The sequence below is a fragment of the Enterococcus sp. M-BR2 genome, from assembly GCF_056612775.1.
The window spans coordinates 1-57,671 of sequence record NZ_JBWQXK010000001.1 but is presented as its reverse complement, the minus strand read 5'-3'; the positions used below and the strand labels follow the sequence as shown (position 1 = coordinate 57,671).

55 protein-coding genes and 5 pseudogenes are annotated in these 57,671 nt (G+C 35.6%); 10 read left to right on the top strand and 50 right to left on the bottom strand.

Annotated elements, in window-relative coordinates; genetic code table 11:
* Positions 1–244: 244 nt before the first annotated feature.
* The 3 genes from AC1F25_RS12640 to AC1F25_RS12630 form a co-directional block, all read right to left on the bottom strand.
* Positions 245–517, bottom strand: coding sequence for a type II toxin-antitoxin system RelE family toxin (locus tag AC1F25_RS12640; protein WP_002301363.1), 273 nt, complete (start codon positions 515–517; stop codon positions 245–247).
* Positions 518–739 (bottom strand): type II toxin-antitoxin system RelB family antitoxin, encoded by a 222-nt coding sequence (relB, locus tag AC1F25_RS12635; protein ID WP_002307624.1) that lies wholly within the window; start codon positions 737–739, stop codon positions 518–520.
* 93 nt (positions 740–832) lie between these two features.
* Positions 833–2,740 (bottom strand): heavy metal translocating P-type ATPase, encoded by a 1,908-nt coding sequence (locus tag AC1F25_RS12630; protein WP_002301365.1) that lies wholly within the window; start codon positions 2,738–2,740, stop codon positions 833–835.
* Between the two features lie 255 nt (positions 2,741–2,995).
* On the opposite strand from AC1F25_RS12630, the gene AC1F25_RS12625 reads away from it, so the two are divergent.
* Positions 2,996–3,316, top strand: coding sequence for an ArsR/SmtB family transcription factor (locus AC1F25_RS12625; protein ID WP_002301366.1), 321 nt, complete (start codon positions 2,996–2,998; stop codon positions 3,314–3,316).
* A gap of 111 nt (positions 3,317–3,427) precedes the next feature.
* Here the strand turns inward: AC1F25_RS12625 and AC1F25_RS12620 are convergent, their stop codons facing one another.
* From AC1F25_RS12620 to AC1F25_RS12560, 13 genes and pseudogenes are all read right to left on the bottom strand, one after another.
* Complete coding sequence (locus AC1F25_RS12620; protein ID WP_002300952.1) at positions 3,428–4,042, bottom strand: CadD family cadmium resistance transporter; 615 nt, start codon at positions 4,040–4,042, stop codon at positions 3,428–3,430.
* 16 nt (positions 4,043–4,058) lie between these two features.
* On the bottom strand, positions 4,059–4,421 hold the full coding sequence (locus AC1F25_RS12615; RefSeq protein WP_002300950.1) for an ArsR/SmtB family transcription factor: 363 nt from the start codon (positions 4,419–4,421) through the stop codon (positions 4,059–4,061).
* A 309-nt stretch (positions 4,422–4,730) separates the two neighbouring features.
* Positions 4,731–6,635 (bottom strand): heavy metal translocating P-type ATPase, encoded by a 1,905-nt coding sequence (locus tag AC1F25_RS12610; RefSeq protein WP_002307621.1) that lies wholly within the window; start codon positions 6,633–6,635, stop codon positions 4,731–4,733.
* A gap of 197 nt (positions 6,636–6,832) precedes the next feature.
* Positions 6,833–7,066 carry a heavy-metal-associated domain-containing protein gene (locus AC1F25_RS12605; RefSeq protein ID WP_002292161.1) on the bottom strand — a complete coding sequence of 78 codons (234 nt, stop codon included), beginning with the start codon at positions 7,064–7,066 and terminating at the stop codon, positions 6,833–6,835.
* Between the two features lie 146 nt (positions 7,067–7,212).
* Positions 7,213–8,067: pseudogene (gene lgt / locus AC1F25_RS12600) on the bottom strand (prolipoprotein diacylglyceryl transferase).
* Positions 8,058–8,390, bottom strand: a complete 333-nt coding sequence (locus tag AC1F25_RS12595) for a hypothetical protein (RefSeq protein ID WP_010829800.1) — start codon at positions 8,388–8,390, stop codon at positions 8,058–8,060. The pseudogene lgt and the gene AC1F25_RS12595 overlap by 10 nt, the downstream one beginning before the upstream one ends.
* 228 nt (positions 8,391–8,618) lie before the next feature.
* Complete coding sequence (locus tag AC1F25_RS12590; RefSeq protein WP_002292156.1) at positions 8,619–9,323, bottom strand: Crp/Fnr family transcriptional regulator; 705 nt, start codon at positions 9,321–9,323, stop codon at positions 8,619–8,621.
* A gap of 143 nt (positions 9,324–9,466) precedes the next feature.
* Complete coding sequence (locus AC1F25_RS12585; protein ID WP_010829801.1) at positions 9,467–10,039, bottom strand: Dps family protein; 573 nt, start codon at positions 10,037–10,039, stop codon at positions 9,467–9,469.
* A 236-nt stretch (positions 10,040–10,275) separates the two neighbouring features.
* Positions 10,276–10,842, bottom strand: a complete 567-nt coding sequence (locus tag AC1F25_RS12580; protein ID WP_010829802.1) for a recombinase family protein — start codon at positions 10,840–10,842, stop codon at positions 10,276–10,278.
* Positions 10,843–11,471: 629 nt separating this feature from the next.
* Positions 11,472–12,977 carry an ApeA N-terminal domain 1-containing protein gene (locus AC1F25_RS12575; protein WP_010829803.1) on the bottom strand — a complete coding sequence of 502 codons (1,506 nt, stop codon included), beginning with the start codon at positions 12,975–12,977 and terminating at the stop codon, positions 11,472–11,474.
* Between the two features lie 265 nt (positions 12,978–13,242).
* Positions 13,243–13,695 carry an ASCH domain-containing protein gene (locus tag AC1F25_RS12570; protein ID WP_010829804.1) on the bottom strand — a complete coding sequence of 151 codons (453 nt, stop codon included), beginning with the start codon at positions 13,693–13,695 and terminating at the stop codon, positions 13,243–13,245.
* A gap of 14 nt (positions 13,696–13,709) precedes the next feature.
* Positions 13,710–14,669 carry a S66 family peptidase gene (locus AC1F25_RS12565; protein WP_010829805.1) on the bottom strand — a complete coding sequence of 320 codons (960 nt, stop codon included), beginning with the start codon at positions 14,667–14,669 and terminating at the stop codon, positions 13,710–13,712.
* Between the two features lie 297 nt (positions 14,670–14,966).
* Positions 14,967–15,647, bottom strand: a pseudogene (locus tag AC1F25_RS12560) (IS6-like element ISS1N family transposase).
* Between the two features lie 60 nt (positions 15,648–15,707).
* Between AC1F25_RS12560 and dhaL the strand changes: the two are divergent.
* Positions 15,708–16,259 carry a dihydroxyacetone kinase subunit DhaL gene (dhaL, locus tag AC1F25_RS12555; RefSeq protein ID WP_010829806.1) on the top strand — a complete coding sequence of 184 codons (552 nt, stop codon included), beginning with the start codon at positions 15,708–15,710 and terminating at the stop codon, positions 16,257–16,259.
* Between the two features lie 580 nt (positions 16,260–16,839).
* Here dhaL and AC1F25_RS12550 read toward each other — a convergent pair.
* On the bottom strand, positions 16,840–18,138 hold the full coding sequence (locus AC1F25_RS12550; RefSeq protein ID WP_002290399.1) for a polysaccharide deacetylase family protein: 1,299 nt from the start codon (positions 18,136–18,138) through the stop codon (positions 16,840–16,842).
* A gap of 366 nt (positions 18,139–18,504) precedes the next feature.
* Between AC1F25_RS12550 and AC1F25_RS12545 the strand changes: the two genes are divergently transcribed.
* A protein-coding gene (locus AC1F25_RS12545; protein ID WP_154081002.1) for an IS982-like element ISEfm1 family transposase occupies positions 18,505–19,412 on the top strand; the annotation gives its coding sequence in 2 pieces (ribosomal slippage) (positions 18,505–19,234 and positions 19,234–19,412; 909 coding nt in all).
* A 239-nt stretch (positions 19,413–19,651) separates the two neighbouring features.
* On the opposite strand, the gene AC1F25_RS12540 is transcribed toward AC1F25_RS12545, so the two are convergent.
* From AC1F25_RS12540 to AC1F25_RS12500, 9 genes are all read right to left on the bottom strand, one after another.
* Positions 19,652–20,143 (bottom strand): hypothetical protein, encoded by a 492-nt coding sequence (locus AC1F25_RS12540; protein ID WP_002331206.1) that lies wholly within the window; start codon positions 20,141–20,143, stop codon positions 19,652–19,654.
* Positions 20,144–20,169: 26 nt separating this feature from the next.
* Positions 20,170–21,315, bottom strand: coding sequence for a galactonate dehydratase (gene dgoD / locus AC1F25_RS12535; protein WP_002331205.1), 1,146 nt, complete (start codon positions 21,313–21,315; stop codon positions 20,170–20,172).
* Positions 21,316–21,329: 14 nt separating this feature from the next.
* Positions 21,330–22,697 carry a PTS galactitol transporter subunit IIC gene (locus tag AC1F25_RS12530; protein ID WP_010829808.1) on the bottom strand — a complete coding sequence of 456 codons (1,368 nt, stop codon included), beginning with the start codon at positions 22,695–22,697 and terminating at the stop codon, positions 21,330–21,332.
* A gap of 24 nt (positions 22,698–22,721) precedes the next feature.
* The gene (locus tag AC1F25_RS12525) at positions 22,722–23,000 is read right to left on the bottom strand and encodes a PTS sugar transporter subunit IIB (RefSeq protein ID WP_002331203.1); all 279 of its coding nucleotides are present in this window, start codon (positions 22,998–23,000) and stop codon (positions 22,722–22,724) included.
* 18 nt (positions 23,001–23,018) lie between these two features.
* Positions 23,019–23,477, bottom strand: a complete 459-nt coding sequence (locus tag AC1F25_RS12520; RefSeq protein WP_010829809.1) for a PTS sugar transporter subunit IIA — start codon at positions 23,475–23,477, stop codon at positions 23,019–23,021.
* Between the two features lie 11 nt (positions 23,478–23,488).
* Complete coding sequence (locus AC1F25_RS12515) at positions 23,489–24,109, bottom strand: bifunctional 4-hydroxy-2-oxoglutarate aldolase/2-dehydro-3-deoxy-phosphogluconate aldolase (RefSeq protein ID WP_002331202.1); 621 nt, start codon at positions 24,107–24,109, stop codon at positions 23,489–23,491.
* A gap of 10 nt (positions 24,110–24,119) precedes the next feature.
* Positions 24,120–26,162, bottom strand: coding sequence for a BglG family transcription antiterminator (locus tag AC1F25_RS12510; RefSeq protein WP_010829810.1), 2,043 nt, complete (start codon positions 26,160–26,162; stop codon positions 24,120–24,122).
* A gap of 377 nt (positions 26,163–26,539) precedes the next feature.
* Positions 26,540–27,730, bottom strand: coding sequence for an IS256 family transposase (locus AC1F25_RS12505; RefSeq protein ID WP_010829811.1), 1,191 nt, complete (start codon positions 27,728–27,730; stop codon positions 26,540–26,542).
* A gap of 70 nt (positions 27,731–27,800) precedes the next feature.
* Entirely contained in the window at positions 27,801–28,253 is a 453-nt protein-coding gene (locus AC1F25_RS12500) for a PDDEXK-like family protein (RefSeq protein ID WP_080113992.1), read from the bottom strand.
* Between the two features lie 118 nt (positions 28,254–28,371).
* On the opposite strand from AC1F25_RS12500, the gene AC1F25_RS12495 reads away from it, so the two are divergent.
* Entirely contained in the window at positions 28,372–29,280 is a 909-nt protein-coding gene (locus AC1F25_RS12495; protein ID WP_002295743.1) for an IS982-like element ISEfm1 family transposase, read from the top strand.
* A gap of 562 nt (positions 29,281–29,842) precedes the next feature.
* Here AC1F25_RS12495 and AC1F25_RS12490 read toward each other — a convergent pair.
* The 4 genes from AC1F25_RS12490 to AC1F25_RS12475 form a co-directional block, all read right to left on the bottom strand.
* Positions 29,843–32,380 (bottom strand): BpuSI family type II restriction endonuclease, encoded by a 2,538-nt coding sequence (locus AC1F25_RS12490; protein WP_010829812.1) that lies wholly within the window; start codon positions 32,378–32,380, stop codon positions 29,843–29,845.
* Positions 32,381–32,466: 86 nt separating this feature from the next.
* Entirely contained in the window at positions 32,467–33,552 is a 1,086-nt protein-coding gene (locus AC1F25_RS12485; protein WP_010829813.1) for a DNA cytosine methyltransferase, read from the bottom strand.
* Positions 33,552–35,048, bottom strand: a complete 1,497-nt coding sequence (locus tag AC1F25_RS12480; protein WP_010829814.1) for an Eco57I restriction-modification methylase domain-containing protein — start codon at positions 35,046–35,048, stop codon at positions 33,552–33,554. The genes AC1F25_RS12485 and AC1F25_RS12480 overlap by 1 nt, the downstream gene beginning before the upstream one ends.
* Positions 35,029–35,220, bottom strand: a complete 192-nt coding sequence (locus AC1F25_RS12475; protein WP_010829815.1) for a helix-turn-helix domain-containing protein — start codon at positions 35,218–35,220, stop codon at positions 35,029–35,031. The genes AC1F25_RS12480 and AC1F25_RS12475 overlap by 20 nt, the downstream gene beginning before the upstream one ends.
* Before the next feature lie 961 nt (positions 35,221–36,181).
* On the opposite strand from AC1F25_RS12475, the pseudogene AC1F25_RS12470 reads away from it, so the two are divergent.
* Both AC1F25_RS12470 and AC1F25_RS12465 read left to right on the top strand, forming a co-directional pair.
* Positions 36,182–37,453, top strand: a pseudogene (locus tag AC1F25_RS12470) (IS1380 family transposase).
* 271 nt (positions 37,454–37,724) lie between these two features.
* Positions 37,725–38,684: an IS30-like element IS6770 family transposase gene (locus AC1F25_RS12465; RefSeq protein ID WP_479994377.1), complete on the top strand. Its 960-nt coding sequence runs from the start codon at positions 37,725–37,727 to the stop codon at positions 38,682–38,684.
* Between the two features lie 259 nt (positions 38,685–38,943).
* On the opposite strand, the gene AC1F25_RS12460 is transcribed toward AC1F25_RS12465, so the two are convergent.
* On the bottom strand, positions 38,944–39,561 hold the full coding sequence (locus tag AC1F25_RS12460) for an NAD(P)-dependent oxidoreductase (RefSeq protein ID WP_130040757.1): 618 nt from the start codon (positions 39,559–39,561) through the stop codon (positions 38,944–38,946).
* Between the two features lie 100 nt (positions 39,562–39,661).
* On the opposite strand from AC1F25_RS12460, the gene AC1F25_RS12455 reads away from it, so the two are divergent.
* Positions 39,662–39,991, top strand: a complete 330-nt coding sequence (locus tag AC1F25_RS12455; protein ID WP_130040756.1) for a winged helix-turn-helix transcriptional regulator — start codon at positions 39,662–39,664, stop codon at positions 39,989–39,991.
* Here the strand turns inward: AC1F25_RS12455 and AC1F25_RS12450 are convergent.
* From AC1F25_RS12450 to AC1F25_RS12435, 4 genes are all read right to left on the bottom strand, one after another.
* Positions 39,988–40,323: a thioredoxin family protein gene (locus AC1F25_RS12450; RefSeq protein WP_411246237.1), complete on the bottom strand. Its 336-nt coding sequence runs from the start codon at positions 40,321–40,323 to the stop codon at positions 39,988–39,990. The two genes, AC1F25_RS12455 and AC1F25_RS12450, sit on opposite strands and share 4 nt — an antisense overlap.
* Positions 40,324–40,421: 98 nt before the next feature.
* Entirely contained in the window at positions 40,422–40,733 is a 312-nt protein-coding gene (trxA, locus tag AC1F25_RS12445) for a thioredoxin (protein WP_130040754.1), read from the bottom strand.
* 14 nt (positions 40,734–40,747) lie between these two features.
* Positions 40,748–42,403 carry an FAD-dependent oxidoreductase gene (locus AC1F25_RS12440; RefSeq protein ID WP_130040753.1) on the bottom strand — a complete coding sequence of 552 codons (1,656 nt, stop codon included), beginning with the start codon at positions 42,401–42,403 and terminating at the stop codon, positions 40,748–40,750.
* Positions 42,404–42,505: 102 nt separating this feature from the next.
* The gene (locus tag AC1F25_RS12435) at positions 42,506–42,934 is read right to left on the bottom strand and encodes an OsmC family protein (protein ID WP_130040752.1); all 429 of its coding nucleotides are present in this window, start codon (positions 42,932–42,934) and stop codon (positions 42,506–42,508) included.
* A gap of 166 nt (positions 42,935–43,100) precedes the next feature.
* Between AC1F25_RS12435 and AC1F25_RS12430 the strand changes: the two genes are divergently transcribed.
* On the top strand, positions 43,101–43,781 hold the full coding sequence (locus AC1F25_RS12430; protein ID WP_130040751.1) for a GntR family transcriptional regulator: 681 nt from the start codon (positions 43,101–43,103) through the stop codon (positions 43,779–43,781).
* 61 nt (positions 43,782–43,842) lie between these two features.
* On the opposite strand, the gene AC1F25_RS12425 is transcribed toward AC1F25_RS12430, so the two are convergent.
* On the bottom strand, positions 43,843–44,001 hold the full coding sequence (locus AC1F25_RS12425; RefSeq protein ID WP_165356730.1) for a hypothetical protein: 159 nt from the start codon (positions 43,999–44,001) through the stop codon (positions 43,843–43,845).
* Between the two features lie 231 nt (positions 44,002–44,232).
* On the opposite strand from AC1F25_RS12425, the gene AC1F25_RS12420 reads away from it, so the two are divergent.
* Positions 44,233–45,504: an IS1380 family transposase gene (locus AC1F25_RS12420; RefSeq protein ID WP_479994381.1), complete on the top strand. Its 1,272-nt coding sequence runs from the start codon at positions 44,233–44,235 to the stop codon at positions 45,502–45,504.
* Between the two features lie 297 nt (positions 45,505–45,801).
* Here AC1F25_RS12420 and AC1F25_RS12415 read toward each other — a convergent pair whose 3' ends face one another.
* The 7 genes and pseudogenes from AC1F25_RS12415 to AC1F25_RS12385 all read right to left on the bottom strand — a co-directional run.
* Positions 45,802–46,581 (bottom strand): sulfite exporter TauE/SafE family protein, encoded by a 780-nt coding sequence (locus AC1F25_RS12415; RefSeq protein ID WP_010829754.1) that lies wholly within the window; start codon positions 46,579–46,581, stop codon positions 45,802–45,804.
* Between the two features lie 54 nt (positions 46,582–46,635).
* Positions 46,636–47,286, bottom strand: a complete 651-nt coding sequence (locus AC1F25_RS12410; protein WP_010829755.1) for a cytidylate kinase family protein — start codon at positions 47,284–47,286, stop codon at positions 46,636–46,638.
* Positions 47,287–47,303: 17 nt separating this feature from the next.
* Positions 47,304–48,113, bottom strand: a complete 810-nt coding sequence (locus AC1F25_RS12405; RefSeq protein ID WP_479994376.1) for a histidine phosphatase family protein — start codon at positions 48,111–48,113, stop codon at positions 47,304–47,306.
* A 16-nt stretch (positions 48,114–48,129) separates the two neighbouring features.
* The gene (locus AC1F25_RS12400) at positions 48,130–49,536 is read right to left on the bottom strand and encodes a glycoside hydrolase family 1 protein (RefSeq protein WP_010829757.1); all 1,407 of its coding nucleotides are present in this window, start codon (positions 49,534–49,536) and stop codon (positions 48,130–48,132) included.
* 15 nt (positions 49,537–49,551) lie between these two features.
* Positions 49,552–51,420, bottom strand: a complete 1,869-nt coding sequence (locus AC1F25_RS12395) for a beta-glucoside-specific PTS transporter subunit IIABC (protein WP_479994375.1) — start codon at positions 51,418–51,420, stop codon at positions 49,552–49,554.
* Between the two features lie 169 nt (positions 51,421–51,589).
* Positions 51,590–52,468: a MurR/RpiR family transcriptional regulator gene (locus AC1F25_RS12390; protein WP_010829759.1), complete on the bottom strand. Its 879-nt coding sequence runs from the start codon at positions 52,466–52,468 to the stop codon at positions 51,590–51,592.
* 152 nt (positions 52,469–52,620) lie between these two features.
* Positions 52,621–52,977, bottom strand: a pseudogene (locus AC1F25_RS12385) (IS30 family transposase); the annotation flags it as partial.
* 67 nt (positions 52,978–53,044) lie between these two features.
* Here AC1F25_RS12385 and AC1F25_RS12380 point away from each other — a divergent pair.
* Positions 53,045–53,725, top strand: a complete 681-nt coding sequence (locus AC1F25_RS12380) for an IS6-like element IS1216 family transposase (RefSeq protein WP_010829761.1) — start codon at positions 53,045–53,047, stop codon at positions 53,723–53,725.
* 33 nt (positions 53,726–53,758) lie between these two features.
* Here the strand turns inward: AC1F25_RS12380 and AC1F25_RS12375 are convergent, their stop codons facing one another.
* From AC1F25_RS12375 to AC1F25_RS12345, 7 genes and pseudogenes are all read right to left on the bottom strand, one after another.
* Entirely contained in the window at positions 53,759–54,115 is a 357-nt protein-coding gene (locus AC1F25_RS12375) for a hypothetical protein (protein ID WP_010829770.1), read from the bottom strand.
* Between the two features lie 259 nt (positions 54,116–54,374).
* Positions 54,375–54,923, bottom strand: coding sequence for a hypothetical protein (locus AC1F25_RS12370; RefSeq protein ID WP_002292681.1), 549 nt, complete (start codon positions 54,921–54,923; stop codon positions 54,375–54,377).
* On the bottom strand, positions 54,924–55,781 hold the full coding sequence (locus AC1F25_RS12365) for a ParA family protein (RefSeq protein WP_002292680.1): 858 nt from the start codon (positions 55,779–55,781) through the stop codon (positions 54,924–54,926).
* Positions 55,782–56,067: 286 nt separating this feature from the next.
* A complete protein-coding gene (locus tag AC1F25_RS12360) occupies positions 56,068–56,355 on the bottom strand; it encodes a type II toxin-antitoxin system RelE/ParE family toxin (RefSeq protein ID WP_002300557.1) in 288 nt (95 codons plus the stop codon).
* Entirely contained in the window at positions 56,345–56,674 is a 330-nt protein-coding gene (locus AC1F25_RS12355; protein WP_002292678.1) for an AbrB/MazE/SpoVT family DNA-binding domain-containing protein, read from the bottom strand. Before AC1F25_RS12355 ends, AC1F25_RS12360 begins: the two co-directional genes overlap by 11 nt.
* 76 nt (positions 56,675–56,750) lie before the next feature.
* A pseudogene (locus AC1F25_RS12350) lies at positions 56,751–56,864 on the bottom strand (Txe/YoeB family addiction module toxin); the annotation flags it as partial.
* A 53-nt stretch (positions 56,865–56,917) separates the two neighbouring features.
* Complete coding sequence (locus AC1F25_RS12345) at positions 56,918–57,598, bottom strand: IS6-like element IS1216 family transposase (RefSeq protein WP_162781378.1); 681 nt, start codon at positions 57,596–57,598, stop codon at positions 56,918–56,920.
* Between the last annotated feature and the right edge of the window lie 73 nt (positions 57,599–57,671).

Genomic DNA, 57,671 nt, shown 5'->3' with positions numbered 1-57,671 from the left:
TTATGACATCAGCAAACGTCTACGTGCCAATTAATAGCTCTATTCTAGTGGAGGTTGAAGAAATAAAAGACTATTTAGAAACGCAATTGCTCATTTAGGCAACGCAGCAAGATATTATTGAAGATGCGATTGTTGCCTTACGTGCTTAATATAGATAATTAAATCGTATCAAAAAAGGATTCTACCGCTTAAAAAGCAGTAGAATCCTTTTTTATTAAACATGCTTGCACTCAATTTGAATGGTTTATTTGTAAATATTTTTTCTATGACCAATCTCTAACATTAAAATGGTTACGGTCTCGTCATTGATATCAGCTATTAAGCGATAATCACCGATTCTATAGCGCCATTCGCCTGATCGATTGACGGTTAATCCTTTTCCATGCTGCCTAGGATCGGTACAATTCACTAGATTCTTTTGAATCCATCCCATAATTAAAAGGGATTGGTATTTGTCCATTTTTTTTAACGCTTTTTGAGCTCCTTTTTCAAACTCGACTTGATAACCTGAGCTCATTTAATCAGATAGCTCCTTTAGCATGTCTTCAAAAGAAATACTTTTCGGATTCTCTTTATGATCCTTCATGGCTTGATTATATAGGCCCAAATCAATTTCATCCTCGATTTTTTCCAAGACAGAACTTCTAATCAGAGCCGAAACCGAAATATTCTTCGCCTTAGCATATTCTTTAATTAATTTATCTTCCTGAGTATCAATTCTGAGCGATATGACAGTCATTAGAATCACCCCCTTCTTTTTGTATATACATTGTAATACAAAATTAGAGAGGCTGCAAACTTTAGATACATGATTTTATCCAATTTCATGTATTTATTTAGACTTTAATAATCGAAGACCATTTAATATCACGACTAAGGTACTTCCTTCATGAACAATCACACTAATGGCTATATCCGTTAATCCTACTAAGCTTACGGTAATTAGAAAAGCGACAACTACCATTGAGAAAATAATATTTTGCCAAATAACTCGATTCATTTTTAAAGAAATTTCATGAGCTTTTACCAATTTAGACAAATCATTTTTCATTAATACTAGATCAGATACATCTACTGCAACATCCGTACCCTCTCCCATAGCAATTCCAACATCTGCCTTCACAAGAGCAGGTGCGTCGTTTATACCATCTCCCACCATAGCGGTTATACCATAGGTTTCTTTTTGTTCATTGATAATGTTAGATTTATCTTCTGGCATGACGTTTGCAATTACTTGATCTACTCCTAATTGTTTACCAACAGCTTGCCCTGTCATTTCAGAATCCCCAGTAATTAAAGTGGTATGGATACCACACTTCTTAAAGTAATCTATAGTTGCTTTCGCATGTTCACTTGGAATATCCATTAATGCTATCAGGCCGATTACTTTTTCATTTTCTGATACATATACAACCGTATTACCTTCTGAAGCCCATTCTTTATTCAAACGTGTATAGTCATCCGATACAGCCTCAAAAGAAGTTGGTTTACCTATACGATAAGTGTTTTCGTTATAATCGCCTATTAAACCTTTTCCAATCTGATTTTCCACTTCAATAGCTAGTTTATTTTTTGGTTCAAACTTGTCTAAAATAGCACTTGCTAACGGGTGATTTGATTCTTTTTCAAGAGCCACTACGATATCAATCATATTTTCCTCGTTCACAGAATCAGAAAAGTAATAATTGGTTACTTCCGGTTTCCCTTTAGTTAATGTTCCTGTTTTATCAAAGGCAATGGCTTGAATATCCGCTAATTGGGACAAATAGGCACTTCCTTTTGAAAGTACGCCTCTTTTTGCTAGATTAGAAGTGGCTGACAATGTTACGGATACGGTAGCTGCTGCTAAAGCACACGGAGAAGCTGCGACTAAAAGGACTAATCCTCTATAAATACTTTGTGACCATGTCAAATCAAACAGCATAGGAGCAAGTAAAATGAAGAGTGGGATTGCAATTAAAACAAATTTAACATACTTAGGCTCAAACTTTTGGATAATACTAGACGCTTTTGTTTGATTCTCTTGATTTTGATTCACTAGTTGTAAAATCTTTGAAAAGACAGTATCGTTAGTTTCTTTTGTGACTTCCATAGTAAAGGTACCCGTTCCATTAATTGTACTCCCAAAAACTCCGTCTCCCTTTGATTTCTCTTTAGGTATACTCTCACCATTAATAGAAGATTCGTCAATCGAAGTAGAGCCTGATACTATTACTCCGTCAATCGGTACTTGGTCACCGTTTAACACTTGAAGTTGATCTCCTACTTTCAACTCACTAACATTAACGATTGTTGTATTGCCATCTTGCATGATTAGCCTAGCTGTTGTTGGATTCATTTCTAATAACTTGGTAATTTCTCTTTTACTTCTTCCTTCAGCATAATCTTCAAGAAAATGTGCTCCAGAGAAAATAAGAACCAATAACGTTCCTTCCCAAAAATTTCCTATCAGAGAAGCACCTATTGCAGCTATTCCCATTAAAATATGAGAATTAGGGGTAAATTTGTGTTGTCTTTTTGAGTTTTCAATCGTTTCTCCAATTCCTTCAAGAATAATGACATGATAACCAGCACTAATTGAAGCAATTGAAAACAAAGTGTTTTGGATTAAATTATTTTCTCCGTTTACAAATAACGCAATGAGCGACAATGCTAAACCAATAAAGTACAAAATAATTGGCATTTTCCCATGATCGTGACTATTATTTTCGTGTGAGTGTTGCTCTTGAATCTCTTTCATTTCTATCACCTTTCTTAATAAAACTTTTTTTTAGAAATCGTAATGCTTACGAATTACGTTTGAACGAACATTCATATGTCTATACATTCATTTTATATCGCTCTATCTAATTTGTCAAAAAAATAGTTATCTTATTTAGGTGATAAAAAAAATAGGACTCTAAAATAGCTACCCTTATACAAAAAATCTTGCTTTATAAAAATATTATGATAATCTAAATGTGAATAAACAAACATATGAAGGAGAGAAATTCTTATGAATTCATTATCAACTTCTCCATTAAAAAATGAATCTATCCAAGAGGTAAGTAAAATATTTAAAATGATCAGTGACCCTACCCGACTTTCAATTTTATTTCTTCTGCAGAAAGAAGAACTTAGCGTTGGAGCTATTGCGCATTCTTTGAGTATGGAACAATCAGCAATTTCTCACCAGTTAAAAACTTTAAAGACTTCAAGATTAGTAAAATCAAAAAGAGCTGGTAAAAATATGATTTATAGCCTTGACGATCTTCATATTTTTAGTATTCTTGAGCAAGTTTCAACTCATATCGAAGAACAAGAAAAAGAAAAATAAAGACAAACTACAAGGTTAAAATGATTTTACAATTCATTAGTTCAAATAAAAAAAGACAGCGAGTTAAAATCTCGCTGTCTTTTTTTATTTGAACTTCACTATCGTAGTTGTTTATATAAAATTTAATAGTGTTTGAATCGTCCCATTTTCTATCAAAATATAAATTCCTAAGCCAATAAACACTATAGGAACAAGGATTCGTTCATATTTTTCTAAGGTTTCGGAAACAAAAGAAATCTTGGCTAATTTGTAACTGATATAGCAAAGAACCGCAACAGAAATAGCAAATACGATTAGAGCGGTGACAATCTCTGAAAAAGATAACGAGGCAAAGTAAGGAATATAAATCCCTAAGTTATCGCCACCAGAAGCAATTGTTATTAAGGCAACGGTCCAAAAGAAGCGGTTTGTTCCTCTTGATTCAAGCTTTTCAACGACTTCCTCTTCTTCTTCCTCCTCTTCGCCAACCAATGCCACTCTGATTCCTAAGAAAATCGGAATTAGACCGAGAAGCCCAATGATCCAATCTTGCGGAATGAAATTCAGCACATATGCTGCAAATAAACTTACGGCTACTAAGATACCTGTTCCTAGATATTGACCCCAAAAAATCTGACGGAGCCCTTTTTTTGTATGACTTTGAGAAAAAATAATCAGCAAGATAAACAAATAATCAATGCTGGTAGAAATATAAACAGCGATAGCTGAAAAAATACTTTGTAACAAAATAACTTCCTCCAAACTAAGATTTCATAGATAGATTTTCTGATAACTTTAAAAAAACATGAATAGCGGAAAGGATGTCTTCATTCGCTAAAGAGTAATAAACTACTTTTCCATCTTGACGTGATTTTGCCATTCCATGTTTTTTTAAAAAACGTAAATGGTGTGACGTTGTAGCGACACTAGCATTAAGTATTTCTGCTAAATCACAGACACACATTTCCTTATAGGTTTCTAAAGCATAAAAAATTTTAATTCTAGAAGAATCGCTGAAACATTTCCCTAACACAAGTAAGTTTGAAAAATCTTTTTGATCCAATTTTTTTTTTATTACATTTACTTTTTCTTTATGTACGATAGTCACTTGGCAAACTTTTTCCATTCATCTCACCTCACATTCAAACGGTCGTTTGAAGGTAGTATATCTATTTGATCACTCGTTTGTCAATCTACCTTAATTTCAATACACTATTATAAGCAATTTCATGTGTTACAACTTAATAGGAATTTAAATTTTATTATTAAATTTTTTAATCATTTACACGAAAATTAATTTTATAAAGAACATACTCTATACTCTTATTTTTTTTCAAGAACTCAAAAAAGCGGAAAATCCCAGATTTAAAAATCTGAGTTTCCGCTTTTGTCATTTCAAGGATGGACTATTGTCTCAGCCTCTTCTAATTTATTCTTAAGATATTTTTACTTTCTCTGCAGGTGCTGATACTTCTTTTTGTTCTTTTCGACCTTTCAACTTATACTTCATTAATCTCATGCCATTGAAAATTACCACCAAGATACTACCTTCATGAACCAACATTCCGATAGACATATTCATCCATTCGCTGAAGAAGACGCTGGTCAACAAGACCAACACTACTCCAATTGAAATCACGATATTTTGTTTCATATTATTTGCGGTGGCTTTTACTAATCCTAATGCGTGAGGCAAGTTGCTGAAGTTCGAGTTCATTAAAACGACATCGGATGTTTCAATCGCTACGTCCGTTCCGCTTCCCATTGCGATTCCAATGTCTGCTAAAGCTAAGGACGGACTATCGTTAACGCCATCTCCAACAAAGGCTACAATTTGACCACGTTGTTGAAGTTTTCCGATATAAGCCGATTTGTCTTCCGGCAACATGTGGCCGTGAGCTTCGGTCAAACCAAGTTCGCCGGCGACCACATCAACGGTTCCTTGGTTATCTCCTGAAAGAACGACTAGATTTTTCACGCCCAAGTCTTTTAATTCCTGCAAATTAGCTTTCACACCCGGACGGACTTGATCGCGAATGCCCATCAGTACTTTTAATTCACCGTCGACCGCTGTCAAAACGAGAGAGTTCCCATGTTGTTCAAACCGTTTGATATCTTTTTGCACCTTTTTGCTGAGAGTGACATTTTCTTTTTCCATCAAGGCCACATTCCCAACAGCCACTCTATGTCCAGCTACACTTGAAACGATTCCGCCGCCTTTCACGACTTCAGTTCCTTCAACAGGATAAAAGTTTGTTTCTCCAATTTGATTTAAGACCGCTTTTGCTAATGGATGATCTGATTCCCGTTCCACACTGGCCAGATAGCCAAGCGTTTCAGCAGGATCTTTTTCATACAGTTCAGTCGCTGCAACGGTTGGGTTTCCGACAGTTAAAGTACCTGTCTTATCAAATACAATTGTATCCACATTGCTGAAGTCTTGAATGACTTCACTCCCTTTTAAAAGAACACCGTTACGAGCACCATTCCCAATACCGGCAACGTTTGAGACAGGCACTCCGATAACTAATGCGCCTGGGCAACCTAGAACCAAGATGGTGATTGCTAACTCAATATTTTGACTGAACGCCCATACAACAATTGCCAGAACCAAGACAGCTGGTGTGTAGTATTTAGAAAAGCGATCAATGAACCGTTCCGCTTCGGATTTAGAATCTTGTGCTTCTTCCACGAGTTCAATAATTTTTCCAAATGTGGTGTCCTCACCAACTCGGTCAGCTCTGATTTGAATCGTTCCGTTTTCTAAAATGGTTCCTGCAAAAACTTCTGCATCAGCTAGCTTGTTGACTGGAACAGCTTCACCTGTAATGCTAGCTTCATTGATATGCCCTTCACCCGTAAGGACTATGCCATCTACTGGAACTTTCGCACCCGTTTTAACGAGCAAGATATCCCCTTCATCTATATCATCCACTTCTACTTCTTCAAATTCGCCATTATCCATTTGTTTCAAGGCGCTTTCGGGTGCCATTTCAGTCAATTCTTTGATAGCAGATCGCGTTTGGTTCAATGTTCGTTGTTCCAAGTAGTGTCCGAATAAGAATAAGAACGTGACAATAGCCGATTCTTCATAGTTTTGAATAAAAAGCGCACCAATCGCTGCAATACTGACTAAGACATCAATACTGATGACTTTGACTTTCATTGCTTGAAACGCTTGAATGGCAATTGGCGTAATCCCAAAGACAGAGGCGATGATCAAAGACCACTCTGAAAGTCCTACGTTTTCTAAAACAAAGTGACTGAAGAAACCGAGTACGATTAACAATCCACTGATGACGGTGATAACATTTTTCTTGCTTAATATATATTGTTGCATGCTTTTTCCCTCCAAATTTAATTTCTCTTTTATTGATAAACACAGTATAAGATAATTGCCTAAGTAATTAATTGACTGACATCAAGTTTAGAAAGTTCTCTTTTATCGTTTCTAAGCACCTCGAATCGGATTGCAACAAAAAAAGCAATCCTGGAAAAATAGCTTTTCTTCCAGAATTGCCTAGTTCATTTAATCTGTTAAGCGGCCTTGACTTTTGCTTTAAGGACCGGATAGCCTACGTTTTCGATAGCTTTTTGAATCTCTTCAATCGAAGTGACAGCTGAATCAAAATTGGCTTTGACTTTGCTGGAGTTGAATAATACTTTAATGCTGTCTTTATCAACACCGTTAACTGATTTTACGGCACCTTCAATTTTTTGCATACAACTTGGACAAGACAACGTTTCTAATTGCAATATAGCTTTTTCCATAATTCCTATCTCCTTTATGTGTTTTTATTTTATCGGCAGCAGATTAATGAACACTGCCTTTTCCTCTTTACAACTGTAGTATAGCTCCCTTTTAGCAAACGAAAATTGACGCATATCAAGTTTTGCACTTCTTTTTATCTTTTTGCTCAATTCACCATCTTAATAGTCTTTTTCTGCCCCTTATTGCCATCAGAATAATAAGAAATTGGTGGATAATCTTGTCTGCGTATAAACCATACTACAATCGCGCCAATAAACAGGGCCAGAGACAAGGCTTGCGAAACGCGGATCCACTCGCCAATCCATAAACTGTCCGTTCGCATACCTTCAATGAAGAACCGACCCACTGAGTACCACAAAACGTAACTCAAAGCGACTTCTCCTTGACGCAAAAGCTGTTTTCGGTTCCGTATAGTGACGATGAGGACAAAGCCCAACAAACTCCACAATGACTCGTATAAAAAAGTCGGATGGTAGTAGGTACCATTCATATTCATTTGTTCAATGATAAATTCAGGTAAATAAAGATTTTCCAAGAATTGACGAGTAACCGGCCCACCATGAGCTTCCTGATTCATAAAATTGACCCAACGACCAATGGACTGGGCTAACAATACATTGGGCGCTAAAATATCAAGAACGAGTGCCAAAGAAGTACCTTTTTTCTTTGCATACCAATATAGCGTACCCCCTCCTGCAATCAATCCCCCATAAATCGCAATGCCGCCATTCTAAATCGCAAGGATTTGTCCTGGATTTTGCAGATAATAACCAAGTTCAAATAACACATAATAAAGCCGAGCGCTGAGGAGTCCAATCGGAATTGCCCATAAGGCCATATCGATAATGGTATCCTCTTCCAGTCCTTTTTTCTTTGCTTCCTTGGTGCTCAACTGGAGAGCCGCTAATATGCCCACTGCAATAATGACTCCATACCAATGAATCACAATAGAACCAATCTCCACCACATGGGGATTCAAAACGCCTAATACTAATCCCATTCTATTTGCTCCATTTCTTCAATTTTTCGCGTCATTCTAGTCATGGTGATGCTGAACAAGATTCCGGCTAAGCTCCATGGAAACCAAACAGTGAATACACTTTTATCTCCCTGGTCACTCGCTTCGTAATACGCCACTTTTCCGTGTCCGATTACGCCGGCTCCTTTTACAACTTCCTCTTCTTTTTCCATAGCTAACCTATCTGCCTCAACAACGTTAGACGTTTTTGCTTCGCCGCCAATCGTGTTCTTGGTGAAAGGAACGACAAAGAATGCACCTGCTGCTGACAACGTGATGGCAACTATCACCCAAAAACAATGCACATTCACCCCTACTTATTTTTACGTTTTGTTCGACAACCCTATCTTAAAGAAAAATAAAACAAAAAAACTTGAGGGTTATCATGTTTGTGCTTTTATTTTTCCAATGAATGAAGGTTGTTCTGTCTTAAAAAAGTCAAAAACGGACAGATGGAAGCAAAAGCACTGAGTTCTGTCCCGTTGTTAATGAAGAGCGACAGAACACCAACGTGTAGAAAAAAGTGTGTCCGATTATTCGCTGTAAAGCAATAAATCATCTAAATCCTGAATCTTGATCCTTTTCCCAGACAGCTGTTGAATCAATCCCTCGTCCTCCAATTCTCCAAATTTGCGACTGATGGTCTCAGGTGTCGTTCCTAAATAGGAAGCAATGTCCTTTTTTGCCATCGGCAGGGTGATGGTGGGAGAGTTGCCCATTTCAGGTTCCACATTTTCTGCCAAAAACAAAACTAAACGGGTAATGACACTCTCCACGGCTACTTGTGTCGTTTGACGTTCTGAACTTTCTAACCGTTTAGACATTTCCGCCAATAGTTTTAAAGAAATAGCTGGGTATTGTTCCAGAAAATCTTGGACATCTTTTTGCTGAATCATACAGACAACGGTATCTCGGGTTGCTTCGGCATATTCCTCGTGTACTGCATCCGGGTTGAACAAGGTCCATTCTCCGGTGAAATCACCAGGGTTCAAGATCCGCACTAGCTGCTCTTTGCCAGAGTCTGCCAATCGATAAATACGGATTTTCCCACGATTGATAATATATAAAGTATCCTCTTTTTCTTGTGAACGAAACAGAAACTCTCCTTTTTGATACTGTTTCGTGTGGGCTTTTTCAGCAATGTAATTCATCGCGCTATCCTCTAAGTGATTGAATATTGGAACCAAGCGGATACAGGCTGCGTGGTCACCAATTTCATGATGGGTATGTTTAGTCAATTCATTCTCCCCCTTTATTTATTTTGTTTATGTTCGCTGCTTTTATTATATAAGTCTCTTACTACAAAAAATTGATGCACATCAAGAAAATGGAAAAAGGACTGGAAAGAATTCCAATCCCTAAATCAGCTTCTATTTTTACCTTAATCTTCATCCTCATCAAGAGCGTCATCATCTTCTAATGCTTCTTTACCAATGAACGCTTGCAGCATCCAAATGTTCTTGTCTAAGTCATTTTTAAAAGCAATCAATGTATCTTCTAAAGCATCGTCACCCTCGTCTTGAGCTAAACGAATCGCGCGAATAGTTAGGTCACGAGTGCTTCTGAAGTCCTCGATAATATTTTCAACCATGTCTTCTGCTTTAACGTATTTATTAACTGCATCTTCCGAAAGCATCGAATATTTTTCAAATTCAACCGTTGTCGAAGCAGGTTTATGCCCAGAAGTAATTAGACGCTCCGCAAGTTTATCGAACCATTTTTCATTTTCGTTATACAACTCTTCAAATTTTTCATGCAACGTAAAGAAATTGGCTCCTTTTACATACCAGTGATATTGGTGCAGTTTCACATGTAATGTATGCATGTTGCCTAAAAGATGATCCGCAATGGCCGCTGCATTAATTTTCGTATGATGAACATGTTCCTTGTGTTCTTGTTCTTCTTGCAATCTTTCTTGGGGTGTTCTTTCTTGAGTAGCTTTATTTTCAGTCATGATTTATTCCTCCTATAATTTTGGTTTGTTTAAAATAGCTTTCTTTGATTCCTCCTTTTTCTTTACTGAATTTAGTATAGGATAGATTTCCGTTAAAAAAATTGACGCTCATCAAGAAAAGTATTTCTTAATAGACGCCAGGCTTCTCTATTAAAATAAGTTCTTTGAAGTTTATTTCTTTTTATTGGGTTTATTTCAAAGCTTACAGATTATAAATCTCTTTCTTAGAATAGACTCTATACATCAGTACTTAATTGCAGTTTTCTCTTATTGCGCGTCAAAGTGCTCTTGCTTATGCCGGTCATTTTCTCTACTTCTTTATAGGAATGATTCTTCAGTAGATTCATGGCGAGATTGATTTGTTGCTGGCTGAATTTTTTCGGTCGCCCTTCTCGGAAGTCGGGTTTCTGTTTAGCCAACTCTTTCCCCTCTTGTGTACGTTCTACAATCAAATCACGTTCAAAATCCGCAAAAGCACTGAAAATTGTGAAGATCAATCTTCCAGTGGAAGTATTTTCAATAATTCCTAAATTCAGCACATTGATCCGCACACCCTTCTCAAATAAGAGCTTGATTGTGTTCAATGCGTCTTGTGTGCTGCGAGCGAAGCGGTCCAGCTTCGTCACAACCAAAGTATCCCCTGTCTCAATTTCCTGAAGCAGTTTTTGGAATTCGGGACGATCACTTTTTGTCCCGGTAATTTTCTCGAAGTAGACCCGGTCGCAGCGTTCCTCCTCTAGTTGACGCAGCTGCCCTTTCAAATCTTGCTGGCGGGTACTCACCCGTGCGTAGCCATATTTCATCTTTTTTTGCCCTCTCTTTTGACTATAAGTTATGACACATTTGTATCCCTTGATTTTACTGGAGCAAGGAAGCATAGTCAATACTCTTAAGTTTTGACTATGAAGGATAAACTAGAACGCCTATACTCTATTCTCTAGTAGGCCTAGGCGTTCGGTATTTTTATATGTGTAGCGACAAAGAGAGGTATATTATCGCTATCACCTTCTCCATACGATAAGCTAATAGGTACTTAGCCGGATCTATTCCCCTTACTAGTTGTCTCCATCCCCATCTTTCGTGTATTGGTATAGCCAGTTGTCTGAAGTAATCGCACGGAGCACACTTCATCTTTAGCTTCTTGGATTGTCACGATACCGCTTCTGACGACACAGGACTTCTTCGGGGAAACTGATTGGTGTAGCGGCTCCTGAAGCTGCTGATACACTGGCGTACGAAGAAGTTTCAACTTCCTTTTGATTCCTTTCGGTTCACTGTATTAAATTGGATTGACATTCTCGGATTCATCCTCTACCTAGTACCCGTTCATCGTGTATACCTGTAATAACTTGGCATTCGAGTAGTCATGTTTGGATAAGTGATAATGGTCTCGAAATTGGTGGCTCCACCCGCTTGTTGAATAGTTCGCTTACTATTCTGCTGGAAATGTATCTTGAAATTCATAGGTTTCGGGAATGAGAACTTTTAAAATGATGTCTTCCGAGATTCCTAGTTCTTTATAAATAAAGTATCTTTGAAAGAGCTTCAGTTTTTCATTCGTTGTAAATAAATTTTGTGCTCCTTGTATTCTATCAGGGTACAACTCGGGTTTATACCCATGCGTGTGAAAATTTCGTGTTTGTGTTAATGACCTAGCTAAACTGCTACTGGATTTAGATGGGCTCTTCCCTTCTTTTTTTATGCAGGATTCGAATATTTTGTCCGGAAGTTGCCTGAATAAATGGCTCAGCTTTTTTTGTAAGGAATCTTCGCCTATAAAATTAATATTTGCATTAAAATGTTCTTTATTCTGCTGTGACACATTCTCATTCACATAATCTGTTAGCAGTTGTTGGTCTTCTCTTAGTTCTTCTTTTTTTTGTTCAATCGAATCATTAATAAAGTTTCTATAATATATTTCTAAGTTTCTAATAGAATTCAGCAGCTGGGTCTCTACATAATAAGGTAAGTATAAATCGTTCAAATAGCTATCAAGAATAAAACTTAGTTTTTCTTTCTTCAAATACCAGCTATTTAAAATGCTTTCAAATTCACCTTCTATAGCATGGAATGTAAGAGCGCTTTTAGGGGCTGTGGTGATTCGCTCTCCAATCTGCCGGAAGAAATATCTCCCCCTTATTAAAGGATAAAATTTCCCAGCATGTTCTGGTATAGTTTCTTTTTCGCATAAGAACTCTAGATAGTCAAAATGCAAAGGTATACCATTTAGGAATTCTAATAGCTTTTTGATGTATAGAGCGTTTTGAAAGAAGGAACGAAAGTTTCTCATTTCTCCACTATTTTCAAAAACTTTCAGATAGGACTTTTCTTCAAGAGAATAAGTACTGTTACTTTTATTCCTATTAAGAGTAATAGCTTCTAATATAGACAAATTTTCAGAATGAATGTTAAAAGTTCTTTCCCCATATTTGTCTAGATCAAACTGTACAGCCCCTTTATTTTCCTGGGGAAATACTAAGGTTGAAATAGAAGTTTTATCTATCCATGTATGTAAATGATTAACGGAAAACCTAATACTTTCAACCATGGGATCTTTTTTGAAATCACCGAATACTTTGTTGAGAGCGGTTCTTATTACATCATTACCCTCAATCTTATTAAAATTCACATCGAGTATATAAAATTCATTTACAGAATATGAATCAATACTAAAGCCAGGAATACTATCGGTACCTTTTACTCTATAACACCCTTCCAAGGCCAATAATTTCCCATCTTGTGAAAAACCATAAATTCGGTTTAAATGTTGAAATGTATCATCAAAGCTCTCAGAAAAGGAATCGAATAATTCAAGAATAATGGATTGAGATTTATAGTGCAGAATCCCTCTTATTCCATCCTTCATTTCCTGGTCTTCTCTAAACCATATAGCTAAAACATCAAAATCTTCATGCAGGTTATATTTATCAAGTTTCATTGTTTAAAAACCTCTCTTTTCAATGACATATATAGAAAAAATAGCTTTTTATAAAAGGAACATCTATTCGACACTCTAAATCTACATGGATAACGTTTGAAAATCAACATGTTGCTTATGACGGTTTTGGGTACACCCTAACCATACAAAAAGCGCCTTTTTTGGTGTTGTTCCCTGCTTAGTAAGATACTATGACTCCGTCAGGTATCCACCTGCACCTTGGCCACCCCTCTGGCATCCTTAGGGGTGGCTCTTCTGATTTTCATCATTGCTCCGCTCCTGGGAACACCATTTCAAATTCCTCACAGACCACTTGAGACTCTTCGCTAAAGGGAAGGCCGGCTTCCTGGTACGCTTCCGAGAAGAAATCGGTATGTACGCTCCTCCAATAGCCAAGGGTGCGGTCGCCTTCGCCTTCCTTGAAGGCATGGCGTTCTGACACATCTTGGAAGGGAACCACATAAACTTTGGTGATCTGGGTGATACAAATCGCATTATCCTGCCTGTCCAAGATGACATTGAACCCTCCTTCTAACGGCAAGGGTTCTTGATCTGCCTCATACAGGTCATAACCGGAGGTAGTGGCGGTCTTCACGCCCTGGCGGGTCAGTTCTGCCAGTTCGTCGGGAACCACGCCATACTGCCACGCTTCATAGGTGTGGTGCTTGTAGCGGGGGTATTCCTCAATAAAATGATTCCATAGTTCTTCTGCCTGCATCTGTTTTCCTCTCCTTAGATCATGATTTTAAGATTGCCTGCGTCTAGTTTAATTTTTTTGCCTATAGGAAAAGTAAAAATAGGTTGGGTATGGCCAAAGTTCACATCATAGAGGACGGGAATGCTCTTCAATACAGGGTGCTTGTCTAGAATACTTACCAGTATTTCTTCGGTCATCCCTGTCTCTTCAGGAAATCGGCCAATCACCAATCCCTTTGGATTTTTGGCAACCTGGAGCAGGGACGCCAAATCACGGGCGAAGTCATGGGACGTGTTCTCTTCTGCGGATTCGACAAAAAGGATTCCGTTATGGAGATCTGGCATATACTCGGTTCCCTGGAGCAGGGTGAAGGTATTGAGATTGCCCACATAGCTAACCCCTTCTGCTGTTCCGGGGGTATAGACCTTCCAAGCGTTCTCAACCAAATTTCGCGGCTCCTCGGGTAAGAACCACAAATCATCGCTGTAATGATCCGAGGCAGCCAGTTGGACCTCCTCCCTTCCCGCACATACCTTTAAAAAGTACTCTGTCTGGTAGTCTTGGAGCTCGTCCATCTTGAAGCTGGAATAGTGAGGTCCAATATACGTTACCAACCCGGTCTTAGCGGTGATTGCATTATTCAGGGCAGTGATATCGCTGTAGCCGCAAATAATCTTAGGATTACTCCGGATAAGATCGTAATCAATATAAGGCAGCAACTCATTGGAGTTGAAACCGCCAATGGTGGAGAGAATCGCCTTCACATTGTGGTCGGAAAAAGCCGCGTGGAGGTCTTCCACGCGCTCTTCTATCGAGGCCGAGCCGATCAAATCGGTGGCGTGGATATTCTTACTAAACGTGACCTTATAGCCCAGACTCTCCAGTCTTTCCTGAGCCTTTCGGTTCCCTTCCATCCCTCCCACTCTTTGAAAATTACTCGAAGGCGACAATACCCGGATTTCATCGTTGGATTTTAACTTTTCAGGAATAATCATTTGTTACACATCCATTCTTTGTATTATGTTGTCAGATAATTATACCAAAGTATAAAAATCCAACTAGCTGTTAAAGGGAGCTGCAAAAAGCTCCTCATTCCTAAGTACGCATTCACGTACCAATGTGTAACAAATATACTAAAAAAATAATTATTTGTAGTATAATAGTTACATTGAAAGGAGGAAGACCATGAACGAAACCGTATGGGACCTCTTGGACCAGTACAAGGGCACCCTGACGCTGGTTCTGTTGCGAAGTTTGAAAATCAAACGCGCCCTCTCTGAACTCCAAATATCTTAGGCTGTTATTCCCATTAATACCTTGATTTCAGTAGACACCGAAAAGCCGAAGAGCGTTCCATTTCTTCGGTTCTTTTTATATATTCCTCGAATGGTCTCCATGCCCTTAATCGTGGAAGAGGCTGTACGGAGACTTTGATAAAATTTATTCCGTCGTTTAATAGGTCGATGGTCTTGTTCTATTAAATTGTTAAGATACTTCACAGTTCGGTGCTCTGTCTTAGTATATAAACCCACACTCTGTAACTTTCTAAAGGCGGAGCCAAGAGAAGGTGCTTTATCGGTCACAATTGCTTTCGGCTCACCAAACTGTTTATGGAGTCGTTTTAAGAAAGCATAGGCTGCTTGCGTATCCCGTTTCTTTCGTAACCAGATATCTAAGGTTAAGCCGTCCGCATCAATTGCACGATAAAGATAATGCCAACGTCCCTTAATTTTGATATAGGTTTCGTCCATTTTCCATGAATAGAAGGATTGTCTATTTTTCTTCTTCCAAAGATAATAGAGGACTTTGCTGTACTCTTATACCCAACGATAAATCGTAGTATGACAAACATTTATTCCACGATCATATCACAATTCCTGAACTTCACGATAGCTTAGATTGTAACGCAGGTAGTAACCAACAGCGACAATAATGACGTCTTTTTTGAATTGTTTGCCTTTAAAATGATTCATTACTCTGTCCTATCTGTCTTTTTTCTCAATTTTACACTAAAATAGATTTTTTGGAAAACTTTGCAACAGAACCACAAAAGTTATCTTAGTGATCTAGATACGCCGATCGGTGACGGTGACCATGGAAATAATATGGGGCGAGGTGTTTCCGCATTTGAAGACGCCTTTAAGAAAGAGGAACCGACAACAATCAGTGATACCTTTAAAGTTCTTTCGATGGCAATGATCTCCAAAGTTGGAGGAGCTTCAGGTCCGCTATATGGTTCAGCATTCATGAGCATGATGAAAGCGACAAAGGATGTTGACGTCATCAATTCACAAGAGCAATTAGGGAAAATCATCGAAGAAGGTACAAATGGGATACAAGCAAGAGGAAAAGCTGAAGCAGAGGATAAAACAATGCTAGATGTTTGGTTGCCTGTTACGGAAGCATTAAAAAACAATCAGCTAACCGCAGACGTCATCGAAAATGCCAAAGAACATACTAAAAATTTGGTCGAAAAAAAAGGACGTGCTTCTTATTTAGGGGAGCGGGCGATTGGACACATTGATCCAGGAGCAGCTTCTAGTGCAATCTTATTCCAGACATTACTTGATGTGATTCATGGATAGAAAGGGCTATTTATAAACTGTAGAAGCCTAACTTTGAACGACAGCATAAACTGTTGCAAAAGTTAGGCTTTTTATCTGCTTTCGTGTGTCTACCTAGAGCTTTTTCTGACAGAAGTATTTACCAAAAGTTAAACGAAGAAAGTGAAAATCGAGAAGAAAGAATCACTCTTTAGCATGAAAAAAAAGAACTTTATCCTGATTAAAATAACGAAACAATCAAATATGACTTGTGCAAAAAAAGAGATGAGACCACTGCTACTTTTAGCAATGGTCTCACCTCTGTTTTACTGGTTATCGTCAGGTCAAAACGGTTTTTTTACAACCTATCTGCGGTATTCAAGAAGCTGTTTTTCTCTGTTCATTCTTATTGCTTGATGCAGACCAGCCTTTTCACAACCTAACACGCGGTGTTCAAAGAGCTGACCTTCAACAATAAGTCAAAACGCTCTTTTTACAACCTTTATTCACGGTGTTCAAAGCCCAACTCCTTGAAATAAGTCTGGATTTTTCAAAACATGAGAAGCTGTTTAGAAAAATTCATTCTTATTGTCGGCGGAGCTGGACGCTTCTTTCACAACCTCTATCCTCGATCTTTTTGGTCATACACTTCTTTGACGTTGATAAATTGATCAAGTATTGGATTTTCTCCTTTTAGGTCAGCTTCAAAACGGATACCGTCAATATTGATTCTGGCGTTACGGTAGTAGTCAGTTCCTAGTTGTCCCCATGCAGGAGTTGAGGCATCGACATTGCAGAAGATATCAAATCCTTGTTGTTTCAAGTAAGCAAATTTTTGATTTGCTTCAGAATAAGGTTGCCAATCGCTGATGTCAGCGCCAAATGGGTAGATCAAAATATTTGTTTTGCCTAAAATAGGTGCAACTTCATTTTGCCAACGTTCATTATCTTGTTGGATATCGGCTAAAGAAGCTTGTGTCATATTCAAGTGTCCCCAAGTATGAGAAGCAAAACTCCAACCATCTTTCTTTAATTGATCAGCAACTTTTTTGGCTGCTTCGATTTCTTTGTTTGTTTTTTCGTTATCACCATATTCTGATTTTGATGTACGGTAACCTAATACACCATTATAGCCTGTTAAAGCTAATGTTCCTTTGGCGCCTTGATAAGAAAAATCGGGATGTTTTTTAATGAATGAATCGATCAATGGAACCATATCATAGTCACCAACAGTTTCCTTCTTATTGTCGATATAAATATTCTTGATTTGGTTCTGTTTATCGACAATCAACTTACTTGGAAATCCTGAATTGTCCATGTATTCATAATAGCTGACATCGTCTTGCGAAAGAATTAACGGTTTCTTTCCTTCTGGAAGAGAAACACCTGTAAAGGTCAGTTTTCCATCTGTTCCTTTTTTGACTAATCCATTTAGATTAACAAGAACATAGTTATTTTTATATAACTGATCAATGGTTTTATTGAATTCGGAAATAGTGACCATATAATCTTTATACCCTTGTGCTTGCTGGGTATGAAAAGCCTTAGCTGGATCAACGATCAGACTATGAAAGAAGACGTGTGAGATTTTGGTCGGGTCTTCCCATTTTACCAAGGATTCTTTTTCTTTTTTCAAAGTTGCTAACAATTGTTGCGCTTCTTTGGCGTCGTCTTTTTCAAGTAAGGCGATGGCTTCATCATAATGATAACTTGCAGCAAGCTGTTTTGCTTGATCAAGCTGTTTCGTCGTTTGTTTATCTTCAACAGGTTTTGAGCTGCTGCTTGAGTGTTGAGTTGTTTGACTAGTGTTTTCTAATTTATTGTTTGTTGCTGCTTGTGTAACAAAAAAGATACTTACACCTAGAATAATAACAGTGCATACAGAAGTGACAGCCAATATGATTTTGTGTGTATGTTTCATTTTATCGTCCCCTACTACTTTTTGATTTCAAAAACCCCCGTAAACTTTTCTTAACCTTTTGAAAAACTTCCCCTAACCATTGTAACGAATATAGAAACAAGTGTAAAAGAAACTTTTGTTTTTTTTGATTTTTCTCTTATTTTCTTTAACTAGAGCGCTTTTTATGAGAAGTACTATTTTGTAAAAGTTATAAAGTGAGAGAGGTGAAAATGTTCGGATTTTCGCTGTTTTTATTTCCAAGAAAAACTAAAATAAACCCCTGGTGCTAGTTAATTTTTTCCTAGAGGAAAATGTCTAAACATGTTGGTAAATCAACAAAAAAACGCATATAGTAGTCTCAAAACTCCCAAGAAATGAGGACTACATATGCGTTCATCAAAATATACTGAACATTATACAGATACTTTTATAACATTCAAGGAAATTATGAGAACTGTTTCTAACATATACCACAATTGTGTACCAGATAAGATTAAAAACCGAAGAAATACTGATCAACTGAAGCAACGCGATACAGTGATTATTGCTTGTATTATATGGGGCATAATTAATGGCTATACTAGCCAAAGAGCCACGTATAGAGCGGTTTGTTCCGTCTTATTTCCTAATGGTGACTTTCCTAGTAGGAGTCGATTCACTCGCTTAAGTTCAAACTTAGCTTACACTATCAAGATTATTCGATACTTTTTCATCAAGAAGCTCACCAAAGGTGAACTAGTCGGAATTATAGATAGTTTTCCTAGTCCATTATGTAAACCAGTTAGAAATAGACAAGCAAAACTATTGAATCAAATAGCCAAAGTTGGCTATAACTCAACAAAAAAATCTTATTTTTATGGTCTTAAAATTCATATGATCGTTACTAAGACTGGCTTTCCGATTACTTACTCAATCACGAATCCAGGTGTCCATGACGTGAAAGTGTTAGAGACTTTATCGGAAGAAGCGAATCTTCCCAATATCCTAGGGGACAAAGGATATATCAGCCATAAAATCCATGAAAAGCTTGCCCTTAAGGGCATTACTATATCCGTTCCGCCACGTAAAAACATGGATAAATCAGAAAAACTAGACCACAGCTTACTTGGAAAACAAAGAAAACAGTTGAGACTGTTTTTTCTTCCTTAGAAAAATTAGGTTGTCAAAATTTCAACTCACGTTCTGTTAAAGGGCTAGAGAGTAGATTTGAAATCATATTACTGGCTTACAGTGTTCTATTAAGTCGAGCACAACGACGTTTTGAAGGAACTTTGAGATATTCTTTAGGATATTAAAATTAACTAGCACCACGGGTTATATATTCTAAAAACTATCCATCATCTCTTAGATTACGAGCTTTTTTTGCTGCAAAGAAAGTTAAAAAAAGCAGGGATCGAGTAATCGATTCCTGCTATATCTTGTACCAATATATTTCTTTCCAAAACTTAATATACATTGTATACTTCAATCAATATGATTCATTAAAACAAGTTTCATTATTCGTGATAAAGAAATCATAATTTCGGTAGTAGAATCATTCATTATCTTTTTTTACAACTGCTCTTTTTTCTTCCGAACTTTGATCTAAAGTAATTTTGGAATGGATATCAAGTTCTTGAAAGACATCCATCATTTCAGTTTGATCTTTATCAAAAATCATTGAAAAAGAATTATTCTTGCTTTTGTAAAATGAAATAAATGATTTATCGTCACCTAGTTTTTCTACTTGGACTTGAGGATATCGATTAAAGTTACCGTTCAATACTCCAAATCTAACAACAGAATCTTTTGCTAGACCCTCCTTCAAAAAACCATTGATCAAAATGACAGAAGCAAAAGCAACCAGTTTGATCTGATCAGTCAGATGTTCCGGCCAGAAAATCAACAGGATGGCGACTGTCAGTAAAATACTCAAACTCTTCCTTACAGGACTACTCTGAGCAAACACGATAATTTTCTTTTGATCGATTATTTGCAAAATAATCAGCAGTCCTAAAAAAACTGTGATCATAAGTGCTTCTGCCATCTTTCATCATCCTTTATTTTCATTTATCACCACTCAGCGATCGTACCGTCATAATTTTTCCATTGCGGATTGGTCCAAATCAAACCTTCTTGTGCAATTTCTTTGATTTTGTCTTCATCCATTTCCAAGCCCAGACCTGGTTTTGAAGGTAGATCTACGTAGCCGTCTTTATATTGGAAAACTTCTTTGTTCTTCACAAAATCTAACAGATCAAAACCTTTGTTATAGTGGATCCCTAAGCTTTGTTCTTGGATAAAGACGTTTGGCGTACATGAGTCTACTTGCAGAGTTGCTGCTAGTGCAACAGGACCATATGGCGCATGAGGCGCAACAGCCATGTCGTAAGCTTCCGCCATCGCTGCGATTTTACGGGTTTCCAAGATTCCCCCACAAAGAGCCACATCTGGTTGGATAATATCAACAGTACCTTGTTTAAAGAGGTTCTTGAATTGCCAACGAGTGTACAAGCGTTCACCAGTAGCTAATGGTACAGCCACAGAATCAGCTACTTCTTTAAAGTGTTCTTCATTTTCAGGTAAAACGACTTCTTCCAAAAACATTGGATGGAATGGCTCCAAAGCTTTTGCTAGCACTTTTGCCATCGGTTTATGGACCCGTCCATGAAAATCAACACCAATATCCATTGCATCACCAAAACGTTCGCGAATAGACGCAACTCGTTCCACCACTTCATCAACTTTTTGGTAGGAATCGATATAATGCAGCTCTTCTGTCGCGTTCATCTTGACGGCCGTAAAGCCCCGATCAAACCGATCTTGTGCTTGTTCTGCAACTTCACTTGGTCGATCTCCACCAATCCAAGAATAAACCTTGATTTTATCACGTGCTGCACCACCCAATAATTCATAAACCGGAACATTAAACGCTTTTCCTTTGATATCCCACAGAGCCATTTCTAAACCCGAAACGATGGTTCCATTAATAGGACCGCCTCGGAAGAAAGATCGATGCATTTCTTGGAAGAGGCGCTCGATTTCAAACGGATTACGTCCAATCAGCCGGTTTCCTATCTCATAAGCTCCAGCAACAACCGTTTCTGTTTTAGTTCCTGAGATCATTTCTCCCCAGCCTTCGATTCCTTCGTCAGTCGAGATCTTAACAAAAATCCATCTTGGTTTTACTTTATACACTGTGACATCTGAAATTTTCAATTTAAACCCTCCTACTATTGTGCCTTCAATGGTTCATCCATTTCATGATTAACTTTTTTGATACCATCGAAGTAATACCATGCGCCCGCAAAGGCTAATAACAACACTGGAATACCGATGATTGGTTTGTAAGCAAATGCGATAAATACCAAATAACTTTGGATCATGGAAGTCGCAGCAAATGATGAGATTAACATTGAAGAAGTTCCTAAGTTAATACCAACCGATTTGGCAATTGCTGTCAGCATTGGCGCAGTAGCTGACCCACACCATAGCAATGAAGCTGTCACAACTAAGCCAATAATGATATTTTTTAATAAATTACCACGAGTCAAGGCAACGACCATTGCCACGCGGAAAGGAACAACCGCTAAATCTGCAAATGGTAACACACGGTTTCCTGGCAATACTAAAGCTAATGCAATCGTTAGTGGAATAATGATCAATGCTGTTGTGATAACATCTGGATTACCTACAACAACTGCAGCATCCAATCCGATAAATAAACGTGTACCTTTGAATTTTTTTTGTGACCATTTTTGTGCAGCATCTGAAATTGGCATCAATCCTTCCATAAATAATGAAGTCATCTTAGGAATCAAAACCAAAACAGCTGACATGCTGACACCTAATTGTAAAACCGCTTTGATATCATAGCCGGCTAAAACACCAATCACCATCCCGATAACTAACCCCATGATCATAGAATCACCAAAAAATCCCAAATATTTTTGTGCATCTTTGATGGTGAATTTTGATTTTCTGAATAACGGGATACGATCCAGCAGCCAATTTAACGGCCAAGCAATAACCAGTGATGAAAGCGCAGAAACAGTTGGTAAAGAAACACCAGGGATTCCGAAGAAACTTTCTACCATCGGTTGCGACCAGTCTGAAATCTTAAAAGTCGCAATTGCCATCACTACTGATGAACCTACACCTAAGAAGACATTCTTAGTCACAAAATACACCATAACACCAACGATTGCCATATGGTGATAGTTCCAGATATCAACATCCAGCGTATGTGTACGTTTCAAAATCAGCAAAACGATATTGACCAATAGAATGGCAAAAATCAAGATTGGAATGATTGGCGATGCCCAAGTAACAGCCGCAATCGAACCCCAGCCAACATCCAAAGCATCTAGTTTAACACCAGTTCGATCAACCATCGCCTTGGCAGCTGGTCCAACATTGGTCGTCATAAAGTCCAATATCAACTTGATCCCGGCAAAACCGATACCTAATGTCAAACCTGATTTAAAAGCACGAGAAATCTTTAACCCAAAAATCAAACCAATAATCGTGATGATGACTGGCAACATAACTGTTGGTCCAGCATCAATAAAGAAGTTAAAGACGTTCATAATGATTTTCATTTTTTCAGCTCCTTTGATCAGCTATTATTTCAGTAAGTTCAAAATCTCTTCCATTGTCTGATCGGCACCGATACCTGTTAAAATCGGCATCCCTTTGATTACTGGTACACCACCTGTTTGACCATCAAATTGACCAGTCGTCACCAATAGATCATAGTCTTGAACTTTTCCTGGAACTTCCATCAATTTTGTTTGAGTCGTTGAAACATCAATGCCATGTTGTTGCAAATACTCTCTAACTTTTGTTGCTACTACTGTTGAAGTGGCGATACCATTTCCGCATGCTACTAAAATTCGTTTCATTATGATTTCCTCCTTATATTAAAAAACCGCTTTCTTTAATAGTTCTAATAATTCAGTATCATTGCTTGCTCTGATCATTTCTTGCCGCAGTGGCTCATCTTGTATGATTCCAACAATTTTTTGTAACATTTCAACTTGCCCATGTGGTTCCCCAATCGCCATCATGATCACAATTTGGATTGGTAACTGCTCATTGTTATTTTCCATATTATGAAATAGGACCGGATCTTTAAGAGTCGCAATTGCTAAAGTTGTTTTATTGACCATTTCATAGTTTGCATGGGGAATTGCGATTCCTGGTGGTGTTGATGGTAATCCAGTAGGGTATTCTTTTTCCCGTTCTTGGATTGCTTGAATGTATTCCTCCTTCACGTAGTTTTTTTTGTACATCTCGCTTGCCAAAAACGCTAAGACTTCACTATCTGTTTTTGCTTGAACATTTCGAAAAACGAGTTCCTCATTCAAATAAAGTTCCAAAGTCCTCACTCCTATTTAATAACCTCAATTAATTCTTTCATCGAACGTGCTAAGTTTTTAACATTTAGCTCTTCGATGTCTTGCTTGTTGAACATACCGGAACCAAGACCCAAATAGCTAGCACCTTGTTCAAAAAACTCTTTCGCATTCTCCTTACTGATTCCACCAACCCCCATTAGTGGTAACTTACCTAAAGGTGCTTGAATATCCTTGAAAAAACGCGGAGTAACAACCGCTGCAGGAAATACTTTTACAATATCAGCTCCTTCTTTAAACATACGGTCGACTTCTGAAGGAGTCATTGCGGCAGGTACCGCCAATAATCCTTTCTTATTGGCGTAAGACAACATTTCTTTTGTGAACATATGTGGTCCTAATAAAAATTTTGCACCAGCCTCATAGCAGGCTTGGGCTTGTTCTAATGTCCTTACCGTCCCAGCGCCGATATAAGTCGTGTCACCATAACGTTGATTTAGTTCATGTATATTTTCAAGAGCTCCTTTTGTGTTCATTGTCATCTCTACGGCAAATTGATGGTCAAATTCCTGCATTGCTTGTAAAATAGCATCTGCCTGATCAAAAGTATAACCACGCATGATCACTGTCAATTTAGGATAATCTGCTAGTCTCATGTTTTCCTCCTTAAGATCTTTGTCTTAATAGTTGATAAACTGTCTTTTCGTCATCAGCAATCAATAACTGCTCAATCAATGAATCATCTTTGGCGATATCAGCGATTTGATTGATGGCTCGCAGATGCTTCGTTAAATCAAAAAATGAAAGCGGCAAAATCAAGCTGACATCTTCACCATTAGGAAATCGTATCGGCTTTTTACAAACTAAAATGCTGACACCGTCACTGATTACACCTTTATCGACCGTTGTATGGGGAATGCAAGTCTTCATTCCCAAGTAACCTGCATATCCCGGTTGTCTGATTTGATCCAAGCAATCAGCGATAAAACGCGAGTCAATGATTTGATGTTCCAATAACGGTCGGCAAGCCACCTCCACTGCTCGTTCCCAAGACATCTCTTCTTCAACGATTTGTACATAACTCGGCCGCAAGTAATAAGTCAATGAAGGCAATACCTTGAAGTTGTCCAGCGGCGTGCTTCCATCTTCCTTGATCAAAAAGTACTGCAGTTCTTCTCGCAACGAAACTGGATTGGTGATATTTGCATATTTCCTAATGATTGTTAACAATTCATCCATTGCTCGATCAACCTTAGTAATTCCTAAATCACTCAAAACTCGATATCGTAAACTGATTTGTTGCTGATATGTCATGATTGGCTCGATCATAAACTGCAGCATAGAGCTTTTTAGTGGCGTCGTAGTAAAGACCAGATCATAATCAGCTTCAAATTTGTAGAAATCACGCACAGATAGGGAAGCTAAAAAATGGATCTCTGGAAAAAGTTTTTCCATATTGGCTCGTACTAACTTTGAGACCATGACACCATTAGTACAAACAACTACAGCCCTTTGTCGTTGCTTATTCAATTTATTATGATTACTTAATTGATAGCCAAAGTAATAGGATAAAAGATCTAATTCATCATTTGGAAAGGCCTTATTTAGCCAATTCTCAATAGGAATAATCAATTCTTTCATCAAATCAATCAAAATCGCATGATTACTATCCTTGATCAGACTATCTATTGAATAAACTCCTAAACTCAAGTTATAGCGTATTCGAAAACAGGCTGGACGCAGATGACTCAGTATCCTACGTTCAAAGTCTTCTCGGTCATCGATCAAAATCAACGTTTGATTTTGGAAATTTTCAACCATTTGGCTGATCAATTTTCGCAATTCTTGATCCGAATCATAATTTTGAGTAGTTTTGCTCTCAAAAATATTGGAAGTTAAAAATAATAACGTGAACCACTCCATATAACTTTTGGATAGACTCCAACCTTTTTCATGTACCAAGATCATCAGCATTCGGAATTCAGGAGTATCCGTCACATCATCGGGAAAAAACGCGTGCTTATCTGACATCTTGATCCCACGGCTTACTAAAAATCTCGCTGATGTCTGCAAATAGTCTACCGACTCATCAGAATAACTAAGATGCAACATTTGTTCCATATTATGGATCAAATGGACGATTTCTTCTTCAGAAACATCTTGTGCCAATTTTCTGCGAATCATTTCTCGGCGAAAAATCGGAAACCGTTTTACTAGATCCGATAACAGCTGTAAGATACGGTGTTCCGAACCAACCAATTGGTAACCATTCATCCGATTATATCGAATTGTCAGACTATAATTTCTGATGAACGGTTCCGTTCGTTTGATATCTTCCATAACAGTCGTCTTACTAACATCAACCGCATCTACCAAATGATCCAGACTGATGTAATCGATATTAGCGATCAGAGTCATCACTATCAATGCTTGTCTTTCACTATCAGTGAGAACGACAAGTTCCTGATCATCACCTATGTCGTAATCAGGCTGTGATATCATTTGGATAACCTCGACTGGTACCGTAATATTTCCAGAATGACTTCTCTGAATTAACGGAATGTTCTTTGTTTTCAATTCTTCATTAAATTGATTGATCGCGTAATTGATTTGACGACGTGTCAAATCAAGTTCACTTGTTAAAGTGGAAAGTTTCATTTCAGGGTTTTTAATAATCAGTTTGAGTATTTCACGAATTCGTTTATTCATTTTGACTATCCTCCTGACAAAATCATTATATACTTGTTCACATACGTTTCCGGAAAGCTTTCATCACGTTTTTTGTCACACTTGGTTTAATGTTTTGTCACACTAACAGCTATTTTTAAAATGAACGCTGTTATATCAAATGTAACATGGTATGACAATTATTTTAGGGCTAATGTGAATATTAAATATTTGGTAGAATATTGGATGCTTTAGTAAATAAACACGGGACGTTGCTTCTTCAACACATTAAAGTATCTATTCCGTAACTAAATCAAGTCAGTCTAATTGAAAAAGAATAATATTAAACTGCTAAAAACAATGCTTTTGGGAGCGTCAATAATTTTGTGTAAATGGTTCTTCCCTACTGTAGATTGTTTCTAATTCTCCATCGGTTGACTCAGCATTTGTTCAAGTTCGCCTTCGGCCTGTTGGAAACCTTTATGACTGCGACCTAGGAACTTTTGGTTGTAAGTATCAAAAGACGAGACTAAGAAACGTTCCATCGACTCTTCATTTTGGAACTGTTCCTTGCGGTGGCTGTATTTCTTGATTTGCTTATTAAAGGATTCAATCAAGTTCGTAGAGTAAATAGTCTTGCGTATGGCTAATGGGAAATCATAGAAAGTGAGCAGGTAATCGTTCGAAAGGATCGATTCCACCATTTTTGGATAGCTGGTTTTCCATTTTTCCGCAAAAGCACCACGTGCTTCCAATGCCGCCTTTTTAGATGACGCTTGATACACCATTTTAAAATCATCACAGACTTCCTTACGATCATCGACACGCACTTTGTGACTGATATTACGGGAAACGTGCACACAGCAATGTTGAAAACGGGCTTTGGGGTATAACCGCTGCACGGCCCCTGCCATCCCCTTTAGGCCATCCGTGATGAAAAGGAGGACGTTTTTCACGCCACGTTCCTGGAGGTCTATTAAAATCTCTTCCCAAATCGTGATAGATTCAGTTGGTGCAATCGCATAACTTAGTACTTCTTTAGTGCCGTCTTCTCGTATACCAATGGCAATATAGATTGCTTCTTTGGAGACGGTTTGCCGTTTTAAAGGAATATAAGTAGCATCCATGAAAATAGCGACATACTTATCATTTAGAGTTCTAACTTTAAATACATTTACTTCTTCAGTCAGCACTTTAGTCATGTTGGACATAGTTTGGGGCGTGTAGTAATGCCCATACATTTTCTCAATCAAGTCTGCGATTTCCGACATGGTAATACCTTTTCGGAAGAGGTGAATGACGGTCTCCTCTAAGGTATCATTCGTCCGTCTATAAGCAGGAACAGTCTGTTGCTTGAACTCGCCGTTGCGGTCGCGCGGAATCTGGAGATGAAGTTCCCCGTACTCGGCCTTGACTGTACGGTCATAGGAGCCGTTACGAGAATTACCCGTGTTAAAACCAATGCGATCGTACTTTTCGTAATCGAGGAAAGCCGTTAACTCCGTTTTGAGAAGCGTATTGACAGCTTTTTCCAAATGGACACGGAATAATTCATTCAAATCGCCTTTGTTCGCTAGAGTCTTTAGAATTTCTGTAGTAAAATCGTTCATATGGAAGTCCTCTTTTCTGTGAATGTGTTGTGGTAACTCTATTCTACAGAAGGGACTTCCTTTTTTCTATTTACACAAAATATTTTACACTCTCTTCAACGATATTCTTGTAAGTAATTATGCCCCAACTAGGATTTGTGGGTTCATTTCCATCTGGAGTTAAAAAAACAAAAATTTTTTTATAGTTAGAATAATTGCGTTCTATATATCTTTGGTATTTATTAAGTTGCCCTCCAGACTCCGAAGACAGAATTTTATTTTCGATGCACACCACTATTTTATTTTTTTCCGATACCAATAAAATATCAATATTCTTATTTTCTCTGTAGACAATTAAATCTTCATAGCTATTAAGTAAAGCATCAAAATAATTGATAGCAGCTTTGGTATCATCATTAGAATCTATATACCTTTTCAAAAACATTTTAAAAAACTCATCAGATAAATTGTGGGTTTCATTTGGAGCAAACAAAAAAGCTAAAAAATTACTATGTCTTATTTCATTTTTAGATAGCTTAAGTATCTGAAATACCCGTGGTGCTAGTTAATTTTTTCCTAGAGGAAAATGTCTAAACATGTTGGTAAATCAACAAAAAAACGCATATAGTAGTCTCAAAACTCCCAAGAAATGAGGACTACATATGCGTTCATCAAAATATACTGAACATTATACAGATACTTTTATAACATTCAAGGAAATTATGAGAACTGTTTCTAACATATACCACAATTGTGTACCAGATAAGATTAAAAACCGAAGAAATACTGATCAACTGAAGCAACGCGATACAGTGATTATTGCTTGTGTTATATGGGGCATAATTAATGGCTATACTAGCCAAAGAGCCACGTATAGAGCGGTTTGTTCCGTCTTATTTCCTAATGGTGACTTTCCTAGTAGGAGTCGATTCACTCGCTTAAGTTCAAACTTAGCTTACACTATCAAGATTATTCGATACTTTTTCATCAAGAAGCTCACCAAAGGTGAACTAGTCGGAATTATAGATAGTTTTCCTAGTCCATTATGTAAACCAGTTAGAAATAGACAAGCAAAACTATTGAATCAAATAGCCAAAGTTGGCTATAACTCAACAAAAAAATCTTATTTTTATGGTCTTAAAATTCATATGATCGTTACTAAGACTGGCTTTCCGATTACTTACTCAATCACGAATCCAGGTGTCCATGACGTGAAAGTGTTAGAGACTTTATCGGAAGAAGCGAATCTTCCCAATATCCTAGGGGACAAAGGATATATTAGCCATAAAATCCATGAAAAGCTTGCCCTTAAGGGCATTACTATATCCGTTCCGCCACGTAAAAACATGGATAAATCAGAAAAACTAGACCACAGCTTACTTGGAAAACAAAGAAAAACAGTTGAGACTGTTTTTTCTTCCTTAGAAAAATTAGGTTGTCAAAATTTCAACTCACGTTCTGTTAAAGGGCTAGAGAGTAGATTTGAAAGCATATTACTGGCTTACAGTGTTCTATTAAGTCGAGCACAACGACGTTTTGAAGGAACTTTGAGATATTCTTTAGGATATTAAAATTAACTAGCACCACGGGTTCTGAAATATATTTGTTTTCCCAGTCCATTTAGATAGTTTTTCTTCAATATCATCCATATCCTCCAATAGATTTTTTAAACACTTTTTTTCATCTATCATGTTTTTTCTCCTTGCCATCATTCTAACTAAAATTTTACGTATTTGTTTCTATGTCTACATTATCTTTTTAACAGTATCTATTTTTCTTTTGCAACTTACTTGGCTACCAAAGCAAATAACAAAGTTATTTATAAATTTCTCTCTACCACTACCTATTGCTATTATTTAAGATAGGGATAATTTTTTCTCTTAAAAAATATCATTATTTGTGATACGGAGCTGGGTATCATGAGTGAATGATATTTTCTGATTTAAATTCATATGTTTTACTACTTTGATAAGAATGCTCTTCTGTGCTATTAGTTCTAAAAGTTAATATTATCCTTAAATTTGATTGTATAATTATGCTACTGTACCAATACCCATTGTTGTTTCTGAGGAAGCAATAATGGGTATTGGTACAAAAAAGCTGGCAACTTTAAATGTTGGCAGCTTTTTTTACTCATGGATTTCTCAAGTCAATCAATTTAGACATTAGGTTAACTAATCCAATATAATCACTCATACTTATTCCTAATTCACGCATCCAATATTCATCGGTTTCATTTAATGATAAATAATTAGAAAAAGATCGTTGATAACCACTAGAATTTATAAAAGGTTTTGAGGCTGAAGAAAAGTTGAGAGGGTATTGAACCATTCCAATCTCTGTAACTTCAACTTTTCTCATGCCTTCTTGAGGTTTGGAGAGCATCTCTATTTGTATTTGACCAAAAATAGACATTAGCCACGACAAAAAGGCCTCTTTCTCAGTCGAAGTTAACTCTAATACAATAAAATTAGTACTAACAACTGTCTCAGCTGTGGTTTCAAATACTTTAAAATCATTCCTAAGAGCACGTGGTATTAATAGTCTTCCTGGAGGCACAAGTCTTTTAGTTACATTCTCCAAAATATTGGCTATTTCTTGTAGTGATTTTTGCTGTCTGGGTTGTGAAGAACTTGATTTTTGTTGACTTAAATAATGTTTTGCAATAGATAATATTTGTAATAATTTTACATTATCAGGTGTTCCAGACACAAAAGCAGTCTCTGGCGGACATAGAGCTTTAACAGTAGTGGAGGTGTGCACTAAAGGTCCATTATCAGGGTAATCTTGAACATTTTGTATTCCTTCTTTTAACCAAGAATGTGGAATCAAACTCTTGACACTATTCCAATATCCCTGCTTTGAAACGTACAGATATTTTCCTTCACCACTATTATCGGCAGATCCTCTAAAGTATTTGCTCCTTTTTAACGTTGAAATACTCTTTGATATATTAGAAAAAAAAGTATCATAGAATGGATACATAGTAGATTTCCAACCACTTGATATTTTTTTACTTAAATCAGATACATTTATATAATTTCTGTCTACACCAAAAGGTGTTCCAGTATCTTGCACTAAGTCACGTAAATCAATTTGTTCAATAGGAAGCGAACTATTAATAATCTCAACATTTGATGGAGAATGCCCCTTATTACCTAGTACAACAACAGTTCCTTTTGTAACGGTCTCAAATAACCCAGTTCTAGGATATGTAAAGATTTTCTTCAATCCAAATTGTGTTAATAATAGTTCTCGAATAGCTGTTGATTCTCTTCCCTTTCCAAATAAGTGTTGCTCAGGAATAACAATCCCTATCACAGTTCCATCTTTGACAAGATTTAATAGCAACTCAATAAACGGGCCTTCTAAAGGCATTTGTCCAACATCAGTAATTGGTTTTTTTCGTCCAGACAACAATTTTATCTTATCGAAAAACATTTTTTTTCTGACAGTGTCTCTTACTCCCGAAACGTAAGGCGGATTCATAACAATAGCATCTACACCACTAAAGTCTTTCTTTGATAGAGTAACGATATCTTTATCAGTAATCTTAGGTGCGTTGGACGGTGAAATAATTCTAGGGAACTTCAATCCAAAACGAATAGATAAAATGTCTTTCAAATATTCTAATCTGTCATTTGCCCAAATATTTGAAGGATTGATATTCTGATTTCTATCAATTATTGCAGATAATAAATTTCCACTTCCAGATGCTGGATCACAATATACTTTTTCATTTGGATTACTGAATTCTGATGAAACTAGTTCCGCAAGCGCAGCAGCTAATTCCATATCAGTCGGAACTATTCCCTCCCCCTCATGTCCCTTGACTAAAAGTTCATGGACCACACTAGCAAATTCATCACCACTATATGTCTTATTTCCAATAGTGGAGGCTTTTTTTAATATTTCGGCTTGCCAATAAGGGCTTCTCGCATCATTCAAAATATTCCCATCGCCTAAAGATTGAAAATCTATTGTGTTAACTAGCTTTTGCAATACTACAGGATTTCTTTGATATGATATAGCATTTCCCCAAACATTAACTACGCTAGGTTGGTAATTTTGCATAATACTACGTATTAATTCATAACCAATGACAGTAATAGCACTGTGCCAGTTTTCAAAATCATCAGTATACTCACAAAGCGTCCTGACAATATCATCATAACTTAGTTGATAAGTACCTGAATCAGTCTGAGCGACTTGAATCATTTGAGTGTAGTCTGCAACAAGTTGTGATTCAAATATTAATGGTGAATCTGAAAATCTACCTGTATTTATAGGGCTAGGATTTACAACTTGATTAATAACTGACGTATTCTGAGGATTATATTTAAATAAATATGTCTTCTCTAAATTCGTAAGTGCAAAATATTTCTGCTCAAAAGTTTGCGAAGCTGCATTAGTGATATAAGACTGTGCTTGAAGTCGATATCTTGTACTCATAACTTGACTTGGCGTTCTTTTTACTTCAATTACAATTAATATGTTTCCAGTATTCTTATTTAGAATAACAAAATCAGGAATAATTCCCTGATAACGATAATGATGTTTTACCTCATATGTTGAATCTAAGCCTAAATTCTTCAACGCAGAATTCAAAGCTCTTTCACATATAGGATGGAAAATTTTTACTTCATCATCCGAATAGTTAATAAATGACATTTTCCTTCTCCCTTCTGAATACATAAACGTTTATAAGCAAATTATACCAATAAAGAGCACTAATGTGCTCTTTATTTAATATATAATCAAATATACTTTTTTAACTCCACAGCAATAATCTCTGAAAGCATCGGAGGAACGGCATTTCCAACTATTTTGTTTCTACCCTGTTTACTTGTCGAAACAATTTCATATGAATCCGGAAACGTTTGAAGTCTCAAAGCTTCTCTAACAGTTATAAGCCGATCCGCTTTATAGTGGATATTGCATCCAACATTTGGACGATTAAAATAAGTATTAATTGTATATGATGGCTTTGACGGCAAAAGTCTCCCATAACAAGTTGTATGTCCACCATTTCTTTGCAAACGTCTAATTCTCTCCGAAGGAACATCTGAAGGAATATCCATGTAATTTCCTCCCGGTTTAACATGAGAAATAATGTACTTATCCAATTCACTCATTGTTGGAGTGAAGTGTTCTGTAACTGTATCACCAGAACGCATTTTCCTTTGGAAATCATTTTGAGGAGAAACCAAATATTCAACAACCTCATTTATTCCTTCAGTAGATTCAGGTAGATCATCTAAAGCTTCTTTAACGCTAACATATGGCAGTAGATTATCATCAGACTCACTATGCGTAGGTTTGGGAAACTTAAATACTTCATCATCTCGCAAACCAACAATTAGAACTCTTTTTCTCCTTTGGGGAATTCCATAATCTGCTGCGTTAATAACTTGCAATTCTAAATTATAATCAAGTTGACTAAATGCGTCTTTTAACAAATCAACTATTTTTTCTCCACTGGAATTCTTTGCAGAAAGTAATCCCGTAACATTTTCAAATACAAAGGCTTTTGGTTTCAAATGCTTGATGATACTAATATATCTCCAAACCAATTGCCCTCTTTCATCTTCAGTATTACGCTTACCAGCAAGAGAAAATGATTGACATGGTGGACCTCCAATAACAACATCCGCTTTAGGTATCTCGTTAATGTCAAACTCATTAATATCACCAAGAATAATATGATCACCTAAATTTTTTTTATAGGTTTCAACAGCGTTTTTCTCATTATCAATTGCCCAAATAATATCGTATCCAGCTTTTTGAAAACCCAAATCAAGGCCTCCTCCTCCTGAAAATAAGCTAACTACTTTAGTTCTCATTATTTTTCTCCTTTCAATCGAAGTTCTTTAATTCGATCTAAACTCTCTACAATACTAGAATATTCTACAGCTGAATGGTTTGAAATTATTTTAGATATTGTTTGAATCTCGCTTTCATCCCCATATTTAGATAAATTTCGAGAAGCCAGGATTAACTGTTCAACTTCCGCCTCATTGAATTCATCCAGATTGGGAAACATCAAGTTTTCAATATCGTATCGTTGTAACTTCAATAGTCCTGCACCATATGTTTTTCCATTTTTTTCCAATTGATAATAGGTATAGTAGTTATTTAATAAAGCAAACATTAAGTATTTATCAATCTTAGGTTTAATAATATAGAAATTATCTCGAGCAAGAACACTTTCATTTAAAATAAATTTCATATCTTTTCGCACAAAATAATTGAACAATATTCCTATAGAATCAATTGAATTTATTTTAAACCAGTTATTATTATTTTTTTTAATTTTTTCCAATAATGTCTTAGGCTTTTTAGATTCTATTATTATTGTTTTGAAATTATTTAGATATTTAATTTCTTCATCCGAAAAAAAATCATCTGTTCCTGGAATAAAAATATCATCTAGATTAGCATTAACCGTGCTATATCCTTTAACAGATTTGGGTGAGGATATTATTTTATGAAGATGCCTTTTGGAAGAAGCGTCACTAAAACCAGGATTAATATACATTTTATTATATCCTGTAGTAATGCCTCTTCGCACAGTAGCTATATTATCGAATTCAACATCAAATCCTAGATTAAGAGATTGATTATCTTTTTTTAAATCTACAAAAATATCTTCTACAACCTTATATGACTTAAATATAGCATTCTTCTGATATTTTCCTTTTCTTATGCGCAAAACTAAAACTTCCACAAGAGCTTTCTTTTCAAATAATTCTCCTAATAAATGAATTTCGTTTAACAAGGTACTATTTTCGTACATCAATTTTTCAAATTGAATGCCCACTTTAGAAGTCAACCAACTATTAGGAAAAATCACTACCATCTCACCACCATATTTTAGCATTGATAGTGATTTTACTATAAAGTACATATACATGTTAGCGGTACTTGGCAATTTCCCAAATAACTTGTCTTTTTTTAGCCGCTCTTTAGTTATGCCAAATTCCGACATATCATCTATTTTCTCTTGCCTAATATAAGGAGGATTCATTATAATTCCATCATATTTAGTGGGATTTTCATTAAACAAAAAATCCTTGTTATACAATTGATTGATTTGAAATTTTTTTTTACTTTTACTATATAGTTTAGAATCAATCTCATACCCTTCAACATTCTTAAAACCTGCCTTTAGCAGAGACTTCAAGAATACTCCATCTCCAAAACATGGATCTAGAATTAATGAGTCTTCACTCAAGCTTAATAAAGAAACCATATAATCAGCTACACTGCTTTTTGTAAAAACTTGCCCTAAATCCATAGCTAATTTCTCTCCCTCATATTCAGATAGAACTTTTTCCATTTTTTACCCACTCATCAAGCTCAGAACATTTGAACGCCCATTTTTTTCCAATTTTAAATGCAGGTATCCCATTTCCTTTCCGTATCCAATCCCTTAAAGTAACGGGTTTAACACTCAAATATTCTGCTGCTTCTTCTAAACTCACCCATTTTTCATTTACATACTTCGTCAATGTTTAAACCTCCCAAAATCAATATTATTTGCGTCTTAGTATTGTAGCAAATATAATTCATTTTCTCAACACTTGCTCATATCTTTTATTATTAAATGATTTTAAATATTATTTTAATCTGTTTTATGTTATTTAGTTATATATATTTTTTTGAAATCGTGATTACTGAAGTACTCATATAATTTAAATAGACAATATAACATTTTTGGTTTATAGAGTTTCTTCACTTCTACTTTTTAAAAATCTATCTGACATTCCATTAAATACGATTATTTCAAATATGACCTATTGGAATTTACTAACATATTTTAGAAATAGCTATGCATTTATAACGCCTTTATTATTATGTAAATCTATATTTTTAATTTGATAAGAGTCACAAACTATAATCAATTCAAAATTATAATCAAAATATGAATGAGATTTTTTCATTTTATAGAATTATCCTTAATAAATATTTGAGACTCCTATAAATACTTATTAGACAAAAATTACATAACAGTAAATATCACAAAGAGCTCTAAGCATACATAGTTTGCAAGAAAATAAAAATGAGATTGTCTGCTCCTATTTTAATTTTAGTAATTTACTTACTTCATCTATATGAATTAAATCAGCTTATCCATAGCAAAATTTGAAAGAAGTACTACATAGAGTACCTCTTTCAAATAGAAATATATTAATTTTTTTATTCGTGATTTTTTCCATGTGTTCAAGCATTTATATATATTACATTTCATAACTTCACTATTAAATAAAATTTATCCTGAATAATTCATAAAATTTCAGGAAACTACAAATAACCTTGCTGCAATAGCATTTTTCACTTGTTCGATAAGCACCCTTTGGGTGTACAAAAAGAACCCCAATCTGATATGGTTAAGTTACCACACTAAAACCATAGAAAGGGGCTCTCTCAATGGCTACATTACACGAAAAAAAGGTATAATTCAACTCTAAACTGACGATTTCAAACACAGGTGGAAATTTGTCCACCGATTCTGGATTGGTTCTCGTCAAAGAATTTATGGAGTCTCTTAATTTCTCCGATCTTTCTAAGCAATACTTGGGAATAGAGGACAAACGTCTCTATCATATCCATGACAATTTTTCTTTGATGGAGCAGTTGATTTATCAAAATATCGCTGGCTATTCGACCGATTCCTCCGCAAATATATTGAAGCAAGACCCTATATTCAAGGTGATTTTGGATAAGTCCAGGCTTGCCTCGCAGTCTTCGATTTCCCGATTCTGGGATCGCATAAGCGAAGAAAATATTTCTCAGTTGCAAGATCTTAACCAAGCCATGATTGATAAAGTACGGTCGGCAAGAAATACGACAGAAATGATCTTTGACTTGGATTCAACCCATTCTGATACTTACGGAGATTAAGAAAACACTGATTACAATGCTCATTATCGAACCAATGGATACCATCCGTTAGTCGCATTTGATGGTTTGACGGGAGATTTCTTAAAAGCAGAACTTCGTTCTGGCAATGTCTACACGTCTAATGGCGTTGGGACATTTATGGAGCCTCTTTTTGAGCATTATAACCAAGTGGTTTCTGTCAGCAATATTCTCGTCCGTGGAGATAGCGGGTTCGCTACACCGGAACTTTACGATCTCTGTGAAGCTTATGACAGCTTCTTTGTGATCCGCTTAAAGGCGAACCGTAACCTTTCAAAAATTGCGGAAAGCTTTATTCAGATTGACGATAACCACCCTTGGGATAAAAAAGAAGTTGTTTATTCTTCAACATCCTATCAAGCAAAAAGTTGGTCCAAAGAACGCCGAGTCTGCATTAAATCAACACGGGAAGCTGATGAACTTCTATTCCGACATGAATACATCATCACCAATTACTCCAATAATGTCTCTGCGGAAACAGTCTTTCGGACTTACTGTAAACGCGGCACCATGGAAAACTTCATTAAAGAAGCGAAGAATGGCTTTTATTTCGATAAGACCGATAGCCCTTCCTTTTTAGAAAATCACGCTCGCATGATGGTAAGCCTGTTGGCTTACAACATCGTTAACTTTATGCGTACGCTTTGTTTCACACAGGGATCGGCCAGCATGCAGGTGGACACAATCCGATTAAAACTATTCAAGGTCGCAGGTAAACTCGTTCGAACAGGACGTAGACTGCTGCTGAAACTCAGTTCTTATCATGTACATCAGGGCTTATTTTATCAAGTCCTCGGAAATATCCAGCAGCTCTGCTGGTAAATAAATCCCAATTTTAAAAATTATATTGTGCTTCAAGGGACGAGTGCGCCCAAATTTGGCTGAACCGCAGCTGTTTACCTAAACAGTTCGGATTTTTTAATCTGTTGGGTTCTGAGACGGAATAAAAAATATAAATTCCGGTAAAATTTAGAGCAACAGATCATTTTTTTATCGGCGCGAATTGTAAAATTAAGTTAGAAAAATAAAAAGGCATTTATGGTACACTCAAATTGTATTTCCGACGAAAGAAAACAAAGGAGTGTAACCATAAATGACCTACAAACATCTTACCATAGACGAACTGACAATGATAGAATCATATTATCTTCAACATAATAAGCCGGTTGAAATCGCTAACCGAATGGGACGTGCTATACAAACTATTTATAATGTAGTCAATAAGTTCAAGCAAGGCAAGACTGCTCTTGATTATTGGCACCAGTATAAAGAAAATAAGAAAAAATGTGGTAGAAAAGTCATTCAATTACCTGCTCATGAAGTAGATTACATTAAAGAGAAAGTCACTCTTGGTTGGACGCCTGACGTCATTATCGGGCGAAAAGAAAGGCCTGTTTCATGCGGTATGAGAACACTTTATCGTTTATTTTCTAAAGAAATATTTGATATTGACACACTACCGATGAAAGGTAAAAGAAAACCCAATGGCCATCAGGAAAAACGGGGAAAACAACAGTATCAGCGCTCAATCCATGATCGACCTGATAATTATCCTGATTTCAATTCTGAGTTTGGTCACCTTGAAGGTGATACGATCGTTGGCATTCATCATAAAAGTGCCGTCATTACTTTAGTTGAAAGATTATCTAAAGTCATTATCACGATTAAACCCAACGGCCGTAAGGCATTAGATATTGAAACTGCCCTTAATCAATGGTTTTCTCGCTTCCCTAAAAACTTCTTTAAATCTATTACGTTTGACTGTGGAAAAGAATTTTCTAACTGGAAAGCCATTAGTAACCAACATGATATTGATATATATTTTGCGGACCCTGGAACACCTTCTCAACGCCCATTAAACGAGAATTCTAACGGGATTCTGCGTCGTAATGGACTGCCGAAATCAATGGATTTTAGAGAAGTGAATCAGACATGTATTTCCAGTGTCAGCAATCAACGTAATCATATTCCAAGAAAATCATTGAATTACAGAACACCAATCGAAATATTTTTGAGCTATGTACAAGAAGCATTTTATTCTAGCTTAATTTGACAAATCATACGGTATGAATTATTCAGGTTAAAAGTATTATTTTTATTATAAGTTTTTTGATTACCTTTTCACTCCTTTCTGTTTACTTTTGTAATCACAAAACCAAAATTAATTTATCATACTTATAATGAATAGTAAATAAAATTGCTTAAAAAGAAATAGGTAGTAATTTTCTATCTAGTACACACTTTACAATTATGACAAAAAACCAAAGTGATCATTCACTTTGGTTAATTGACTATATACGATATATTATTTTTTATGAATATACGCCAATAATCTGGTGATTTTGTGGATGTAATGCTTTTTCTACAAATGCTTCTGCATAGTCTTCATAGCTAATCTCACTTTGACCCTCTTCATTCACTCCAAGTTTATCACCTGAAAAATGATGTACTCCTTTATAAGGTAGATCCGTGGTCATTAAAGCTGCTGGTGCCATATACATCCAGTCAAATGATTGTTCATTCTCTAGCAAACGATATGCGTCAACTTCCGCTTCAGCGATTGGTTTAAATTCTTCTGGAACATCAGGAGTCTCGACTAATAATGTATCTTCTGACACAGCTAGAATCCCTGCACCTCCAGCAATCATTAAGCAAGTATCAGTGTGTTTAAAAATAGAAATTAAATGCTTCATAGAAGTAATAAATTGTTCAGGCTCATCTACTGGTGCATTAAATGCATTTATCACAATATCGAAATTCTTAATATCTTCTGTTGTTAGTTCATACAAATCTTTCACAATGGTAGGAATAGTAATATGCATCTTATTCTTATTTCGAATGATTGCCGTAGGTTCAATACCTTCATTGATAAACTTTTCTGTCAAAATTTTTCCCAAATTACCAGTTGCTCCAATAATTCCTATATTCATTGTATCTTCCTCTTTTCTTTTATAATTTTATACCCTACAATAATTGTAAGTAATTTCTTTGATAAAAACTAGTTTCTTTAAAGTAACCAAGGAGGTCCTTATGAGTGAACTAAAGTTATATGAATTACCTGAATGTCCTGTCGAAACTACTGCTTTGTTGATTGGAGATCGTTGGAAGATATTAATAATGAGAGAACTCCTTCAAGGTACAAAACGTTTTAGCGAGATTAGCCAATCATTAAGTGGTATTTCTAATAAAGTTCTTTCTCAACATTTAAAAAACATGGAGCAAAGAGGTCTCATTAAAAAAGATATTTTAAATTCTGGGGGGGTAAAAACAGAATATACCTTAACAGAAATTGGGTGGGAACTGGAAGCTGTGATTACAGAAATGTGGGTTTTTGGCGAAAAATACAAATCCTCTAATTAGAATGTATTATCTGCTTTTGACAATTTTCTAAACTGTGTAATTCTTCGTTCGGCTTCCGTAAAATTAATAATCTTTACTTGTCGATGAATTTCTTTTCCTTCATAAAATAGAATGAGTGTCGGTGCTGAGAATCCATTTAATTGTCCGATAATTTCTGGACTTTTCTCTGCTTCAATTAGATAAACTGGCAAATCATGTCTTTTACTGATTACTTCGACAGTCTTTTTATCTGCAAAGCAGACACTACATGTTTTTGAAAAAATAAAGACTGCTTGTAATTGCTTTGTCGAAATTTTGCTTGTTAATTCTGATAATTGTTCAATAGTTTCCATTTTTCTCCTTCTATTTATATCCATTTTTTTTAATAATCAAGAGACTTCAAGTTAGCAAGAGCAAACATGAAGTCTCTTATTTTGTTTCTAGATTCAAATTAGCAAATATCTTTGATGATTTCTTTTAAATCTTCTTCCGAATTCACTCCAACTACGCGATCAACTTGCTGCCCATTAGAAAAGAAAAGGATTGTAGGGATACTCTGAATATGAAATTTTGTAGCAAGCTCTGGTTGTTCATCAACATTTACTTTAACAAAATGTACATTTGAACTGTCATAATCTTTTTCCATTTTTTCTAAAATAGGTGCTTGCATTTTACAAGGACCACACCAAGCTGCCCAAAAATCTACAACATAGACATCTTTCGCAATGATTTCATCAAAATTTTTATTCGTTAATTCTTCCATTATAGATAAGCTCCTTATTTTTTATTATAAATTAATTTATCGGGATAAATATTTCGGTATAAAGCGAAAGCACCATCTAAATTTTTAACACTAAAGCCGTTTTGTTTTAAAATTCTTTCTGCAATATAACTTCTTAACCCACTATGACAACTCACGATATATTCTTTCTTTTTATCTAGTTGATGAATTTCATCTCTCAAATTATCAAGTGGAATATGGATGGAATGACTGAACTGACCATTTCTTAACTCTTGGTCATTACGCACATCCAATAATATTTTCCCTTTATTCAATTCATCTTCTAGTTCGTACCATTGGACAGATTCGCTAGTCCCCTCAATTAAATTAATGGCAGCATAGCCTGCCATATTTACAGGATCTTTTGCTGAACCAAATGGTGGTGCATAAGTTAATTCTAGCTCTGGTAAGTCAAATACCGATAAACCACCTTTTATCGCAGTTGCAATCACATCAATCCGTTTATCGACACCCTCTTGCCCAATTGCTTGTGCACCATATATTTCTCCTGTTTCTGAATGAAAAATCAATTTCAAATGAATATCTGTTGCATTTGGAAAATAACCAGCATGATTTTTTCCGCTAATATGAAGAACAGATATCGGTAATTGTGCTTGCTTAGCATTTCTCTCATTCAAACCAGTTGAAGCAGCAGTTAAACCAAACACGCGAACAATTGATGTACCGATACTTCCTTTATTTTTTCTTGTTTGACCTGAAATAATATCCGCCACTTGTCGCCCCTGTCTATTCGCTGGAGAAGCTAGCGGAATCAGTGTCTCTTGATTGGTGATTTGTTGTTTGACAATAATCGCATCTCCAACCGCATAGATATTAGCATCGCTTGTTTGATAATTTTCATTTACAAGAATGCCATCACCTAGACCTGTTTTAATCCCTGCTTGTTTTGCTAATGAACTTTCGGGTTGAACACCAATTGATAAAATAGTTAAATCAGATGATAATTCCTCTCCATTCTCCAAGACAATGGTCTGTCCCTCATCTTTGAACTCAACAACTGAATTTGACGTATAGACATCAATATTTTTTGATGTTACTTCATTTTGTATAAAACTAGCCATCTCTTCATCTAGTGGTGGCAAAACTTGTGGTGCTTTTTCTACTAACGAAACAGAAAGACCTTTTTTTGCTAAATTTTCAGCAACCTCTAACCCGATAAAACCAGCACCAACAACTACTGCATGCTTCGGATTTTGTTGTACCTGATCCATTATTCGATCCAAATCAGGAATACTCCGTAAAGTAAAGATATGTTCACTATCTTCGATTCCTTTAATTTGAGGTGTAATCGGACTTGCTCCTGTTGATAAAATTAGATAATCATAGGTTTCTACACCAGCTTTTTGATTATGATCAAACATAATTCTTTTATTGTCTCTATCAATCTGAATCACTTCATGATTTGGACGAACATCAATATTAAAACGATTATTCAAACCTGTTGTTGTCTGAACTAAAAGCTGTTCTCTTTTTTCAATTTCACCTGATATATGATAAGGCAATCCACAATTGGCAAATGATACATACGGACCTTTTTCAAATACAATAATTTCTGCATTTTCATTTAATCTCCGTAATCTGGTTGCAGCAGACATTCCACCTGCAACACCACCTACAATAACTATCTTCATTGTTTCTCTCCTCCATTAATAGAAAGTCTTTTAATTTCATATTATATAAAACTAGAATTAAAGGCAGACTCAATAATTTCTACTGAATCTGCCTTTAATTAACTACTTACTCTTTGTAAAATGAGGCTCAATTAAAATTTCAGAACCTGCCGCTTTTAACAAATTTCCAACCGCACAGGATTTATCTGCAGCTTCGATTGCTCTTTTAATACTATCTACATCCTCGTCACTCGCTTCTTGAGATAAAACAAGTTCTGGATAATGTGTAATGGTTAAATTGCCATTTTTCATTTCGGGAGCCGCCGATTCCATTGAGAAATCAGTTACTGGTAATTTTCTAGCCTCAATCAAATGTTTAAATGTCATGAAAAAACAAGTAGCTGCTGATGAGATTAATAGAGTCTTAGGATCTAAACCATTTCCTGATCCTTGAAGGTGGTCTGGAATTGCAATAGGTATTTCCCCTGCTTCACTAATTACTTTGCCATCTCCTTTTGTTGTTCCACTCCATAAAATTTTTAATTTAGTCATAATATCCTCCTCTAACCCTATACACTATTAAACTAGTATAATAGGTTATGCATATTTTACTATTAAAAGTTGCTAGTTGTCAAGAAGATGCTTTCTTTCTTGACCTTGCATTGTTTATTCATTACTATATTCATATATACTTATCAAAAGAAAGTTGGTTTCTCAAATGAAACACGAACAGTTACCTTTAAATATTGATACAAATTTACCTCTGTCCATTAACACTCAAATTAAGACTCAATTAAAAATTTTAATTGCAAAACAGTTTCTTAAGTCAGGAGATTTCTTACCTACAACTATTCAACTAGGTAAACAGCTATCTATTAATAAAAACACTATCCAAAACGCCTATTCACAATTACAAGATGAGGGATTATTAATAATGGGAAAAGGTATTGGAACGAAAGTCATCGATGAGAGTTCAGTAAAAAATTATTTTAAAAATGATGCCTACCTTTCTACTATTAAAAAAACGGTTGATGAAATTGTAGCTTCTGGCCTTGATGTCGAAGAGATTCTTTTATCCAGTATCGCTTACAATCAATTATTCTCCTATTCTGAATCACACAAAAAAAACATTCTTTTTTTAGAATGTCGGGAAAGTTCTTGCCTATTTTATTTAAAAGAACTCAAAGTTAATACAAATGCAACAGTTGAAAATATAGATCTTGCTGATTTAACGGACACCCAATTACAAGATGCTATTAACCAAGCTAATATTGTCATCACGCAAAATAACATTATTCCTAAATTGCAAAAACGCGTAGATACTTCAAAAGCAAATTTAATTGGAGTTACGTCAACGAACGATATTTCGCTTCTATTTCATATTCTTCAAGATAATTAAATTGAAAAAATGCATAAGTCATCCTCTTATGCATTTTTTCTTTAAATAAGATTATTCGTACCTACTCAATATTATCTCCTTTCAATTTTTTTAATACACTCAAACACATGGACATTTCATACCTCAGATTAGGATCAAGTTCCCAGTTCTCATCACTACTGATAATTTCTGAAACTCGAGTATACAATAATCTCTTTAATTCTCTTTTCTTTGGGTCCATTAAGTTTACCTCCTGTTAATTATTTCATAAATAAACCTGAATAATTCATAAAATTTCAGGAAACTACAAATAACCTTGCTGCAATAGCATTTTTCACTTGTTCGATAAGCACCCTTTGGGTGTACAAAAAGAACCCCAATCTGATATGGTTAAGTTACCACACTAAAACCATAGAAAGGGGCTCTCTCAATGGCTACATTACACGAAAAAAAGGTATAATTCAACTCTAAACTGACGATTTCAAACACAGGTGGAAATTTGTCCACCGATTCTGGATTGGTTCTCGTCAAAGAATTTATGGAGTCTCTTAATTTCTCCGATCTTTCTAAGCAATACTTGGGAATAGAGGACAAACGTCTCTATCATATCCATGACAATTTTTCTTTGATGGAGCAGTTGATTTATCAAAATATCGCTGGCTATTCGACCGATTCCTCCGCAAATATATTGAAGCAAGACCCTATATTCAAGGTGATTTTGGATAAGTCCAGGCTTGCCTCGCAGTCTTCGATTTCCCGATTCTGGGATCGCATAAGCGAAGAAAATATTTCTCAGTTGCAAGATCTTAACCAAGCCATGATTGATAAAGTACGGTCGGCAAGAAATACGACAGAAATGATCTTTGACTTGGATTCAACCCATTCTGATACTTACGGAGATCAAGAAAACACTGATTACAATGCTCATTATCGAACCAATGGATACCATCCGTTAGTCGCATTTGATGGTTTGACGGGAGATTTCTTAAAAGCAGAACTTCGTTCTGGCAATGTCTACACGTCTAATGGCGTTGGGACATTTATGGAGCCTCTTTTTGAGCATTATAACCAAGTGGTTTCTGTCAGCAATATTCTCGTCCGTGGAGATAGCGGGTTCGCTACACCGGAACTTTACGATCTCTGTGAAGCTTATGACAGCTTCTTTGTGATCCGCTTAAAGGCGAACCGTAACCTTTCAAAAATTGCGGAAAGCTTTATTCAGATTGACGATAACCACCCTTGGGATAAAAAAGAAGTTGTTTATTCTTCAACATCCTATCAAGCAAAAAGTTGGTCCAAAGAACGCCGAGTCTGCATTAAATCAACACGGGAAGCTGATGAACTTCTATTCCGACATGAATACATCGTCACCAATTACTCCAATAATGTCTCTGCGGAAACAGTCTTTCGGACTTACTGTAAACGCGGCACCATGGAAAACTTCATTAAAGAAGCGAAGAATGGCTTTTATTTCGATAAGACCGATAGCCCTTCCTTTTTAGAAAATCACGCTCGCATGATGGTAAGCCTGTTGGCTTACAACATCGTTAACTTTATGCGTACGCTTTGTTTCACACAGGGATCGGCCAGCATGCAGGTGGACACAATCCGATTAAAACTATTCAAGGTCGCAGGTAAACTCGTTCGAACAGGACGTAGACTGCTGCTGAAACTCAGTTCTTATCATGTACATCAGGGCTTATTTTATCAAGTCCTCGGAAATATCCAGCAGCTCTGCTGGTAAATAAATCCCAATTTTAAAAATTATATTGTGCTTCAAGGAACGAGTGCGCCCAAATTTGGCTGAACCGCAGCTGTTTACCTAAACAGTTCGGATTTTTTAATCTGTTGGGTTCTGAGACGGAATAAAAAATATAAATTCCGGTAAAATTTAGAGCAACAGATCATTTTTTTATCGGTATGAATTATTCAGGATTTAGTAATCAAGAAATGACAAAAAATTCAGTGACTTAAAAGAGAAACTTTATGTTATCATCCTTTCATATAGATAACATAAGGTTTCTCACAATTTTTTAACAACTTATTTATAAATTACTACTATGCCATTATAAATATTAATTAATAGAACAATAATAATGACTCCTTGAAAAATAACTACAACTTTTCGAGGAGAAAACAGTGCACTGGCTTTTGCTCCTATTAACCCACCTAAGATTGCTGCTGGAATTACGAACAATAAAATTGATAAATCATATCGTGCAAAACCTGTTGTCAGAGCTATTGTAGTTATTTTTGACAGTTGTGAGAATAAAATTGTACAAATAGAATAAACTGTTGCATCTTTGATAGGCATTGCAAACAGCAACATTAATAACGAAACATTGATTGGCCCACCGCCGATTCCTAACAAACTTGCAGTAAACCCTAATACTAATCCGCAAATCACATACCAAATAGATGACTGCAATTCAAATGACTCCCAATTAAATCGAGTATAAAGGAAAGCGAATACTAATGTCCCTATGGTTAAGACAATTTGAACTAACTGCACAGTATCTTGACTAAATAAACGTAGTAGCTCTTCAAATAATGCACTTCCGATGATTCCACCAATAATTGCTCCTAAAGATAACCATATAACTTTTTTCCACTTTAATTCTATGCCATTTTGAATTTGCCTAGTAGTTGAAACAATTGACATTACAAATACTGCAACCGTTGAATAAAATGAAATAGCTACAACCGAATCCAATGCAAAAAAATCTAGGACGGGTTTGATAATCACGCCTCCTCCCATGCCAGAAACTGAACCGATTGTATTAGCTAATATAATAACGAAGAAATATAATAGTCCCTTCAAAATAGTCTCTCCTTCCTAAAAAAATAATAAGGAGAAAATCCTCCTTATTGTTTTTTATTTTTCAACAGCACCAAAAACATCCAATACAATTTGATTAAATTCTTCTTTATCTACTGTTTTTTCTGATAGTGCTGCGACAAGAATTTCGACACATTGCTCTTTTGAAAGAAATGCTGTGTTTAAACATAAATCATAATATTCTTTATTCCCCCAAACATTCTGATTATAACAAGCATTTTTATATAATCGTCTCGCTTGGTCTTCTTGATTTAAGATATGCTCTAGTTGTGTATCTGAAAAATGTCCATTCTTGTATAGTTCATCTAATTTTACTCTTGGACGTTTGGCGTCAACGGAAGAATTATAAATCAGTACAGATAAACAATTATTCTTCCGCTCTAGGTGTTTTTTATCTCCACGTTCATGAATAATACTAGGTCCATCCATAAGAACTTTCTCAATTTCTCGATTAAATGCATATTGAATAGTTTTGAAGTCTTCATTTAAACGAATATCTTCAAAAGTTTGAGAGGTCACTTTTAGTTCTTTGGTTAATGTATTTACTTTGTTATTAAGTTCAGAGTCATTAATTGATTGTAACAATTTTGCATCGTCATAATAAGACATACCTAATTTTTTTGCAGTAACTAGTACAATCCAACGTCCCATACTGCAATACTCGCTATCTATAAATAGATGCTTCATCTGTATTCACCCTCTGTTTATTTAATATCTGTATATTCAGTGTCATTGACTGTTCCTAATTCAAAATTTTCATCATCGTATTGAATTGTTGTTACACTTGCATTTTTCATTCCTACCGTAGCATCTAATTCATTAAATAATGCATCGATTAATGCACGAATACTTAATCCATGTGTAACAATCAAGACTTTTTTATCCCCATTGTCTATCGCATCATTAGCAATTTTACCTATCGCTTCTTTCAGACGAGAAGTAATTTGTTCATAGGTCTCGGCGGGCCAATTCCCCTCTATATCTTTCATTCGTTCTTTATCCAATAGTGCAACAGTATCTGCATATTCTTTAGGATTTACTCCATTCTTTGTATACTCCTCTGCTGTTGTATTATGGTACTCTGCTACATCATGAATCATAACATCATCATTAAGCTCACCTTCATAACTACCAAAATTGAACTCTCTTAACCGTTTGTCAGTTTGTACATTTAAATCAGCTGCACCTTGGTTTTCTGTCAGTAACAATTCAGCTGTTTGAACAGAACGTCCACTATCGCTACTATATGCTGCATCAAAGGAAAGATGGCTTAATTTAACTCCTGCATCTTGCACAACTTTCTCCCCTTCTGGTGTGAGAATGGCATCTGACCAACCTTGTACTCGATCAGTAATATTTAACATTGTTTCTCCATGTCTAAAGATGTAAAGTGTCACATTTTTTTCTTCATTCGATTCAGTTGTATTTGTAGTCGAACTTGATGAAGTATTTTGAGAACATGCGCCCAACAAAATTGTTCCAAGCAACATAACCAGCAAAGTTAATTTTTTCATCTTCAATTCCCCTTATTTAAATCGATAAATTTTCACCATTTGTGTCAATAACTTCTTTATACCAGTCAAATGATTTCTTTTTTATTCGGTCATTTGTACCATTGCCTTCATCATCCAAATCAACATAAATAAATCCATAACGTTTTGCCATTTCGCCTGTACTTGCTGCAATTAAATCAATTGGTCCCCATGCAGTATAGCCCATAACTGGTACGCCATCTAACTCGATAGCTTTTTTCATTTCAACAAGGTGACTACGAAGATATTCAATACGATAATCATCTTGAATTGTACCATCTGGTTCAATTTTATCAATCGCACCTAAGCCATTTTCAACCACCATAACTGGTAATTGATAACGATTATATAAGAAGTTCAGTGCATATCGTAGACCTTTGGGATCAATTCCCCATCCCCATTCAGAACGTTCAATATAAGGATTTTTATAGCCAGTTTCCAAACCGTTCAAGCCTTTTAATATCCCTTTAGTTTCTTTCCCACAAACATGTGTCAAATAATAACTGAATGTAATATAATCAACTGTTCCAGCTTTTAGAATATCTGCATCACCATCTTGTACAGGTAATGTAATCTGTTGCCGTTCTAGTTCTTTTAATTTATAATTTGGGTAAACCCCACGGCATTGCACATCTACATAAAATAACATTTTTTGCTGGAATTCTTCATTCCCTTGAATATCATCTGGATCTGGACTATTGGGATAAGAAAAATGTCCTGCATACATTAAACCAATTTGATTTTCGGCATCAATTTCATGTCCGAGTTGAACAGCTTTCGCACTTGCTAAAAGTTGATGATAGGCAGCAATCATCTTTTGTTCTTCATTGGCATACAAAGATATCCCTCCAGCATTCCATGGCATGGTAGACATTACATTGATTTCATTAAACGTTAACCAATATTTGACACGTCCTTTAAAATGCTTGAAAACTGTTTCTGCATAGTTTGCAAAAAAATCAACTACTTTTCGATTTTCCCAAAAACCATATTTTTTTAATCCCATTGGTGTTTCAAAATGGGATAATGTCACTAATGGTTCGATACCATATGATAAACACAAATCAATGACTTTATCATAAAATGCTAACCCTTTTTGATTAGGGACTGTCTCATCTCCATTTGGGAAAATTCTTGTCCATGCAAATGATAGACGGTAACATTTAAAGCCCATTTCTGCAAACAATGCAATATCTTCCTCATAGCGATGATAGTGATCAATCGCTTGATGCGTAGGATAATATTTTCCTTTTTCAACAGTTTCTGTGATTTCTCTTTTCTTTCCTCGAGAACCTAAGACCATTAAATCTGCTGTACTAAGTCCTTTTCCATCCTCTAAATAAGCACCTTCAATTTGATTGGCTGCTGTCGCACCGCCCCATAAAAAATCTTTTGGAAAACTCATAAAAATTTCCTCCTTCTAGTCCAGTGAAGAGACGTCAATTAATGTCTCGCCTACTTTAATTGAAGACGTATTCGTTGGTATAATTTCTGAAAAATCATTTGAATTCGTGATAACAATCATAGTGACCTCTTCTAAATTATTTTTCTTAATAATATCTAAATCTGCCTCCAACAATAATTCACCTTTTGAGACTCTTTGCCCAGCTGAAACATGTCTTTTAAACCCATTTCCTTTTAAAGTCACAGTATCTAAACCAACATGAATTAAAATTTCTGCCCCATGATCACTCAAAAGACCAATTGCATGATTACTATCAAACGTTGCAGAAATTTTGCCATCTACAGGCGCATAAACTTTTCCATCTGATGGTAAAATAGCAATCCCTTCACCTAATGCGCCACTCGAAAATACTGGATCACTTACGTTTGACAAAGCAACAATCGCGCCATTCATTGGTGAAACAATATTGTCACTTGCAATATTTACTGGAATCTCGCTCGTATCTTCTTTTACTTCCTCAGTCTCTTCATCAATACCTAAAATGAATGAAGCAATAAAACCGACAACAAATGCAATCGCACAACCAATCGCTGCGTAAATAAAATTTGATAGTCCTTTTTCCCCAAAGAAACTTGGTAACGCAGGAATGCCAGGAGCAACTTGAGCATATCGACCGACACCCATGATTCCAATAAATAGTCCCGCTGCTCCACCACCTACCATTGAAGCAATTAACGGCTTTTTGAATCGCATATTAATTCCGTATAAAGCTGGTTCAGTAATTCCCATAACAGCAGACAGACCTGAAGAAACAGCTAATTGTTTGACAGAAAGTTGTTTTGTTCTAAAGGCAACTGCTAAGGCAGCACCACCCTGAGCAATATTGGAAACCATCATACCTGGACCAGCAACAGTATCAAATCCAGATGTTGCTAACATATTAATACCGATTGGAATTAAACCGTAATGCATACCTGTCATCACAAGTAATGGAGTAAATGCACCCACAAGTAATGGAACCAACCAACTTGCATACGTATTAACAAATTCAATAAGTGACCCTAACCCATTACCTAAGAATGTACCCAAAGGACCAATCACAATTAAGGTAATTGGTGCAACAATCAACAATGTTAACAGAGGCGTCATAAATATTCGAACAGCATTGGGCATCAATTTATCGATAATCGGCTCGATATATGACATAAACCAAATAGCTAAAATAATCGGAATAACAGAAGAACCATAGTTAGCTAACGTCACAGGTAATCCGAATAAAGCTAAGGACTCACCTGTTTCTCTAGCACCCTCAATCATTGCTGTAAAAGTCGGATGTAACAAAATTGCCCCTAAGGTAATTGCAATGTACTGATTACATCCGAATTTTTTTGCAGCAGAACTAGCTAATAAGACCGGTAAAAAATAAAAGGCTGCATCACCAATGAAATTTAAAAATTGATAGGTTTGCGATTCTGGTGTCATCCATTCCAACATGACTAATAGAGCTAATAATGCTTTTAACATCCCTGCACCTGTTAATGCCGGAACAATTGGAACAAAAATACCCGCAATTGTATCTAAAACTTTTGATACAATCCCTTTATTGTTTGCTTCTGAACTACTTTCTTTAGAAGCGGAAAAATCTCCTAGTTTATCGATTTCGGCAAATACAAATTTTACATCTCCACCAATAATGACTTGAAATTGACCACCCTGATTAACTACACCTACAACACCTTTAAGATTTCTAATAGCTGATTCATCTGCTTTACTGTCATCTTTTAAATTAAATCGAAGTCGTGTTGCACAATGCGCTAAACTGCTTACATTTTCAGAACCACCAACATTTGCTAATATGTCTTTTCCTAATTCTTTATACCCCATGCTATTTTCCTCCTTAGAGAACATTTTCTCTTTTGATAATTTGAATATAGCGTGCTATTAATAGGTAAACAATACATTTGAAACCGTTTTACACAGCGTTGCGAAATTCATTCAGTTTACGATTATTTTTTCGCAACACTGTTCCAAAAAAATAAAATCCACTTACTAACTAATCGTTAATAAGCGGATTTTGAGATTTTCTTTTATATTCAAATTCAGAAGAATTATTTCTTCTTTTTTGTTCATTTGATTCATAATTCATTGAAAAATAACAGGCATACAGGCTATCTAAAATAAATGATACAGAAATTAACGTGCTAAAATTCCCTAAATTATCCACTAATGTTTCTCGTGTGGATATATATAATTTACACGAAAATAAATTAGACAATGAATTTTCACCGTAGGAAGTAATAACAATTGCCTCAATCTTTCTTTCCTTTAATTTATTTGCAATTCTTAAGAGACGACTCGTCTCACCAGAATAAGAGATTAAAATAAAACAATCTGTCGTACTAGCATTACATGCTTCATAAAAAAGATTATCTAAGCGATCGTCCACAATGACATTTCTTCCCAATTTAATCATTCTGTTTCTAAATGTCCGACCCATTTCTATGGTGTCACCAGCCGAACAAATAAAAATATTTTCACTTTTATAAATAATTTCTGTCGCTTTTTCCAAATCACTAGAAGCAATCAAGGAAAGTGAGTCTGCGATTGTTTCCTGATATAGCGCACCTATTTTTTTTGTTATTATTTCATTATTATCATGCTTAACGAATGGACGATTGGGATCGATATCGTTAAAATGGCGGTTCAAATATGCAGTCTCTTCTAAAAACGCTTCTCTAAAATCATTGTATCCTTCAAATCCAATTTTTTGACAAAAGCGAATAATAGTTGATGGTGAAACGTATAATTTTTGCGCGATACTTCGAGCGCTTTCATTCTTCAAACCAGATTCATTTTCTAAAATATACATCGCAATTGTTTTCTCTAATTCTGTTAAATTTGGCGATTCATTAATTTTTTCTCGTACTAACAAGGAACATCCCTCATTTCAGTTATTGATATGATGTTATTCAATCATTTAAGATAAAAAATGTCAATTTTCCTTTTAGGAACTTAACTGAAGAAAAAAGAAAACCCAGTTCACATCCTGAGTTTTCTAATAATAGTTTTTACCTATATTAATTGTCAAATTAAGTTAGACAAGTCCTCTTTGCATATGTGACTCAAGAATACTTCTATTGGTGTTTTATAGTTTAATGATTTTCGAGGGATATTATTTCTTTTCGATGCAATAGATTGGATAAAAGATTCATCAACTTCGTTGAAATCCATTTGCTTTGGTAAACCATCTTTACGTAATAAACCATTAGAGTTTTCATTTAACCCTCTTTGTAATGGTGTACCAGGATCTGCAAAATAGATATCAATATCATTGATATTACTGATTGATTTCCAATTTGAAAATTCCTTTCCACAATCAAAAGTCATTGATTTGAATAGATGCTTAGGTACTGATTGCATCCATTGGTTCAAACGGTTCTGTTGCAAAGTTTTAAATCTACTATCAAATAAGGTAGAATAATAGAAAAAGATAGCAGGAGGAATGACGATGAATCATTTTAAAGGAAAGCAATTTCAGCAGGATGTGATTATTGTAGCCGTGGGCTACTATCTTCGTTATAACCTTAGCTATCGTGAAGTTCGAGAAATCTTATATGATCGTGGCATTAACGTTTCTCATACGACGATTTATCGTTGGGTGCAAGAATATGGCAAACTACTCTATCAAATTTGGAAAAAGAAAAATAAAAAATCCTTTTATTCATGGAAAATGGATGAAACGTACATCAAAATTAAAGGAAAATGGCATTATTTGTATCGAGCCATCGATGCAGATGGTTTAACCTTGGATATTTGGTTACGTAAAAAACGGGACACACAAGCAGCCTATGCTTTTCTTAAGCGGTTAGTGAAGCAGTTTGATGAACCGAAGGTTGTAGTCACAGATAAAGCCCCCTCTATTACAAGTGCCTTTAAGAAACTAAAAGAATACGGCTTTTATCAAGGGACAGAACATCGTACCATTAAATACCTGAATAATTTGATTGAACAAGACCATCGTCCAGTAAAGAGACGCAATAAATTCTATCGAAGTTTACGCACTGCCTCTACCACGATTAAAGGCATGGAAGCCATCCGAGGATTATATAAGAAAACCCGAAAAGAAAGCACTCTCTTCGGGTTTTCGGTCTGTACTGAAATCAAGATATTATTGGGAATCCCAGCTTAAATCATAGATACCGTAAGGGATTTTATTCTTTATTTAAAACTTTGCAACAGAACCTTTCACACTAATTTCTTCGTTCAATTTCACTAATAATACTTGATCTCGCTTATTATAATCGCTTTCATTTGTCCTAAGAGTCAAACCTTTTTCCACCATAACTTTTACACCCAATAAATTTTGCGGTTTATTTTTCTCTGTTGAAATTCTTTGTGTAGCCTTTAAACTGACAATTAGCTCATTGGGTACATACTCTATTTGAGAGTCATCTAATTGGCTCATAGTCCTTTCTTTTTGGTTAGTATCTGCAGTTACTTGTTTAGTATGAGCCATGAACCCAAACATACTCACCCCAACAACCAATCCTAAATATATTTTCTTTTTAAACTTTTTCACCTACATCTCCTCCTAATAGTTTTATTTTAGAGTTAGCTCTATTACTTATTTACTAACTCAACAACAGATTATCATACACTTGTTAATGAAATCACAATATCTCATTAAAACACACCCTAAAATCATAACCGTTCCTATGCTCATTTTTTGGATTTTTTAATCACGTAACCAGAAAAATAAATCCCCTCTATTTCACGCAAATCAAAGAAGAACTAAGTAACTACCGTTTAAAGGTAGTTACTTAGTTCTTCTTTGATTATTATCTAACTTTATTATTCATTCCCCACCCTTTGCGCAGTGAGTCTTCGGTATCTTGTTTTATCTGACTGGTAGTTCTTATTATTTCTCCACGATCATCTAATTCTGGAACAATTGGATATTTTTCTCTGAACAAGTCTAGTTCTTTCACCACGTCATTAAACAAATCTTGCTTATCTTCTTGCGTAAGATTCTGTTTAATATACTCATCTAAAGCTTTTCTAAGCAATTCATCTCTTGTCATATTAGTCTCATACTTTTCTACTAAAACTCTGGAAGTCGCATTTAACAAAGTCGACAGTTTTAAAGGATGCTTGGTGGAATAAACCTTATCAAACTTTCTGATTGGTGCGCCAACTTTTTTTGTTCTTCCTCTACTCTGTCTTTCAACATTGGAGGAAGTTTTTATTTCTTGAACTTGGTGCACTTCTAATTGCTTATTTTCAGATGGTGTAATTGCTTGCTGCTTTTTCTTTGCTTCTGCTTCTTTTTTTATTTTGGCGAGTCCTTTGTTGTTCCCAAAAATATCAAGTCCTTTGATGTCAGCCAATTACTCCACCTCCGCATACCAATTCTCGTGTTCTTCCAATTCTTTCAAAATACTGATAAATAATTCGTGGCTTTTGCGATCCCATTGTTTTAAGAGACCTTTCTTTGTCTTCTCCATCGTAATACCTGATCCGTCGTATCGTTTTAAGCGCGCATTTTTGAGTACAACATTTTTAATCAAATGTTCCCCATAAATCTCTTGGGCTTGTTTATACATTTCCTGATCTACTGCGTCACCGCTTTCCAACATGAAAGGAATAACACCAGCAACATATAAATTTGTATCAAATTCTTTCACAAAAAAGTCCATATACTCAAGATATTGCATCGCATTTCTCATCGATTTTACTTGGGTCTGTAAGACGACGATTGCCCAGTCCGCAATGTACATCGCGGATTTACTATATACAGAAATAGAAGGTGGGACATCTAAATAAATGACGTCAAACTCATCAAATAATGGTTCTAGCTTTTCTTTCATATATTTGAATTGGGATAATGAATCATTATATTGGTCTTTGATCCAATCATCATACATTTCAAAGGACATGTCTGCTGGAAGTATATAGAGGTTATTGATTACTTTATAGACAGCCTCTTTAGGTGGAAGATTGTTTATCAACACGTCAGTCACAGTATTTTCGTAAACAATCGGTTCACCTTCTCCGCCTCCTTCTTCGTTAGTGAAGTTCATATGCGTTAAGTTCATCACATCAGAAGTATTTCCTTGCATATCCAAGTCAATTATCAAGGTTCTTTTTCCTTCATTAACTGCTGATTCAAACCCTAACATTTGCGCGCACGTACTTTTACCTACGCCACCTTTAAAATTACCGATTACATATTTCTTCGCTACCACGTTCCTACCTCTTTTCTTTTAGCAATATTCATTTGATACTATTATAACATATTTATTTTTAGTTACTACCAAAAAAAAGATATATATGTACTACCTTATAATTAATAAGTAAAAGGTAGTACATAAATAAGGAAAAGCTGAAATATATTGATTTATAGCTTTCCTCAAAGTAATGACGTTATTTAATTTTATCGAGAAGCAGAGAATACTCGCGACTTTAGTCATGTAGACGAATCAGATTTTCGATAAAAAAGAAGCCGTCCTTCTTAAGAACGACAACAAATCACTAGATTAATTTTTTCAACTGTTCATAAAAGTTTTCATGCGTTCCACATAACAATACTGGAATAACCTTGTTTTCTATAATCTCATAAGCTACTCTATATGTTGTGCCCGCATATTTGAACCCACTAGACCAAATACCTGATAAATCCCCAGTTTTTTGTTCACCCTTATATGGATCAATCGCAATTTCATCATAAATTAAATTCAAAAATTTTTCTTTCAATGGCTTCTCTTTTAGCTTTTTTAAATACTTAATGACATGTTTTGAAGGAACGATTTCATAAGCCAATTTCTGTTGCCAACTCCTCTTTAGTCATTACTTTAGAATTAGTAAGTGTATCTTCAGCAATATCTCTAAAGGAAGAATGCATTTTGTTTTTTCTATTCTTAAATTCTACAAGAATCTCATCTTTATCGTAGCCTTCTGCAATTATATCAGACAAAATATCTTCGCTAAAATCATAAAATTCTTTTTGTGGTTCAACAAATTCATAAAGAATACCATTCTCTACCAACTTTGCTTCAACTTCGACTCCATTAGGAACATTAAAATCTTTAGGTACTGTCAACATGATTGAATTGCCTTGTTTTCTTGTTTTTGTAATCATTTAAATCCCTCATTTCTAACAGTATGTAATTACTTAGTAAATACATTATACCACGAGATAATGTATTTACAAGTAATTACTGTGACTCGTAATGCGTCCTTGCTGAATAAATTTCAACCACGTGTTCATCTTCATCTACCTTATAAACAACCCGGTGTTGTCTATTCAATCTTCTAAAATACCTACCTTGGTTCTGTTGCAAAGTTTTAAATAAAGAATAAAATCCCTTACGGTATCTATGATTTAAGCTGGGATTCCCAATAATACCTTGATTTCAGTACAGACCGAAAACCCGAAGAGAGTGCCTTCTTTTCGGGTTTTCTTATATAATCCTCGAATGGCTTCCATGCCTTTAATCGTGGTAGAGCCAGTGCGTAAACTTCGATAGAATTTATTGCGTCTCTTTACTGGACGATGGTCTTGTTCAATCAAATTATTCAGGTATTTAATGGTACGATGTTCTGTCCCTTGATAAAAGCCGTATTCTTTTAGTTTCTTAAAGGCACTTGTAATAGAGGGGGCTTTATCTGTGACTACAACCTTCGGTTCATCAAACTGCTTCACTAACCGCTTAAGAAAAGCATAGGCTGCTTGTGTGTCCCGTTTTTTACATAACCAAATATCCAAGGTTAAACCATCTGCATCGATGGCTCGATACAAATAATGCCATTTTCCTTTAATTTTGATGTACGTTTCATCCATTTTCCATGAATAAAAGGATTTTCTATTTTTCTTTTTCCAAATTTGATAGAGTAGTTTGCCATATTCTTGCACCCAACGATAAATCGTCGTATGAGAAACGTTAATGCCACGATCATATAAGATTTCTTGAACTTCACGATAGCTAAGGTTATAACGAAGATAGTAGCCCACGGCTACAATAATCACATCCTGCTGAAATTGCTTTCCTTTAAAATGATTCATCGTCATTCCTCCTGCTAGCTTTTTCTATTATTCTACCTTATTTGATAGTAGATTTAAAACTTTGCAACAGAAC

Excerpts from the sequence above, each read along its gene's own strand:
- AC1F25_RS12355 (WP_002292678.1), bottom strand. The coding sequence starts at position 56,674 with ATGATTACAAAAACAAGAAAACAAGGCAATTCAATCATGTTGACAGTA.
- AC1F25_RS12530 (WP_010829808.1), bottom strand. The coding sequence starts at position 22,697 with ATGAAAATCATTATGAACGTCTTTAACTTCTTTATTGATGCTGGACCA.
- AC1F25_RS12400 (WP_010829757.1), bottom strand. The coding sequence starts at position 49,536 with ATGAGTTTTCCAAAAGATTTTTTATGGGGCGGTGCGACAGCAGCCAAT.
- relB (WP_002307624.1), bottom strand. The coding sequence starts at position 739 with ATGACTGTCATATCGCTCAGAATTGATACTCAGGAAGATAAATTAATT.
- AC1F25_RS12515 (WP_002331202.1), bottom strand. The coding sequence starts at position 24,109 with ATGAGACTAGCAGATTATCCTAAATTGACAGTGATCATGCGTGGTTAT.
- AC1F25_RS12510 (WP_010829810.1), bottom strand. The coding sequence starts at position 26,162 with ATGAATAAACGAATTCGTGAAATACTCAAACTGATTATTAAAAACCCT.
- AC1F25_RS12485 (WP_010829813.1), bottom strand. The coding sequence starts at position 33,552 with ATGAGAACTAAAGTAGTTAGCTTATTTTCAGGAGGAGGAGGCCTTGAT.
- AC1F25_RS12605 (WP_002292161.1), bottom strand. The coding sequence starts at position 7,066 with ATGGAAAAAGCTATATTGCAATTAGAAACGTTGTCTTGTCCAAGTTGT.
- AC1F25_RS12580 (WP_010829802.1), bottom strand. The coding sequence starts at position 10,842 with ATGAAATATGGCTACGCACGGGTGAGTACCCGCCAGCAAGATTTGAAA.
- AC1F25_RS12630 (WP_002301365.1), bottom strand. The coding sequence starts at position 2,740 with ATGAAAGAGATTCAAGAGCAACACTCACACGAAAATAATAGTCACGAT.
- AC1F25_RS12575 (WP_010829803.1), bottom strand. The coding sequence starts at position 12,977 with ATGAAACTTGATAAATATAACCTGCATGAAGATTTTGATGTTTTAGCT.
- AC1F25_RS12430 (WP_130040751.1), top strand. The coding sequence starts at position 43,101 with ATGAAACACGAACAGTTACCTTTAAATATTGATACAAATTTACCTCTG.
- AC1F25_RS12505 (WP_010829811.1), bottom strand. The coding sequence starts at position 27,730 with ATGAACGATTTTACTACAGAAATTCTAAAGACTCTAGCGAACAAAGGC.
- AC1F25_RS12435 (WP_130040752.1), bottom strand. The coding sequence starts at position 42,934 with ATGACTAAATTAAAAATTTTATGGAGTGGAACAACAAAAGGAGATGGC.
- AC1F25_RS12410 (WP_010829755.1), bottom strand. The coding sequence starts at position 47,286 with ATGAAGCATCTATTTATAGATAGCGAGTATTGCAGTATGGGACGTTGG.
- AC1F25_RS12570 (WP_010829804.1), bottom strand. The coding sequence starts at position 13,695 with ATGCAGGCAGAAGAACTATGGAATCATTTTATTGAGGAATACCCCCGC.
- AC1F25_RS12450 (WP_411246237.1), bottom strand. The coding sequence starts at position 40,323 with ATGGAAACTATTGAACAATTATCAGAATTAACAAGCAAAATTTCGACA.
- AC1F25_RS12460 (WP_130040757.1), bottom strand. The coding sequence starts at position 39,561 with ATGAATATAGGAATTATTGGAGCAACTGGTAATTTGGGAAAAATTTTG.
- AC1F25_RS12585 (WP_010829801.1), bottom strand. The coding sequence starts at position 10,039 with ATGACTGAAAATAAAGCTACTCAAGAAAGAACACCCCAAGAAAGATTG.
- AC1F25_RS12625 (WP_002301366.1), top strand. The coding sequence starts at position 2,996 with ATGAATTCATTATCAACTTCTCCATTAAAAAATGAATCTATCCAAGAG.
- AC1F25_RS12405 (WP_479994376.1), bottom strand. The coding sequence starts at position 48,113 with ATGAAAAAATTAACTTTGCTGGTTATGTTGCTTGGAACAATTTTGTTG.
- AC1F25_RS12540 (WP_002331206.1), bottom strand. The coding sequence starts at position 20,143 with ATGGCAGAAGCACTTATGATCACAGTTTTTTTAGGACTGCTGATTATT.
- AC1F25_RS12615 (WP_002300950.1), bottom strand. The coding sequence starts at position 4,421 with ATGGAAAAAGTTTGCCAAGTGACTATCGTACATAAAGAAAAAGTAAAT.
- trxA (WP_130040754.1), bottom strand. The coding sequence starts at position 40,733 with ATGGAAGAATTAACGAATAAAAATTTTGATGAAATCATTGCGAAAGAT.
- AC1F25_RS12395 (WP_479994375.1), bottom strand. The coding sequence starts at position 51,420 with ATGGGGTATAAAGAATTAGGAAAAGACATATTAGCAAATGTTGGTGGT.
- AC1F25_RS12640 (WP_002301363.1), bottom strand. The coding sequence starts at position 517 with ATGAGCTCAGGTTATCAAGTCGAGTTTGAAAAAGGAGCTCAAAAAGCG.
- AC1F25_RS12610 (WP_002307621.1), bottom strand. The coding sequence starts at position 6,635 with ATGCAACAATATATATTAAGCAAGAAAAATGTTATCACCGTCATCAGT.
- AC1F25_RS12440 (WP_130040753.1), bottom strand. The coding sequence starts at position 42,403 with ATGAAGATAGTTATTGTAGGTGGTGTTGCAGGTGGAATGTCTGCTGCA.
- AC1F25_RS12565 (WP_010829805.1), bottom strand. The coding sequence starts at position 14,669 with ATGATTATTCCTGAAAAGTTAAAATCCAACGATGAAATCCGGGTATTG.
- AC1F25_RS12425 (WP_165356730.1), bottom strand. The coding sequence starts at position 44,001 with ATGGACCCAAAGAAAAGAGAATTAAAGAGATTATTGTATACTCGAGTT.
- AC1F25_RS12345 (WP_162781378.1), bottom strand. The coding sequence starts at position 57,598 with ATGAATCATTTTAAAGGAAAGCAATTTCAGCAGGATGTGATTATTGTA.
- AC1F25_RS12550 (WP_002290399.1), bottom strand. The coding sequence starts at position 18,138 with ATGAAACATACACACAAAATCATATTGGCTGTCACTTCTGTATGCACT.
- AC1F25_RS12525 (WP_002331203.1), bottom strand. The coding sequence starts at position 23,000 with ATGAAACGAATTTTAGTAGCATGCGGAAATGGTATCGCCACTTCAACA.
- AC1F25_RS12380 (WP_010829761.1), top strand. The coding sequence starts at position 53,045 with ATGAATCATTTTAAAGGAAAGCAATTTCAGCAGGATGTGATTATTGTA.
- AC1F25_RS12455 (WP_130040756.1), top strand. The coding sequence starts at position 39,662 with ATGAGTGAACTAAAGTTATATGAATTACCTGAATGTCCTGTCGAAACT.
- AC1F25_RS12480 (WP_010829814.1), bottom strand. The coding sequence starts at position 35,048 with ATGGAAAAAGTTCTATCTGAATATGAGGGAGAGAAATTAGCTATGGAT.
- AC1F25_RS12495 (WP_002295743.1), top strand. The coding sequence starts at position 28,372 with ATGCGTTCATCAAAATATACTGAACATTATACAGATACTTTTATAACA.
- AC1F25_RS12490 (WP_010829812.1), bottom strand. The coding sequence starts at position 32,380 with ATGTCATTTATTAACTATTCGGATGATGAAGTAAAAATTTTCCATCCT.
- AC1F25_RS12465 (WP_479994377.1), top strand. The coding sequence starts at position 37,725 with ATGACCTACAAACATCTTACCATAGACGAACTGACAATGATAGAATCA.